Source organism: Klebsiella sp. S69, assembly GCF_016516145.1.
Taxonomy (GTDB): domain Bacteria; phylum Pseudomonadota; class Gammaproteobacteria; order Enterobacterales; family Enterobacteriaceae; genus Klebsiella; species Klebsiella oxytoca.
This window is the reverse complement of sequence record NZ_JACVUU010000030.1, coordinates 1-56,403: the sequence shown is the minus strand read 5'-3', so window position 1 is coordinate 56,403 and position 56,403 is coordinate 1. Positions and strand designations below refer to the sequence as shown.

Genomic DNA, 56,403 nt, shown 5'->3' with positions numbered 1-56,403 from the left:
GGAAGGCGATAACGCCCAACAGCAGCGCCTGGAGCAGGCGTTGATGAACCCGGATACCGAGGAATATTACAACGCGGCGGCGCTATGAGCTGGCAGCACCGTATCGAACAAGCGCTGGCGGAGCGGCAGGCGGCGGATGCGTTGCGCCGTCGCCTGCCGGTGACCCAGGGCGCAGGACGCTGGCTTATTCGTGAAGGGCAGCGCTGGCTCAATTTTTCCAGCAACGATTATCTGGGCCTCAGTCAGCATCCAACGATCGTCAAGGCCTGGCAGCAGGGCGCGGAGCGCTACGGCGTCGGCAGCGGCGGTTCCGGCCACGTCAGCGGCTACAGCGAGGCGCACCACGTGCTGGAAGACCAGCTGGCCGACTGGCTGGGCTATCCGCGCGCGCTGCTGTTTATTTCCGGCTTTGCCGCGAATCAGGCGGTGATTGCCGCTCTCGCGGGCAAAGAGGATCGGATTGTCGCCGATCGTCTCAGCCACGCCTCGTTGCTGGAAGCCGCCAGCCTTAGCCCGGCGCAGCTGCGGCGTTTTCAGCACAATGACTCCCGACATCTGCGGGATCTGCTGGCGAAACCGCTATCCGGTCAGCAGCTGGTGGTGACTGAAGGCATTTTTAGCATGGACGGCGATAGCGCGCCGCTGGCGGAGGTTCAGCAAGCGTCGCGGGAGGCCGGGGCGCTTCTGCTGGTTGACGACGCGCACGGTATCGGCGCGCTCGGCGAAGAGGGGCGAGGCAGCTGTTATAGCCAGCAGGTTCATCCGGATTTGCTGATCGTCACCTTCGGTAAAGCGTTTGGCGTCAGCGGGGCGGCGGTCCTCTGTAGCGAAGCGCTGGCGGATTATCTGCTGCAGTTTGCCCGCCATCTCATTTACAGCACCGCCATGCCCCCGGCGCAGGCAGTGGCGCTCAGCGCCGCGCTGGGGGTGATACGTAGCGACGATGGCCGGCAGCGGCGGGAAAAGCTGGCTGGCCATATTGCAGATTTTCGCCGCGAAATGACCCATTATTCCGGCGAACTGACCCATTCTGACAGCGCGATTCAGCCGCTGATCGTCGGCGATAACGCTCGCGCGCTGCGGCTGGCAGCCTGTCTACGCGAGCGCGGCTGCTGGGCGACGGCAATCCGCCCGCCGACGGTTCCCGTCGGTAGCGCCCGCCTGCGCCTGACGTTGACCGCTGCGCACGATTCCGCCGATATTGCCCGGCTGCTGGAGGTACTGCATGACGGTGGTGAATAAACGCGCGGTAGCGGCGGCGTTTGGCCGCGCGGCGGGACAGTACGCCCGGCATGACGAATTACAGCGGCGTAGCGCCTCTCTGCTGCTGGCGCAGCTCGATATTAAAACCTTCCCCGAGGTGCTGGACGCGGGCTGCGGTCCCGGTAGCATGAGCCGCTTCTGGCTTGATGCGGGGAGTCGGGTGACGGCGCTGGACCTTTCCGTCGACATGCTGGCTGAAGCCCGCCGCGGCGGCTGCGCGCATCGCTACGTCGAAGGCGATATCGAAGCGCTGCCGCTGGCGGACGGCTGCGTCGACCTGGCGTGGAGCAACCTGGCGGTGCAGTGGTGCGACAACCTCGTCACCGCCCTTGACGAACTTTCCCGGGTGGTGCGGCCCGGCGGACGCGTGGCGTTCAGCACCCTACTGGCGGGCTCTTTGCCGGAGCTGAACCAGGCCTGGCGCGCTATCGATGAGCAGCCGCACGCCAACCGTTTTCTCAGCGAGCAGGCGGTGCGTGATGCGCTGGCCGGTCGCCGCGCGACCGGCCGCGTCCATGCCATTACGCTGCCGTTTACCGATGCGCTCAGCGCGATGCGCTCGCTGAAAGGCATCGGCGCTACCCATCTGCACCACGGACGCAGCCCTGCGCCGCTCAGCCGCGGTAAGCTGCGGCAGCTTCAGCTCGCCTGGCCGCAGCAGCAGGGACAAAGTCCGCTGACGTACCAACTTTTTACAGGAGTCATCGAACGTGATTAAACGTTTTTTCATTACCGGTACCGACACCGAAGTGGGGAAAACCGTCGCCAGCTGCGCGCTGCTGCAGGCGGCTAACCGCGCGGGATTTCATAGCGCGGGCTATAAACCGGTGGCCTCCGGCAGCGACCATACGGCGCAGGGATTGCGCAATGAAGATGCGTTGGCCCTACAGCGCAATAGCCGCGCGGTGCTGCGCTACGAACAGGTTAATCCCTTTACCTTTGCCGAGCCGACCTCGCCGCATATCATTAGCGCCGATGAAGGGAGGCCGATTGACGCCGCCGCGATCTCTGCGGGTCTGCGCGAACTGGAGGAACGGTCTGATTGGGTACTGGTGGAAGGGGCGGGGGGCTGGTTTACGCCGCTGTCAGAAACGCTGACCTTTGCCGATTGGGTACAGGCGGAGCGGCTACCGGTGATTCTCGTCGTCGGGGTCAAGCTGGGGTGCATCAACCACGCGATGCTGACCGCTCAGGCGGTGCAGCAGGCCGGACTGCCGCTGGCGGGATGGATCGCCAACGATATCCAGCCGCCCGGCAAGCGTCACTCTGAATATCTGGCAACGCTAGAGCGCGTACTGCCCGCGCCGCTGCTTGGAGAAATTCCGTGGCTGGCGAATGCGCAGCAGCGCGAGGATCTCGGCCAGTATCTCGATCTCAGCGCGCTGGATCCGGCGTCATCCATTTTGCCAGCAGCGGCGCATCCAACTGCATAACGTCGCCCTGGGCCACGCTGCGTCCGCAGTGCAGGAGACAGAAACGATCCGCCACCCGACGGATAAACGGCAGGTGTTGTTCGGCGATCAGCACCGTCAGGCCAATATCGCGGTTCAACCGTACCAGTAAATCCCCGAGCTTGTGCAAAAAGCGTGGGCCGCCGCCGCGTGAGGGTTCGTCGAGGATCAGCAGGCGCGGGCGGGTTATCAACGCCCTCGCCAGCGCCAGCTGGTACTGGTCGTCGGCGGTCAGGGTAATCCCTTTACTTTGGCGTAGCGCGTAAAGCTCCGGAAAGAGCTCATAAATCTCTCCGGCCATGCCCGATGCGGATTCGCCGCCCGCAGCAAGGGCTATATGCAGATTTTCCTCAACGCTTAGCTGCGAAAAAATACGTTTATCCTGCGGGACGTACCCTATACCGATAGCGCTGCGCGACTGGGCGGAGAGCGGCATCAGGTCATAAGGAGCCGCCCCCGCGTCCTGCCAGGTCATACTGCCGCTGGCGACCGGCAGATGCCCGGTAATACAGTTAACCAGCGTGGTTTTACCCATGCCCTGACGCCCCATCACGCAGGTGCATTTCCCCGGCCAGAGTTCAAGGTCAACATTCCATAGCGTGTGCTGGCTTCCGTAATAGTGATTCACGGCACGTAGACTCAACATAGACGTTTTCTCCTTTCCTGAGATATCAGGCGACGAGAAGATGCTGCAAATCTCTTGCCAGGAAAAAGAACTCTCGGTTTTTGCCGTTGAATGCAGGCGGCGGCGTCAGAAAGCGGACGGCGCTTGCACTTTCCCGGTGCCCGCGCGCTGGAATGTGGTGCAAAAAATAATAAAAAATCCAGCTAATCTTTGCCGATAAACAGCAAAAAAAATTCAATAAATTTTTTTCGCAGCGGGTTTTGCCGGTCCGCTCGGTTTTGTTCGGGTGGCTTGGGTCAGGGGCTGCAGACAGTTATCCACTATTCCTGTGGATAACCTTGTGTATTAGAGTTAGAAAACTTGCGGTAAGCTAGAGACTACGCGGCCTGCGGGCGAATTGACGCGAAACCCGTCTTTTATTAAATTTCATTATATTTCAAATGCTTAAATAAAAGCAATGCCTGTAAGAAAAGTGTCACCGGCTGCCATAAAACATTCATCCACTCGCTTGACAAATGTTAAATGTCAATACTTTCTGGGGATAACCCCACAGAGTGGTGGATTATCCGCAAAAGCGCTATTTATTCGTCTATTCTGACGGCAAAAAGGGCTGATTCGCCCGGATACGATAATAGGATACTGTTTTTATATCCAGTATTTTTTATTGGCAAAAGCTGTGCTGGCGAGTAGAATTAAAGACCTGCCGTTCAACCCTTCTTCAGGTCCTGATAGATGAGTAAACCGTTCAAGCTGCATTCTGCTTTCCGTCCCTCCGGCGACCAGCCGGAAGCCATTCGTCGCCTGGAAGAGGGTCTGGAAGATGGCCTGGCGCATCAAACGCTGCTCGGGGTGACCGGCTCAGGCAAAACTTTTACCATCGCCAACGTCATTGCCGACCTGCAGCGCCCGACGATGGTGCTGGCGCCGAACAAAACGCTGGCGGCGCAGCTATACGGCGAGATGAAAGAGTTTTTCCCGGAGAACGCGGTGGAGTATTTCGTCTCGTACTACGACTACTATCAGCCGGAAGCCTATGTGCCAAGCTCGGACACCTTCATCGAGAAAGATGCTTCGGTAAACGAACATATTGAACAGATGCGTCTGTCGGCAACCAAAGCGCTGCTGGAGCGTCGTGATGTGGTAGTGGTCGCCTCGGTCTCCGCCATCTACGGTCTCGGCGATCCGGACCTCTATCTGAAGATGATGCTGCACCTGACGGTCGGCATGATCATCGACCAGCGCGCCATTTTGCGCCGCCTGGCTGAACTGCAGTATACCCGCAACGATCAGGCCTTCCAGCGGGGTACCTTCCGCGTGCGCGGCGAGGTGATCGATATCTTCCCGGCGGAGTCTGACGACGTCGCGCTGCGCGTAGAGCTGTTCGATGAAGAAGTCGAGCGCCTGTCGCTGTTCGACCCGCTCACCGGCCACATCGAGTCGACGATCCCGCGCTTTACCGTCTACCCGAAAACCCACTACGTCACTCCGCGCGAACGTATTGTCCAGGCGATGGAAGAGATCAAAACCGAGCTGGCGGAGCGTCGTAAGGTGCTGCTGGAAAACAATAAGCTGCTGGAAGAGCAGCGCCTCAGCCAGCGTACCCAGTTCGATCTCGAAATGATGAACGAGCTAGGCTACTGCTCGGGGATTGAAAACTACTCGCGCTATCTGTCAGGGCGCGGGCCGGGCGAGCCGCCGCCCACGCTGTTCGACTACCTGCCGGCGGATGGTCTGCTGGTGATTGATGAATCCCACGTCACGATTCCGCAAATCGGCGGCATGTACCGCGGAGACCGGGCGCGTAAAGAGACGCTGGTGGAGTACGGTTTCCGTCTGCCGTCCGCGCTGGATAACCGTCCGATGAAGTTTGAAGAGTTTGAGGCCCTGGCGCCGCAAACGATCTACGTTTCGGCAACGCCGGGCGCCTATGAGCTGGATAAATCCGGCGACGAAGTCGTCGACCAGGTTGTCCGCCCGACCGGGCTACTGGATCCGGTCATCGAAGTGCGCCCGGTAGCCACTCAGGTCGACGACCTGCTGTCGGAAATTCGCCTGCGTACCGCGATCAACGAGCGCGTATTGGTCACCACGCTGACCAAACGGATGGCGGAAGACTTAACCGAATATCTGGAAGAGCACGGCGAGCGGGTGCGCTATCTGCATTCGGATATCGATACCGTCGAGCGTATGGAGATTATCCGCGATCTGCGCCTCGGCGAGTTTGACGTGCTGGTAGGGATCAACCTCCTGCGTGAAGGTCTGGATATGCCGGAAGTCTCGCTGGTGGCGATCCTGGACGCCGATAAAGAAGGCTTCCTGCGCTCTGAACGCTCGCTGATTCAGACCATTGGCCGCGCGGCGCGCAACATCAACGGTAAAGCGATTCTCTATGGCGATAAAATTACGCCGTCAATGGCGAAAGCGATCGGTGAAACCGAACGTCGCCGCGAGAAGCAGCAGGCCTATAACGAAGAGCACGGTATTGTTCCGCAGGGCCTGAATAAGAAAGTGGTCGACATTCTGGCGCTCGGTCAGAATATTGCCAAAACGAAAACTAAGGGGCGCGGTAAGTCTCGCTCGCCGGTTGAGGCGGATGTCGTGGCGCTCACGCCGAAGGCGCTGCAGCAGAAGATCCACGAGCTGGAAGCGCAGATGATGCAGCACGCGCAGAATCTGGAGTTCGAAGAGGCGGCGCAAATTCGCGACCAGCTTCATCAGCTGCGCGATCTGTTTATCGCCGCTTCGTAGCGGAGTTGCCAGATAAATATCGCCCGGGCTTTACCGGTGCTTCAGGGGGGGGGACGGGCGGTGTTTTTCGTGGGGCGGGTAAGGCGTTAGCCGCCACCCGAGAGAAAAGCGAGCGCATGAGCCAAAACGAGGCGCAACACGTTTTGTCTATTTATTGCCCCTCTGTCGCGATTTTCCGTGATGCTTAATGTTGGCTTAATATTGTTTGGCGAAACTATCCTCAATCTACTGAGGATAGCGCCATGCAAAAATTAACCTTCCGCGAATATCTGGCAGTCACCTGCGCTTTTGTTATCGTCGTTGCCTTTTTTCATCAATGGGTGCTGACGTTCTGACGGACAGTGTCGGGAAAAAGCACCCACGCGCGAACGCCGGGCCCGGGCTGACGGTTATGTAAAAAGAACTGGGCGTCGTGCAGCTGGGCGATGCGGGTGACGATGCTTAACCCGAGCCCGATACCACCGTAGCGGCTGTCCATGCGGACGAACGCTTTGCTCAATTCACCGCTTTTGGCCTCATCAATGCCCGGACCTTCATCTTCTACCGCCAGAACCGGCGTGGGGCCGGGGGCTATCGACACTTTAATCGTCGAGCCCGTCGGGCTGTAACGATGCGCGTTTTCTACCAGATTGCGTAAAATCACCTGCACCAGCGTGGCGTCACCTGACACTATCGCTTCACCCTCTTTGTCGCTGACCACCAGCTTTTGCTGACGCTGTTCCAGCATCGTCTCCAGTTCGCTGCGCAGCGGCTCGATCACATCTTCCTTCAGCCTGACCTGCTGATAGCTGCCGGCGGAGAAAGACTGGCCGACCCGCGCCAGCTGAAGCAGTTGATTAATGCTGTTGGTCATCTGATCGAGGCGCTGGATCAGCGGGGCGACGCTAACGCCATGCACTTTCGCCAGCAGCTCCAGATGCAGACGCAATCCGGCCAGGGGCGTGCGCAGCTCATGGGCGACGTCGGCGGTAAACAGGCGCTCGCGATCGAGCGTTAAGTTAAGGCGGGAGACCAGCTGATTAATCGCGGTAGTGACCGCGGTGACTTCGGGCACCGACTCTTGCAGGGCGATAGGCCGCAGGTTATCCGGGGTACGGCTTTCAAGTTCCTGCTGGAGGCGGGATAGCGGCCTGGTGATTTTTTTCACCGCCAGCAGGGAGATATAGAGCGCCAGGCCGATAATCAGCAGGCTCGGGATCAGCAGACTGGCTACCGCTTCGCGAACCTCATGCTCAATATGCTTCTGATTATTATGACCTTCGATGGCGCTGGCCACCAGCAGCTGAATCTGTTCCTGGCTTTCATGCCACAGCCAGAACACGCTGATGAGCTGGCAAACCGCCAGTATCGCGCCAATGGTCAGCAGCAGCCGATGGCGCATGGTCCAGTTTTTACTGACAAACAGAGCCATAGCGTTATTCGGCTCCTGTATTATCGACCAGCATATAGCCGAAGCCGCGGACGGTGCGGATCCGCGATTTACCCACCTTATCGCGTAAATTATGGATATGCACTTCCAGCGTATTAGTGGCCGGTTCGTTGTCCCAGCTGTAGATATCGTTATAAAGAATCTCGCGGTGTACCGGACTGCCCGCCTTCATCATCAGGCGGGAGAGCAGCGCGTACTCTTTCGGGGTTAGATCCAGGGACTGTTCGCCGAGCCAGACCAGCCGCCGGGTGACGTTCAGGCGCAGGTTACCGATAGTCAGCTCGTTATCGCCCTGATTGTTGTGGCGACGCAGCAGGGCGCGGATGCGCGCGTTAAGCTCTTCAAGAGCGAAGGGTTTAACCAGATAGTCATCCGCGCCGGTATCCAGGCCGCTAATACGTTCATCAACGGTATCGCGGGCGGTGAGGATCAGCACCGGCTGGCTAAACTTCTCTCGCCGCATGCGTGCCAGAAAGTGCAGGCCGTCCTCATCGGGCAGCCCGAGGTCAAGCACCACCAGACTGTAGTGGTTGCTGGCCAGCGAGAGCGCGGCTTCGTGGGCGGTAGAGACGCCGTCGCACACGTAGCCCTCGCTTTGCATCGCCAGAATTAATCCTTGTAACAGGAGCGCATCGTCTTCAATGACTAAAATTTTCATCGGCCTGCCTCTCTACATGGCGTTAAAATATCGTCTGTTGCCTGGTACTCGTGAGTGCTGACCCCGAGCAGACCGAGCAGGGTGGAGAAAAGGTTATCCTGCGAATACGTTTGGGTTTTCGCTTTTTGCTGCAAACACTGGCTGGAGACCCCATAGCGCTGTTGATAATCCGCTGACAACCACAGCAGCATGGGCACATGTTTTTGCGTATCCGGCGCTATGGACCACGGCAGCCCGTGCAAATACACCCCATCCTCGCCAAGCGACTCTCCGTGATCCGAGAGATATACCAGGCTGGTGGTAAATTTATCCTGCTTCGACTGCAGTAATTTTATCGCTTTGTCGACCACATAATCGACATACAAAATCGTGTTGTCGTAGGTATTAGTGAGCTGTTGCTGGGTGCAGCTCTGGATCTCATTGGTATTGCAGGTCGGCGTAAACTGTTTAAACTGCGCCGGATAGCGATTGTAGTAGGTCGGCCCGTGGCTGCCGATGGTATGCAGAACGATAATCCCGTCCTGCTGTAGATTATCGATATAGCTATCCAGATTATGGAACAGCACTTCGTCGTAGCACTCGCCGTCGATGCACTGGCCGCTCAGCTTAAGATCGGTGACGTTTTCGTGCGGCACCCGGTCGCAGGCCCCTTTACAGCCGCCGTCGTTGTCATTCCACTGCACTTTAATTCCCGCCCGTTGCAGGATATCCAGCACGCCTTCCTGATGATGCGCCAGCTCTTCATCATAGTGGGCGCGCGGCATATTGGAGAACATGCAGGGGACGGAAACCGCGGTAGCGGTGCCGCAGGAAGTCGTATTAGCGAAATAGATCACGTTATCCTGCTTCAGACGCGGGTTGGTCTCGCGAGAGTAGCCGTTCAGGGAGAAGTTGGCCGCCCGCGAAGTTTCACCTAACACTACAATGGTCAGATTTTTCCGCGGTCCGCTGCGCATCTGCGGCTTCTGAACGGCGTCTTCGCCAATTTCGACCAGCGGAAGATTGTCCATTCTGTTATGCGCATACCATGAATTCACCGCCACAATGCTGTTTGACGGGCTCAGGGACTTTACCAGCTCTTTGTTGTTGCGAAACAGCGAAGCGTAATCTTTATAGAAGAGGGCAGCGACCAGAATAATCAGCAGCGCTGAAACCGCGATGCTCACCAGCCGTACGGCAAGACTGCGCCAAAGCGTCTGCGGTTTGCGAATTTTGATCCACCATGCCGCGACGACGGCCAGAATGCCGGAAAGCCCCAGTATCAGCACCATTTTCCCGGAGAGCAGCGCAAAGCTCTCCGCGGGCGTGGTATCGAAAATATTGGTAATCATCGCCCGATCGATAACCACCCCGAAGGTCCAGATAAAATACTGGGCCGAGGCGCTGAGCAAAATAAACAGGCTAACCACGAGGCGGTCGAGCTTCAGGAACGAGGCGAGAGTGGTGATGATATTCATCACGCTGATGGCCACTATCGGCATACTGAGGAATACCAGCCAGTTATGCAGACCGTTAACCGGCAGCAGGGTAAATGCCTGGCGATAGAAAGCAAGATTCAGCGCGAGGCCGATATAGCAGGCGAACAGAAGCAAATAGGCCGTACGGCTGAGTACCGGCCGACGTAAAGAAAATAACGACATAGCGAACGTCCACATGAAGAGATGTTCGCTATCCTGCCGATTCTTTTTTAAGACAACCTTAAGATTTTAAGCCAGCCAGCTTTTGCCGCCACAATTAAGCCGCTTGAGGATTAACCTAACGCCTGAATGGCCTGTTCCAGCGCGTTGCGTAATAGCTGCCGATCGTGGCGATAGGGCACATCGCTGGCGTCCAGCGGCGTCTGAATGATGACCCGCTGTTCAACCCCTGCGGTATCGGCTTTCGGGCCGACAACCAGCGCGTCAATTACTCGTTTGCCGATTTGTTGCTCCATAATGGCGACCCTGTCGGCCAGCGTCAGGCTGGCCGCCGGGCTATGCTCTTTGCCGAGGTTATCGATAAATACCATTGGCGCGGGCGTGCGGCGCAGCGCTTGCGCCAGTTCATCAAGCAGCAAAATCGGCATCAGGCTGGTATAGAAACTGCCGGGGCCAATGAGGATTAAATCGGCTTCGGCGATAGCTTCTAGCGCCTCCCGGGTTGTGGGCACCGGCGGGGAGAGCATAAGCTCGCGCGGTACGCAGGCCAGCTGATCGATATTGACTTCGCCGTAAATTTCGTGCCCGTCCTGATCGATAGCCATCAGATCGACCGGCTGTTCCGACATCGGGATCAGAAACGCATCGACCTTCAGTAAATTGCGGATCAAATTGATCGCTTCAAGCGGCCGAACGCTCAGATGATCGAGGGCCTTAAGCATTAGGTTTCCGAGGTTATGCCCGGAAAGTTCGCCGTTACCGCTAAAACGGTATTCAAACATCGCCGAGGCCACGCTGGGTTCAGCAATTAACTGATTAATACAGTTGCGCATATCGCCCCAGGCGATGCCGCCTTCCGCGCGGCGAATACGTCCTGTTGATCCGCCGTTATCGGTTGTAGTCACAATGCCCGTCAGGCGCGAACCCAGCGAAGAAAGCGATGACATTACCCGTCCCAGCCCGTGTCCGCCGCCGAGAGCCACAACGCGATCAAGATCGGCGAAAGTACGATTGCGCATAAAAATCCTTATCTCAATTAATCGGGCTCACAGTAACTGATTTCACCTTAAAAAACGATGTCCGTTCTCTCCAGGTATGAAGGATATTTTAGCGTGGCAATGGCGAGAATATCAGCGTACTGGTGAATTCCCGCCGATTGCCAGGGTGATATTTTTAGAGCTTTTGCGCTCCAGATAACCTACTACGCGGGAAAAATAAAATACTCAACGGGTCTGTTACCGCCCGAAGGCAAAGAGGGGAGGGATAAATTACGCTGCTTTCTCACACGCTTAGTCGTAAAAAAGCGAGATAAATCCGTTATATACATCGTTACATAACGAAATGTGGGTATGGCATAACCCTGGTTTCCGCGCTACTATTCGGCGTAACCCACTAACACTCTAGCCTCTGTGCCTGTGTCGAAAGATATGGTGCTTTGGCCGTGACAACTTCGGTTGCCACCAGGGCGCGAAAAGAAATGACCGCGTCTCCCGTATTTGGAAAGGTGTCTATGGCTTCACTGCTTACCGATGCATTTGCGCGGAAGTTTTACTATCTGCGTTTGTCGATTACCGACGTATGCAACTTTCGTTGCACCTACTGTCTCCCCGATGGCTATAAGCCCGGCGCCGTCACCAATAAAGGCTTTCTCAGCGTCGATGAAGTGCGTCGCGTCACGCGGGCTTTCTCCGCTCTGGGAACCGAAAAGGTGCGCCTGACCGGCGGTGAACCCTCTCTGCGACGCGATTTTACCGACATCATCGCCGCCGTGCGGGAAAACCCCTCTATTCGCCAGATTGCGGTCACCACTAACGGCTACCGGCTGGCGCGGGATGTTGAAAGCTGGCGCGATGCCGGACTGACGGCGATTAACGTCAGCGTGGATAGCCTCGACGCCCGTCAGTTTCATGCTATAACCGGCCAGGACAAATTTCGTCAGGTGATGGACGGCATCGATGCCGCATTTGCCGCTGGCTTCGAAAAAGTGAAGGTCAATACCGTGCTGATGCGCGATGTTAACCATCATCAGCTTGATACCTTTCTCGCGTGGATCCAGCCGCGCCGCATTCAGCTACGTTTTATCGAATTGATGGAAACCGGCGAAGGCAGTGAACTGTTCCGCCGCCATCATATATCCGGCATGGTGCTGCGTGATGAATTGCTGCGCCGCGGCTGGATCCATCAGATCCGCCAGCGTAGCGATGGTCCGGCGCAGGTGTTTTGCCACCCCGACTATGCCGGGGAAATCGGCCTGATCATGCCTTATGAAAAAGACTTCTGCGCCACCTGCAACCGTCTGCGCGTCTCTTCCGTAGGAAAACTGCACCTGTGCCTGTTTGGCGAAGGCGGCGTCGATCTGCGCGATCTGCTTGCCGATGAGCAGCAGCAGCCGGCGCTGGAAGCGCGGATTTCCGAAGCGTTAACGCATAAAAAACAGACCCATTTCCTGCATCAGGGCAACACCGGTATTACCCAGAACCTGTCGTATATTGGCGGATAATGCATTTTAAGGAGCGATCTAATGAGTCAGGCCAGCGCTGAGTTTATCCCGACCCGTATTGCTATTCTCACCGTTTCCAGCCGACGCGGCGAAGAGGACGACACCTCCGGCCACTGGCTGCGCGATGCCGCCCAGGAGGCGGGGCACGTCATCGTCGATAAGGCGATTGTTAAAGAGAACCGCTACGCCATTCGCGCCCAGGTATCGGCGTGGATTGCCGGCGATGAGGTGCAGGTGGTGCTGATTACCGGCGGTACCGGCTTTACCGACGGCGACCAGGCGCCGGAAGCGCTGCTGCCGCTGTTTGACCGCGAGGTGGAAGGATTCGGTGAGGTATTCCGCATGCTCTCCTTTGAGGAGATTGGCACCTCGACCCTGCAATCCCGCGCCGTTGCCGGGGTAGCCAACCGCACGCTGATTTTTGCCATGCCTGGTTCAACCAAGGCCTGTCGTACCGCATGGGACAATATCATTGCGCCGCAGCTCGATGCGCGCACGCGCCCTTGCAACTTTATCTCTCATCTTAAGAAGTAGTTTATGTCACAGCTGACCCATATTAACGCCGCCGGCGAAGCGCACATGGTCGATGTCTCAGGGAAAGCGGAGACGGTTCGCGAGGCGCGCGCCGAGGCCTATGTTGAAATGCAGGCGACGACGCTGGCGATGATTATCGACGGCAGTCATCACAAAGGCGACGTCTTCGCCACTGCGCGTATCGCCGGGATTCAGGCGGCCAAACGCACCTGGGAGCTGATCCCGCTTTGTCATCCGCTGATGCTGAGCAAAGTCGAAGTGAATCTGCAGGCGCAGCCCGAGCACAACCGGGTGCGTATCGAATCCCTGTGCCGTTTGACCGGTAAAACCGGCGTCGAGATGGAAGCTCTGACCGCCGCTTCCGTTGCCGCGCTGACCATTTACGATATGTGCAAGGCGGTGCAGAAAGATATGGTGATTGGCCCGGTGCGCCTGCTGGCGAAAAGCGGCGGTAAGTCCGGCGATTTCAGAGTGGAAGCTAGCCATGATTAAAGTTATTTTTTTTGCCCAGGTGCGCGAACTACTCGGCACCGACTCACTGACTCTCGATCCGAACGGGCTGACCACGGTTGAAGCCGTTCGCCAGCAGCTCATCGCCCGCGGCGACCGCTGGGCGCTGGCGCTGGAAGAGGGCAAACTGCTGGCGGCGGTAAATCAGACGCTGACGACCTTTGATCATCCGCTGGCGCCCGGGGATGAAGTGGCATTTTTCCCGCCGGTTACCGGGGGCTAATATGACGCAGACGCGTATTATTGTCAGCCATGACCGCTTTAAAGTCGGCGAGGAATATCCCTGGCTGGCCGAGCGCGATGAAGACGGCGCGGTGGTGACGTTCACCGGTAAAGTCCGCAACCACAATCTTGGCGACAGCGTCAAAGCGCTGACCCTTGAGCACTATCCGGGAATGACGGAAAAATCGCTGGCGGAGATCGTGGAACAGGCGCGCGAGCGCTGGCCGCTGGGCAGGGTGACGGTGATTCATCGTATCGGCGAAATGTGGCCCGGAGAAGAGATTGTCTTTGTCGGCGTCACCAGCGCCCATCGCGGCAGCGCGTTTGCGGCGGGGGAGTTTATTATGGATTACCTGAAGACCCGCGCGCCGTTCTGGAAGCGCGAGGCGACGCCGGAAGGCGAGCGCTGGGTGGATGCGCGAGATAGCGACCGCAAGGCGGCAGAACGCTGGTAGTGTGGTACGCTTAGAAGATAAATTTCGTTAATCAGGAGACAGTCATGGATAGATATCCTCGTTCCGGTACCATCGTCCAGGGGCGCAGCGGGCTACAAACTTATATGGCGCAGGTATACGGCTGGATGACGGTCGGGCTGCTGCTCACGGCGTTTATCGCGTGGTTTGCCGCTAACACCCCGGCGGTGATGATGTTTGTTTTTTCCAGCAAAATTACCTTTTTTGGGCTAATTATCGCCCAGTTGGGGTTGGTGTTCGTGCTCTCGGGCATGGTGCAGCGCCTCAGCGCCGGTATGGCGACGACCCTGTTTATGCTCTATTCGGCGCTAACCGGACTCACCTTATCCAGTATATTCCTCGTCTATACCTACTCATCGATCGCCAGTACCTTCGTGGTTGCCGGCGGGATGTTTGGCGTGATGAGCCTTTACGGCTATACCACTAAACGCGATCTGAGCGGCTTCGGCAATATGCTGTTTATGGCGCTCATCGGTATCGTGCTGGCGTCGCTGGTTAACTTCTGGCTCAAGAGTGAAGCGCTGATGTGGGCGGTGACCTATATCGGGGTGATCGTATTCGTCGGCCTGACCGCCTATGACACCCAGAAGCTGAAAAATATCGGCGAGCAGATTGACGTTCGCGATACGTCGACGCTGCGCAAATACTCGATTCTCGGGGCTCTGACGCTGTATCTGGACTTTATCAACCTGTTCCTGATGCTGCTGCGCATTTTCGGCAACCGTCGTTAATTCGTTCCCGGATGGCGGCGCGATGCGCTTATCCGGGCTACCAGACCGCTGAAAACGATGAACCTGTAGCTTTGGTCAGAAGCAAAGTTTCCCGGAGGCGATGCTGCGCATCTGTCCGGGCTACCGGATCTCAGACGGTGGTGAACTTGTAGCCCGGTCAGCGAAGCGCCTCCGGGAAAGTTCATCAACGGAGGAGTGGATAAAATAGCGGCAGATATCCACGATATCTACCAAACCGCATGAAACTGCAGCCCCGGTCAGCATCCGCGACCGGGGCTTTTTTACTTCTCACCCGCCAGCTTGCGCTGGTTTTTCGCCCGCAGATGCTTTGCCCGGCTCTCCAGAATCAGGTAGCCGATGGTCGCCAGCAGCAGCGGCAGGAAGTAGTACAGCGCGCGATAGGCGAGCAGGGCGGCGATGATCGCGCCGCGCGAAATCTCTTCGCCGGAAAGCATGGCGATAAACACCGCCTCAAGCACGCCAATCCCTGCCGGAATATGCACGATGACTCCCGCAATGCTGCTGACCAGCAGCACGCCGAGCACGAGGAAATAGTCCACCTGCGGCCCCAGCAGGAGCCAGATAATCGCCCCCATCGCCATCCAGTTCAGGCTGGAAACCGCCATCTGCAATATCGCGAAGCGCCAGGAGGGCAGAACCAGCCGCTGGCCTTTTATCGTCAGATGGCGCTTTTTAGCAAAGGCGCAGGCCCATAAATAGAACGCGGAAATCAGCAGCAAAATGACGCCGAGAATTTGCAGCGACGACTGACTGATATACCAGCGCTCGGGCACCTTCACCATGCCGGAGCTAAAAATGATGCCGCCGAGCAGAATATAGCCCAGCCAGTTGGTGGTAATGCTCAGCGAAAAAATTCGGGTAATGGTTGCGCCGCTCAGGCCGAGGCGCGAGTAGAGCCGATAGCGCATACCAATCCCACCCACCCAGGTGCTGAGCGTCAGGTTAAAGGCATAGCAAATAAACGACACCAGCATCACCTGGCGTTTAGCCAGCTTGTGGCCGCAGTAGGCGCGTCCCAGCAGGTCGTAGCAGCCATAGATCAGGTAGCTGGCGATAACCAGGCCTATGGCGCTGAGCAGCGCCGTACGGTTGTAATCACGAATCACTTTCCACACTTCCTGCCAGTCGATTTTCTGTGCGTAAACGACCAGCAGCACAACGACGGCGATAAAAAAGAGCACCGTCAGGATTTTTTTCGCCATCCGCCAGCGAGGGTGAGATTTCGCCATCAGGATTTGACCTCCTGGTTTTCCGGGTCCACGCGATCCTGGGTTTCAATTTCTGGCTGAACCGGAGGCTGAACGCGCGACAGCAGGGGCGTATGGGCCGGAAGCCATCCGACCCACGCGGGGAAGTGGCGCAGGAAGTGGAACGCCAGCACGCTAATCCCGAGCCGCCACCAGGTTCGTTTCGACAAAATGCGCTTATCCACTTCGCGGCAGTCGTTGGCGATTAAGCCATTGAGATTATCGCGCAACGTCTGGTTGAATTCGCGGTCGTGTATCACCAGGTTGGCTTCCAGATTGAGTGACAGGCTGAGCGGGTCGAGGTTGCTGGAGCCGACGGTGGCCCAGTGGTCGTCCGCCAGCGCCACTTTGCCGTGCAGCGGACGGCGGCGATATTCAAAAATCTGCACGCCGCCTTTGACCAGGTAGTGGTACAGCAGTCGTGCGCCGAATTTAACAATCGGGATATCCGGTTCGCCCTGGACAATAAGCTTGACGCGGACGCCGCGGCGGGCAGCGTTGCGCATCGCATGCAGCAGCCGATAGCCGGGGAAAAAGTAGGCGTTGGCGATAATCACTTCCCGGCGGGCGGTGGTCAGCATTTTCAGATAGTGGCGTTCGATATCATCGCGATGATCCTGATTATCCCGCCAGATAAACAGCGCCTGAGCCTCGCCGGGATTGCGGTTGACTTCGGGCTTATGCCGACGGCGGCGCCACCAGCGGCGGGTGGCTTCGCTGGTGGGCAGGTTTTCCAGTTCAAACTGCAGAATGTCGAGCACCACCGGCCCTTCAACCTGCACGGCGTAGTCCTGTTTGGCCTCGGGACCGTAATCGGTCATATGCTCGGCGGAGTAGTTAATGCCGCCGACAAAGGCGGTAACGTCGTCGATCACCACGATTTTACGATGCATGCGGCGGAATAAATTGGTGCGCATGCCGAGCAGCCGCGGGCGCGGATCGTAGTAGCGAAAAATCACCCCGGCCGACGTCAGTTCGCCCACAAAGCTTTCGCTCAAATCCGGAGAGCCGTAACCGTCCAGTAGGACTTCTACGCGCACGCCGCGCTGGGCCGCTTTGAGCAACACGGCATGCAGCTGCTTGCCGACGTCATCCTCGAACCAGATAAAGGATTCCAGAATCACCCGCTGCTGCGCGCGATCAATAGCGGCAAATAATGCCGGATAATAGTTATCGCCATTTTCTAATAGCCGAATGCGGTTTCCTTCCTGCCAGCTGCATTTCACAGATGTATCTCCACGCTAAGCGGTGCATGATCGGACAAATGACGCCACTGTTTTAACGCCAGCGCTTTTGGCTGGCTGGCATGGGCGTTTTTTACGTATATGCGGTCGAGGCGCAGCAGAGGGAAACTGACCGGGAAAGTTCGCGCCGGGCGCCCTCTGGCGCGGGTAAAAATCTCCTCCAGCCCGGCCTGGGCTTTAAGCTGGCGGTTAGCCTGCTGCTGCCAGTCGTTAAAATCACCGGCCACTACCACCGGCTCGCCCGCGGGCAAACCGTTTACCCAGTCCGCCAGCATCGTCAGCTGGGCCTGGCGCTGATGAGAACGCAGACCCAGATGCGCGCAGATCACATGGATAGCGATCCCGCTTTCGGGCGGGACGATGCGGCAATAGAGCAGGCCGCGCTTTTCGCTGTTGCCGACCGAAACATCCAGATTTTGATAATGTTCTATAGGAAAGCGAGAAAGTACCGCGTTGCCGTGATGCCCTTCCGGATAAACCGCATTGCGACCGTAGGCGTAATCGCTCCACATGGTATCGGCAAGAAATTCATAGTGGGTCGTATCCGGCCAGTTTTCGATATGCAGCGGATGAATTTCATGCGCACCCATCACCTCCTGCAGGCAAACAATGTCGGCGCTGACGCTACGCACCGCTTCGCGCAGCTCGGGTAAAATAAAGCGGCGATTGAAGGCAGTGAACCCTTTATGAGTGTTAATTGTCAGCACGTTTAGCGAAAATCGCGGCATTTGGTTGTCCTTATTTCTCTGGGCAATGTCACTTTCCTGTAGGAAATAGTGTAGTAGAGGTCACAAAAAGATGCGGTGATACGGAATTTTCCGTAAAGTGCGGTACTCTGAGTAGCAGAGAAAAATCCTTCAGGAGAGAAGCCATGAAGTGGCAACAACGTGTACGCGTCGCAACGGGTCTTAGTTGCTGGCAGATTATGTTGCATCTACTGGTCGTGGCAGTACTGGTGATGGGTTGGATGAGCGGCGCGCTGGTGCGCGTCGGATTAGGTTTGTGCGTGCTGTACGGCGTCACGTTACTGTCGATGCTGTTCTTGCAGCGTCACCACGATGAGCGCTGGCGCGACGTCGGTGATTTCCTTGAGGAGCTCACCACCACCTGGTACTTCGGCGCGGCGGTAATCGTGCTGTGGCTGCTGTCGCGCGTGCTGCACAACAACCTGCTGTTAGCCCTCGCCGGGCTGGCCATACTGGCAGGTCCGGCGGTGGTTTCACTGCTGGCGAAAGATAAAAAACTACGCGATCTTTCTTCGGAACATCGTATACGCCGCTGAGCCGGTGGTGGCCGCTATGACCAGTAGCGGCCACAAACTTCCCCACACAATTTCCAGACTCGCATCCTTCAGATAGATCTGTTTGGTGATATCGGTAAAGTGACGTATCGGGTTTATCCACGTCAAATCCTGCAGCCATTGCGGCATATTCTCCACCGGCGAAACGTAGCCCGAGAGCAGAATTGCCGGCATCATAAAGACGAACACGCCGATAAACGCCTGCTGCTGCGTGGAGCACAGTGACGAAATCAGCAGGCCGAATCCTACCAGCGACAGGCCGTAGACAATCATCGTAAAGTAAAACAGCAGCAGCGAGCCGGCAAAGGGGATTTGATAGGCCCAGATACCAATTCCCAGCACGATGGTGGCCTGCAGGGTCGCGACGATTAGCGCCGGCACCGCTTTACCGATAAAGATCTGCCAGGTTGCCAGCGGCGAGACCAGCAGCTGATCGAGCGTACCCTGTTCGCGCTCGCGGGCAACGGAGAGCGAGGTGACGATCATCACGCCGATGGTGGTGATCATGGCGATTAGCGACGGCACGACGAACCATTTGTAATCGAGATTCGGGTTATACCAGTTGCGTACCACCAGCTCGCTGTTGTTTGGTTTGGCTTTGTCTTCCATTAACGCCTGCTGATAGTTTTTGACGATCTGCTGGAGATAGTTCGCGGCGATCTGCGCGCTGTTGGAGTTGCGCCCATCAAGCAACAGCTGGAGAGGGGCGGTCTGCCAGGTATCGAGGTTGCGCGAAAAATCTGCCGGGAATCGCACGACCAGCAGCGCCTTTTGTTCGTCAATGGTCGGTCTTATCTCCTGAGGGCTTTTCAGCAGCAGGACGTGGGTGAAGGCTTTAGCGCGGGCAAAGCGCTGGGTCAGCTCCACGGCGTGCTTGCCGTTGTCTTCGTTATAGATGGCGATGGTGGCGTTAGTCACCTCCAGCGTGGCGGCAAAGGGGAACAGCAGCACCTGAATGAGTACTGGCATAATTAAAATCGCCCGCGTCTGCGGTTCACGCAGCAGCGACTGTAGCTCTTTGCGGATTAACGTCCATAAGCGATGAAACATCTCATATTCTCTCTTTGTGATCCCCGGATTGCGCTGCGCTTATCCGGGCTACCCGTTTGCCAGCCCTTGTACCGGGGGGCGCGCAGGCAAATTAATCCAGACGTCGTTTGGTTTTCAGCCACGTCAGGCCGATAAACATCACCGCCGAGGCGATCAGGAACAGCACGTTCACCAACAGCACCACCGGGATATTGCCCGCCAGAAACAGGCTTTGCAGAGTGCTGACAAAATAGCGCGCCGGGATCACGTAGGTCACGGCGCGAATTATCGCCGGCATGCTGTCTATCTGAAAAATAAATCCGGAGAGCATGATTGACGGCAGGAACGCGGCATTCAGCGCGACCTGCGCGGCGTTAAACTGGTTACGGGTGATGGTGGAAATCAGCAGCCCCATGCCCAGGGTACTCAGCAAAAACAGGCTGGTAATAAAAAACAGAATCACCAGCGAACCGCGGAACGGCACGCCGAGAATAAACACCGCCACCAGCATACACAGCAGCATCGCCAGCATGCCGAGGAAATAGTAGGGGATCAGCTTGCACAGCAGCAGCTCGGCGCGGGTAATTTCGGTCGACAGCAGCGCTTCCATCGTGCCGCGTTCCCACTCGCGGGCCACCACCAGCGACGTCAGGATCGCGCCGACCACCGTCATAATGATGGTAATCGCGCCGGGGATAATAAAATGCTGGCTGATGGCGGCCGGGTTAAACCAGTAGCGCATCTGCACGTCGATCAGCGGCTCGAAGGTTTCACCGCGATCTTCCGCCCGCTGCTGCTGCCAGATTTGCCAGATGCCTTCGACGTAGCCCTGGGCGAAGTTAGCGGTATTGGGTTCGCTGCCGTCGGTGATGAGCTGGATCGGCGCGTCGTCGCCGGGACGGGCCATCTTCTGGTCGAAGTCCACCGGTAGGGTGACCAGGGCGCGAATGCGTCCCGCCTGCATCATCTGCACCAGTTCCTGGCGGTTATCGCTGATGGTGGCGTCAATATAGGGGGAGCCGGTCATGGTATGGACAAAATCCAGCGCCTCTTCGCTCTGCTGCTCCAGCAGCACGCCCACCCGCAGCTTGCTGGAGTCGAGGTTAATCCCGTAGCCAAAAATGAACAGCAGCAGCAGGGGGATCACCACCGCAATCAGCCAGCTGCTGGGGTCGCGGACGATCTGCCGCGTCTCTTTCACGCACAGGGCGCGTACGCGCCGCCACGATAGCAGTTTAGCGTTCACCGGCGTTCTCCTTATCCCAGTCATGGATGAGGGTGATAAATGCCTGCTCCATCGTCGGGTCTGGCTGTTTTTCATCCGCTGCCAGCGCCTTCAGATCGTCCGGCGTGCCGCTGGCGATCAATTTGCCGTGATAGACCAGACCGATACGATCGCAATACTCCGCCTCATCCATAAAGTGGGTGGTCACCATCACCGTGACGCCTTTATCGACCATGCTGTTGATATGCAGCCAGAACTCGCGGCGGGTGAGGGGATCGACGCCGGAAGTGGGTTCGTCAAGAAACAGGATATCCGGCTCATGCATCAGCGAGCAGGCCAGCGCCAGGCGTTGTTTATAGCCAAGCGGCAGATCGTCGGCGGCCTGCCTGGCGATGCTTTTCAGGCCGAACGCCTCGCTCATGCTGGCGATTTTGTCGTTCTGCGCCCGTCCGCGCAGGCCGTATACGCCGGAGAAGAAGCGCAGGTTCTGCTCAACGGAAAGGTTACCGTACAGCGAGAACTTCTGCGCCATATAGCCCAGATGCTGACGCGCTTTGCCGGAGCTGACCTTCAGGTCCATCCCCAGAACCAGCGCTTTACCGGAGGTGGGGACCAGCAGGCCGCACATCATCTTAAAAGTGGTAGACTTACCCGCGCCGTTAGGCCCGAGAAGGCCGAAAATCTCCCCACGTTTAACCTGAAAATCGACGTGATCGGTAGCGGCGAAATCGCCGAATTTCTTGGTCAGGGTCTGCGCTTCAATCACCGTGTCCTCATGGGAGCCTTCCACCGTATGGATAATTTTGCCCAGCGGCGATTCGGCGGTACCGGCACCGCCGAGCAGGTCGATAAAGGCGTCTTCAAAACGCGGCGCGGTTTCAGCGACCTCCAGCGGCGGCATATCGGCAGCGTTCCGTACTTCGCTGATGCTGGCCTCTTTTTTAATGATCAGGCGTACCGATTTACCCTGAATGACGCCATCGCTGACCTGCGGCAGCTTCAGGGTGCGCTGGAGCAGGCGGCGGTTATTCTCCCGGGAACTGGAAATCAAAAAACTGCGTCCCGCCATGGTTTGCGTCAGCTCTTTTGGCGCCCCCTGGTAAAGCAGCTGGCCCTCGTTCATCAACAGAACGTCCCGGCACTGCTCGGCCTCGTCGAGGTAGGAGGTGCTCCAGAGGATCAGCATCCCGTCGCCCGCCAGCTCGTGTACCATCTGCCACAGCTCGCGGCGTGAGATGGGGTCGACGCCGACGCCGGGTTCATCCAGCAGCAGCACCTTCGGCTCGCCGACGAGGGTACAGGCCAGGCCGAGTTTCTGCTTCATGCCGCCGGAAAGCTTACCCGCCAGCCGGCCGGTAAAGGGGCCGAGAGAGGTAAACTCCAGCAGCCGGGCGAAGGTTTTCTCCCGCGCCTCGCCGGTCACGCTGCGCAGGTCGGCGTAGAGCGTGAGATTTTCCATCACCGTCAGATCTTCATACAGACCGAATTTTTGCGGCATATAGCCGAGCACCGCGTGCAGGGCGCTATCGTCAGCAATCGGGTCGAAGCCGATCACCTTTGCGCTGCCTGCGTCGGGCTTCAGCAGCCCGGCGAGCATGCGCATCAGGGTGGTTTTTCCGGCGCCATCCGGGCCCACCAGACCGGTCACATAGCCGGAGTGAATGGTGCAGTCCAGCGGCGCGACGGCCGGGCGGTCCATCCCGGCAAAGCTCCGGGTCAGGCCGCTCAGCGTAATCACGTCTTCGCTCATTGGCCGTTTCCATGACTGAAGGCCACGGTGACCGGCATCCCCTGACGCAGCGCGTCGTCGGCATCGGTGACCACAATTCGCAGGCGATAAACCAGATCGGTGCGCAGGTCCGGGGTTTCCACGGTTTTCGGCGTGAATTCAGCGGTAGGGGAGACGAAGCCGATTTTGCCGCGATAGGGTTTATCCGGGCGACTATCGGTGTAAAGCAGCACTTCGCGCCCCGGCTGGGCCTGGCCCAGGTTGGTTTCATCGATGTAGGCGCGTACCCATACCGGATGGGTTAACGACAGCGTCATTACGGTACCGCCCGCGCTAAGCATGCTGCCCGGCTCGACGGCGCGGGTCATCAGCGTTCCGTCGGACGGCGAGGTCAACGTGGTATCGTGCAGGTCCAGCTTCGCCTGCGCCAGCGCGGCCTGCGCCTGTTCGAGGCTGGCTCTGGCCTGGGCGATTTCCTGCGGACGGTTCCCCGCGCGATACTGGCGCAGCTTATCCTGCGCGGATTTCAGCGTCGCCTGGGCCTGATCGCGCGAGGAGCGGGCGTTTTCCAGATCGTTCGCGGAGATGGCGCTGCTTTTGCGTAGCCCCAGCTGGCGCTGATAGAAGTTCTGCGCATAGTCGTAAGCCGCCTGCGCCTGGTTGACCGCGGCGGCGGCCTGGGCAATCTCCTCCGAGCGATATCCCGCCATCATCAGGTCGTACTGCGCCTGGGCGGTGGAAACGTTGGCTTGCGCCTGCTGCAGGGCGTTTTCGTAGGGCGCGCGATCAAGCTCGCCCAGCGTCTGCCCGGCTTTTATCGCATCGCCCTCGTCGACGCTGAGCGATGCCAGCCGTCCGCCCACGCGAAAGCTCAGGTTAACGGTGCGAATATCCACGTTGCCATAAAGCGTGAGCTCTTTTTGCTGGCTGCTCTGGTACCACCACCAGCCTCCGCCAATGACAGCGGCCAGCAGGAGAAGCAGCACAACGACGATGAGCGGTTTTTTCATGACTCCAGACCCCTTTGCGATAATCCTTCCAGAACGAAATCTATATGGCAGGTAATAACTTCAAAAATTTGCTCGGTTTTTTGCCGATCGAATTCAGCCCAGCCCGCGCGGCGCAGCACCGTTTCCCGACCAAGACGAAAGGCGAGCACTTCGCCAAGTAGCGCGTGCGTGTGCAGCACCATCTGCGTGCTGTCAGCGTTAAGGCCGGTATAAGCGGCGATTAAACGGGTCAGGTAGCAGTGTAGCGGAGCAATGACCTGATCGTGGATAAGCCGGTAGGCCGCAGTCGGCGATAGCTGTTCGCGGGAGATAAATTTACTCAAGTTAACCGTATCATCCTGGGTCAGCAGCAAAATCATATTCTGACAGGCGCGCAGAATCAGAGTGCGCATGGCGGCTTTGTCCGGAAGAGGCTGAGCGAATAGCGCTTCCGCCGCCTGCGCGTGGGGGCGGAAATTGTGCTCGATAAAATCGGCGATCCACTGGGCGCAGGCGAGATAGAGATCGTCCTTAGAACCAAAATAGTAGGCGATCGCAGCGATATTCTGCCCGGCCTGGGCGGCAATATCGCGGGTCGTGGCGTGCAGGCCGTATTCGCCGAACTGGGCGATAGCGGCGGCGATGAGCTGGCTTTTCGCCTGCTCTCCCTTGCTGGTAGTCGGTGTGGTGGTCATCGCGCTGAAAGAGTTAATCAATCGATTGATTAACTCTAGGCGCAGGTTGCCGCTTTGTCCAGCGTCGACGGTTAGATATGAAATCCCTCATGACTGAGCTCTTCGGCAACCCAGTTAAAAAAGATCTTCACTTTCTCTTTTTGCTCGTTAGGGTGCGGCAAAACGAAGTGATGGGCGTTAACCGGCATACTCGCGTCGCTGGAAAAAACCGGCTCGAGGTGCCGTTGTCGAACGCTCTGACCGGCCAGCAAATTACTCTCAAGAATAATGCCCATACCCATGCGCGCGGCCTCAATGCTCATATAGGAACGGTCAAAATTAAAAATAAAGCTTTTATTCCAGCCGCGAACCTTGTGCCAGGATAACCAGTTGCTCCAGCCGATCAGCGTGCTGTCGGAGTGGATAAGATCGCAGGTCAGTAAGTCTTCAATGGTCTGAACTTCGCGGCTGGCTAAATAAGTTGATGAGCTATAGGGGAGCATGCGTTCATTTTTTATGGTTTTGACCACCAGAGTCGGCCATTGTGAGAGCCCGTGGCGAATATCGATATCAATATTATCGCGGGAGAACTGGATACTTTCATAAGAGCAGGTCAGGCTAATTTTAAGCTCGGGCCAGGCCTGGCGAAATTTGTTCAGGCGGGGCATCAGCCACAGGAGCCCAAAGCTGGGCGCGGAGTGAATGCGTAAATAATCCTGATGGATATCGTTAATCACCTGATTGGTGGCCTGGCCAATAATATTTAACGCTCCGGAAACCTCTTTAAGATATTTTTCACCAATTGCGGTTAACACCATGCCTTTACTGCTGCGGGAAAATATTTTCTTTCCGAGATACTGTTCCAGGCTGGCTATCTGATGGCTGACCGCTGAGGCCGTAATATTGAGATTCTCTGCGGCCAGATTGAGACTGCCGGTATCCGCTACTTCAATAAATGCCTGAATATTGCGTAAGGAGGGCATCGGTAAACTTTTATTTTGCAGCGGCTGATTCATCATTTCTCCCGCAAATAGAAAATGTCTGGTGGTATTATTTTTACTTCGCAAGAAGCTACGCTCGTCCTTATCTCCACAATGGCACATCAGCATAACATAGAGACAAAATAAGTAATGGCGTAATTCGTGATGAAGTTAACAGTTTTAGGGCGAGGGATGCCAGGCAACATAATTCGCAGGAATTTGCGTGCAGTCACGAAGCAAATTTTTCTCACTCATAATTGAGGTTTTTTGAATACCCTTTCCTTTTTGGGTTGTTATATTGCAACCACAGGCCTGATACCAAGGCGCGATGCGGTAAGGTTCGCGACAAAAACATAAAACAATAATGAGGATACCCTATGTCACGTATAGATACTGTTGTCTGTACTGACGCCAGGAAAACAAAATATCGTTTCGTGGTTTTGACGATGATTTTTCTGGTGTATGCCATAAATTACGCTGACAGAACGAATATCGGCGCGGTGCTGCCGTTTATCATTGATGAGTTTCATATCAATAACTTTGAAGCCGGGGCCATCGCCAGCATGTTTTTTTTGGGCTATGCGGTAAGCCAGATCCCGGCAGGATTCTTTATTGCCAAACGCGGGACCCGGGGGTTGGTTTCGCTATCCATTTTCGGCTTTTCCGCTTTTACCTGGCTGATGGGCACCGTGAGCTCCGTTTTTGGTCTGAAAATGGTGCGTCTGGGACTGGGTCTTAGCGAAGGGCCGTGCCCGGTAGGACTGGCTTCAACCATTAATAATTGGTTCCCGCCGAAAGAGAAAGCCACGGCGACGGGCGTTTACATTGCAGCCACCATGTTTGCGCCGATCATCGTTCCGCCGCTGGCGGTGTGGATTGCGGTAACCTGGGGGTGGCGGTGGGTCTTTTTCTCCTTTGCGATACCGGGGATTGTGGCGGCGATAGCGTGGTACCTGTTGGTTAAGTCAAAACCCTCAGAAAGCGGATTTGTCTCACCTGCCGAACTGGAAGAGATCAATGCCGGGCGTGAAACCGATAATAACCTTGTGCGCGAAAATATCTTAATTGCCAATCGTTTTACCTGGCTGGATACAATTATTCGAGTGAAGAAAATGGCGCCTATCGATACGGCGAAAGGATTATTTACCTCAAAAAATATTCTCGGTGACTGTCTGGCCTATTTTATGATGGTTAGCGTACTGTACGGATTATTAACCTGGATCCCGCTGTATTTAGTCAAAGAGCGCGGTTTTGATGTGATGAGCATGGGCTTTGTGGCAAGTATGCCGTGCATCGGCGGTTTTATTGGCGCGATCGCCGGAGGGTGGATTTCAGATAAAGTATTAGGCCGTCGGCGTAAACCCACCATGATGTTTACCGCTATTTCAACGGTGGTCATGATGTTAATCATGCTGAATATTCCAGCGAGTACCCTGGCGGTCTGCATTGGTTTGTTCTTCGTCGGCTTTTGTTTAAATATCGGCTGGCCGGCTTTTACCGCTTACGGTATGGCCGTTTCGGACAGTAAAACCTATCCGATCGCCTCTTCTATTATTAATAGCGGTGGCAACCTTGGCGGATTTGTTGCCCCGATGGCTGCGGGATTTTTACTGGACCAGACCGGCAGCTTTAATTCTGTATTTACTTATTTTGGTATCTGCGCAGCAATTGGTTTGCTGGTTATTCTCTTTCTCGATGAGCCACAATAACGGAAATATATCCTGTTAATTAATATGACGTAACGTCATGGAGTAAAATTATGTTATTAAAAGATAAAGTCGCCATTATTACTGGCGCGGCCTCCGCACGCGGTTTGGGTTTTGCTACCGCGAAGTTATTTGCCGAAAACGGCGCTAAAGTGGTCATTATCGACCTCAATGGCGAAGCCAGCAAAGCCGCGGCGACGGCATTAGGCGAAGGCCATCTCGGGCTGGCGGCAAACGTCGCCGATGAAGTTCAGGTTCAGGCGGCAATGGAACAGATTCTGGCGAAATATGGTCGGGTAGACGTGCTGGTGAATAACGCCGGTATCACCCAGCCGCTGAAGCTGATGGACATTAAACGTGCCAACTATGACGCGGTATTGGATGTCAGCCTGCGCGGTACGCTGCTGATGTCGCAGGCGGTTATCCCGGCGATGCGGGCGCAAAAATCGGGCAGCATTGTCTGTATCTCGTCGGTTTCAGCCCAGCGCGGCGGCGGTATCTTCGGCGGCCCGCACTACAGTGCGGCAAAGGCCGGAGTGCTTGGCCTGGCGCGAGCGATGGCCCGCGAGCTGGGTCCGGACAACGTCCGCGTCAACTGCATTACCCCGGGGCTGATCCAGACCGATATCACCGCCGGTAAGCTGACCGACGAAATGACGGCCAACATCCTCGCCGGAATCCCGATGAACCGCCTCGGCGATGCGGTTGACATCGCGCGCGCCGCGCTATTCCTCGGCAGCGATCTCTCTTCCTACTCTACCGGTATCACCCTTGACGTAAACGGCGGCATGTTAATCCACTAAGCGAGGCAAGCAGATGAAGATCACCGAAGCACAAAAAGTCGCCGCGGCGGCGTGGCGGATTCGCCGCTATGCCCTGCGCATGGGGGAGGTTCAGGGTCAGGGCTATATCGGCCAGGCATTAGGCTATGCGGATGTGCTGGCCACCGCGTTCAGCCACGCGATGACCTACCGTCCGCAAGAGCCGCAGTGGGAAGGACGCGACCGCTTCCTGCTCTCTCACGGCCATTACGCCATCGCCTACTATGCGGCGCTGCTGGAGGCGGGAATTATCCCGGAAGAGGAGCTGGAAACCTACGGTTCTGACGACAGCCGCCTGCCGATGTCGGGAATGGCGACCTACACCCCGGGGATGGAGATGTCCGGCGGCTCGCTGGGGCAGGGGCTCTCTATTGCCGTCGGGATGGCGCTGGGGCTGCGGCAAAAAGGGAGCGCATCCTGGGTCTACAACTCCATGTCGGATGGGGAGCTGGATGAAGGTTCCACCTGGGAAGCGGCGATGTCGGCGGCGCATTACGGCCTGACTAACCTGATCAACATCGTTGACGTGAATAAACAGCAGGCGGACGGCGATTCGCGCAAAATTCTCGGCTTTGAGCCGCTGCATGAAAAATGGGCCGCCTTCGGCTGGTACGTGCAGCGCGTCGACGGTAACGATCTGGCGGCGGTGATGGCCGCCTTTGATAACGCGAAAAATCATGCGGGCAACCAGCCGCGGGTCATCTTATGCGACACGTTGATGGGTAAAGGGGTCCCGTTCCTCGAAACCCGGGATAAAAACCATTTTATTCGCGTCGATGCCGATGAGTGGCAAAAAGCGATTGCGGTGCTGGACGCCAACAAACCGGAAGGAGTGCTGTAATGAGCCAGAGTAAACCACGTTTAAAAACGTCCGCGATGATCGCTTCTATTGCTGACGAAGGTCAGGCGACGATTCCGGCACCGTTTGGCGTTGCGCTCTCGAAGCTGGCGGCGCAGCGACCGGAAATCGTTGGTATGACCGCGGACCTGTCAAAGTACACCGATCTGCACATTTTCGCGCAGGCTTTCCCGGATCGCTTTTTCCAGATGGGAATGGCGGAACAGCTGCTGATGGGGGCGGCGGGAGGAATGGCGAAAGAGGGATTCATTCCCTTCGCCACCACCTATGCCGCTTTTGCTACCCGCCGCGCCTATGATTTTATTCATCAGGTCATTGCCGAGGAGCATCTCAACGTGAAGATCTGCGCGGCGCTCCCGGGCCTGACCACCGGCTACGGGCCGAGCCATCAGGCAACGGAAGATCTGGCGATTATGCGCGGCATTCCCGGCATGGTTATCGTCGACCCATGCGATGCGCTGGAGATAGAGCAGGCGGTACCGGCGATTGCCGACCATAACGGTCCGGTATATATGCGCCTGCTGCGCGGTAAGGTGCCGCTGGTGCTGGATAAGTACGACTATCAGTTTGAGCTGGGCAAGGCGAAGCTGCTTGAAGATGGCAACGATGTGCTGATTATCTCTTCCGGGCTGATGACCATGCGCGCCCTCGAGGCGGTCGAAAAGCTGCGGGCCGATAATATCAGCGCAGCCGTACTGCACGTGCCAACGATCAAACCGCTTGATGAAGAAACGATCATTGCACAGGCCTCGAAGCCCGGTCGCCTGGTGGTTACTGCCGAGAACCATACTTCGGTTGGCGGACTGGGGGAGGCGGTTGCCGCGTTGCTGATGCGCAAAGGCGTGCGCTGCGAGCTGGATACCATTGGCTTGCCTGACGAATTCCTGCTGGCCGGCGCGCTGCCGACTCTGCACGATCGCTACGGCATTTCCACCGCGAGGATGGTCGAAAAAATTAAGTATCGCCTGCGTTAATTGCTTTCGCCGCCGCGTCCTGCGGCGGCGCTTCTCTGCTTTTGTTCGCGGTTTCCCTGTCGAGGCATTAAACGTGCTATTTCGGGGACGCCTGGCGCGAAGCGCCATCGCCGCTTCTCATCGACAGAACGGGGAGCTGTCGTTTGTGAGACAGAGGATTCTTTTCGGCAGATTTTATGCGGTTCGTCATAAAATCTGCTAGACTGCGCAACTTCATGGCATTGTGGTTTTTGCCATCTCTTTCGCAATAATCTCCCTGAAAACTACGCCTGTGACGGGCCGGGGCGGTTCGGAGTTGTTATGTCTTTTGATTCCCTTGGCCTGAATCCTGAAATCCTGCGCGCCGTCGCTGAGCAGGGCTACGTAGAGCCAACCCCTATTCAGCAGCAGGCTATCCCGGCAGTATTACAGGGCCGCGATCTGATGGCCAGCGCCCAGACGGGTACCGGCAAAACGGCGGGATTTACGCTGCCGCTGCTTCAGCACCTGATCCAAAAAGAACCCCACGCCAAAGGTCGTCGCCCGGTGCGCGCCCTGATCCTGACCCCGACGCGCGAGCTGGCGGCACAGATTGGCGAGAACGTCCGGGATTACAGCAAATACCTTAACGTTCGTTCGCTGGTGGTTTTCGGCGGCGTAAGCATTAACCCACAGATGATGAAGCTGCGCAGCGGCGTCGATATTCTGGTGGCAACCCCTGGCCGTCTGCTGGACCTTGAGCATCAGAACGCCGTGAGCCTGGACAAAGTCGAAGTGCTGGTGCTGGATGAAGCCGACCGTATGCTGGATATGGGCTTTATTCACGATATTCGCCGGGTGCTGGCGAAGCTGCCGGCAAAGCGGCAGAACCTGCTGTTCTCCGCAACTTTCTCCGACGACATTAAATCACTGGCGGAAAAGCTGCTGCATAACCCGCTGGAAATCGAAGTCGCCCGCCGTAACACCGCTTCTGAGCAGGTGAGCCAGCTGGTACATTTTGTCGATAAAAAGCGCAAGCGCGAGCTGCTGTCGCAGATGATCGGCGAAGGCAACTGGCAGCAGGTTCTGGTCTTTACCCGCACCAAACACGGCGCAAACCACCTGGCGGAACAGCTCAATAAAGACGGCATCCGCAGCGCCGCTATTCACGGCAACAAGAGCCAGGGCGCGCGTACCCGAGCGTTGGCTGATTTTAAATCCGGCGGCATCCGCGTGCTGGTCGCAACCGATATCGCCGCGCGCGGTCTGGATATTGAAGAGTTGCCGCACGTGGTGAACTACGAGCTACCAAACGTGCCGGAAGATTACGTGCACCGTATTGGTCGTACCGGGCGCGCTGCGGCAACGGGCGAAGCGCTGTCGCTGGTCTGCGTAGATGAACATAAGCTGCTGCATGATATCGAACGCTTGCTGAAGAAAGAGATCCCGCGCATCGCCATTGCGGGTTACGAGCCGGATCCGTCGATCAAAGCCGAGCCGATTCAGAACGGTCGCCAGCAGCAGCGCGGCGGCGGTCGTGGCGGTCAGAGCCAGGGCCGGAGCGGCCAGGGACGTGGTGGTCAGGGACAAGGTCGTGCCCAGCAGGCTGCTCCGCGTCGCACCGATGGCGAAGCGCCGAAAGCGCGCACTCAGGACGGTAAGCCTCCTCGCCGTCGCCGCCCGCGCAAACCTGCTGCGGCTGAGTAAAGTTGTTCTGGCTGCGGTGGGGAAATCTACCGCAGCTTGTTCCTTTCAGAACACATCGCGATTAAAATTTAACACTCTCCCGCTAAGTCTGACTTCAATGTTGCCGCTCGCTATTTATCTTTTATGAGATCTTACTTTTGGCAATGAACTATTTTTACGATTTTTGCAATAACTAACAAAGTTATAACCTGCAACTATCAAAAGAATGACAGATACTAATAACATTAAAAAAGCAACCATATATACCCTCAATAATTTACAGACCCTGCGGGTTCATAAAGCAGTATACGGATTAGCGTTTAAGATATAATATATTATGAGTGTAGATATTCTTAATGTATCTGAAATTGAAGGATTAATTTTAATTTCACGGTCTTTTTGACGATATTTTTCGGAATTCGTTTAGATGATTTTAAACATCTTCATGTTTTTTTGAATGCCCATAAAGTTAAATTGATAGCGATTTTGGTGACTGTGCTGGTATTTTGAAAATTATATTCAGCCCGGATAAAATAACGTTATGACACATTATTCATTAAGTGGATGTCGAGCGTTGGTTGTGGCTGCATAAACCGACTTCAGCCTGATTCTGCGAGACCGCTTCCTGTTTGCCGAAAAAGGGATACCTCCCTCCCGGCAAAAATGGCACAATAGTGGCTGTTTATACAGTATTCAGGTTTTCTCATGGCTTTGACCGCAGCGCTGAAAGCGCAAATCGCCGCCTGGTATAAGGCGCTTCAGGAACAAATTCCTGACTTTATTCCCCGGCCTCCGCAGCGGCAGATGATCGCCGATGTGGCGAAGACGCTCGCCGGAGAAGAGGGGCGGCACCTGGCGATTGAAGCGCCGACCGGGGTCGGCAAAACCTTGTCGTATCTGATCCCTGGCATTGCTATTGCCCGCGAAGAGCAAAAAACGCTGGTGGTCAGCACCGCCAACGTTGCGCTGCAGGACCAAATCTACAGTAAAGATCTGCCGCTGCTGCGCAAAATCATCCCCGATCTGCGCTTTACCGCCGCCTTTGGCCGCGGGCGCTACGTCTGCCCGCGTAACCTGGCCGCGCTTGCCAGCACGGAACCGACGCAGCAGGATTTGCTGGCCTTTCTTGATGACGAACTCACGCCTAACAACCAGGCGGAGCAGAAGCTGTGCGCAACGCTGAAAGCGGATCTCGATAGCTACAAATGGGACGGCCTGCGCGATCATACCGACAAAAACGTGGATGATTCTCTGTGGAGCCGCCTGAGCACGGATAAAGCCAGCTGCCTGAATCGAAACTGTCACTATTATCGCGAATGTCCGTTCTTTGTCGCCCGACGGGAAATCCAGGAAGCGGAAGTGGTGGTGGCGAACCATGCGCTGGTGATGGCGGCTATGGAGAGCGAAGCGGTTCTGCCGGAGCCGAAGCATCTACTGCTGGTGCTTGATGAAGGCCACCATCTGCCGGAGGTCGCCCGCGATGCGCTGGAAATGAGCGCTGAAATTACCGCCCCGTGGTATCGCCTGCAGCTGGATTTGTTCACTAAGCTGGTTGCGACCTGCATGGAGCAGTTTCGCCCTAAGACCACGCCGCCGCTGGCGAATCCCGAACGTCTGACTGGACACTGCGAGGAGCTGTTCGAGCTAATCTCCTCGCTGAATAATATTCTCAATCTCTACATGCCGGCCGGCCAGGAGGCGGAGCATCGCTTTCCGATGGGGGAACTGCCGCAGGAAGTCATGGAGATCTGCCAGCGGTTGGCGAAACTCACCGAAACGCTGCGCGGCCTGGCGGAGCTGTTCCTTAACGATCTGGGCGAAAAAACCGGCACGCACGATGTGGTGCGTCTGCACCGGGTTCTGCTGCAGATGAACCGCGCGCTGGGGATGTTTGAAAGCCAAAGTAAACTGTGGCGGCTGGCGTCGCTGGCGCAGTCCTCCGGCGCACCGGTGACTAAATGGGTTACCCGCGATCTGCGCGATGGTCAGATGCATATCTGGTTCCACTGCGTGGGGATCCGCGTCAGCGATCAGCTGGAAAGGCTGCTCTGGCGCAGCGTCCCGCATATCGTCGTTACCTCCGCGACGCTGCGTTCGCTGAACAGCTTCTCTCGCCTGCAGGAGATGAGCGGGCTGAAAGAGAAAGCCGGAGATCGCTTTGTGGCGCTGGATTCGCCCTTCAACCACGTCGAACAGGGTAAAATCGTCATTCCGCAGATGCATTATGAACCGCTTATCGATAACGAAGAGCAGCATATTGCCGAAATGGCCGCCTATTTCCGTGAACAGGTCGAGAGCAAAAAGCATCTCGGCATGCTGGTGCTGTTCGCCAGCGGACGAGCGATGCAGCGTTTTCTCGAGCACGTGACCGATCTGCGCCTGCTGCTGCTGGTTCAGGGCGATAAGCCCCGCTACCGACTGGTGGAGCTGCACCGCAAACGCGTTGAAGGCGGCGAGCGCAGCGTACTGGTTGGGCTGCAATCCTTTGCGGAAGGTCTGGACTTAAAAGGCGAGCTGTTAAGCCAGGTGCATATCCATAAGATAGCTTTCCCGCCGATAGACAGCCCGGTAGTGATCACCGAAGGTGAATGGCTCAAAAGCCTCAACCGCTATCCGTTCGAAGTCCAGAGCCTGCCCAGCGCGTCATTCAACCTGATTCAGCAGGTGGGACGCCTGATCCGCAGCCATAGCTGCTGGGGAGAGGTGGTGATTTATGATAAACGTCTGTTAACCAAAAATTACGGTAAGCGCCTGTTGAACGCATTACCCGTATTTCCGATAGAGCAGCCTGCCGTCCCTGAGGTTATAGTAAAAACGAAAGCAAAACCGACGCGTCGCAAGCGGCGATAGTGGTGCAATGTCGACGATATGAGAAGCTCAGAGGAGCCTGCAATGGACTACAGCAAGATTATTAAAGAAGTCGGGCGCGGAAAGAACCACGCCCGCGACCTGGATGTGGAGACAGCCCGCGCGCTCTACTCGCGGATGCTTAACGGCGAGGTGCCTGAGCTTGAGCTCGGCGGCATTCTTATCGCTCTGCGCATTAAAGGCGAAGGCGAAGCGGAGATGAAGGGATTCTATGAAGCGATGCAGGCGCATACGATTAAGCTGACTCCGCCGGTTGCCAAACCGATGCCCATTGTGATCCCCAGCTATAACGGCGCGCGTAAACAGGCAAACCTGACCCCTCTGCTCGCCGTCCTGTTGCATAAGCTCGGCTTCCCGGTCATCGTCCACGGCGTGAGCCACGATCCGACCCGCGTGGTGACGGAAACGATTTTTGAACTGATGGGTATCCCGGCGACGCTTCACGCGGGTCAGGCCCAGGCGCGATTGGATAGCCATCAGCCGGTTTACGTTCCGGTCGGCGCATTTTGCCCACCGCTGGAAAAACAGCTGGCGATGCGCTGGCGCATGGGCGTGCGCAACAGCGCCCACACGCTGGCCAAGCTGGCGACACCCTTTGCGGAAGAGGCGGCGCTGCGCCTGTCGAGCGTTTCACACCCGGAGTACGTCGGCCGGGTAGCGAAATTCTTTGCCGAAATCGGCGGGCGGGCGCTGCTGATGCACGGTACCGAAGGGGAGGTTTACGCCAACCCGCAGCGCTGTCCGCAGATTAGCCTGATTGATGCATCTGGTATGCGAGTGGTAAATGAACGACAGGATAGCGTAGCCGCGCAGGCACTCGCCCTGCCGGAGTCAAAAGATCCTGAAGTCACCGCCCGCTGGATTGAGCGCTGCATCGTCGGGAGCGCACCGCTACCGCAATCATTGCGAATTCAGTTGGCCTGCTGTCTTGTGGCCACCGGCGCCGTTCCGTCTCTTGAACAGGGCCTGGCAAAGGTGGCTGAGCGCTGGTAACCGTAGCGGCAGGCAAAAAAAAGCCCGTCCAGTGGCGTGGACGGGCAAGGCAAGGTATTAAAGGATCTTACAGGGTTAAAACAGTGGCATTACAGGGTGTGGCTACAGGGAATAGCGGCAAGTAGCGGCGATTATTTGTAGATAACCGCGGTACCGCTAAGTTTGTTGTTGCTGTTAGCTGAGGTAATGCTATAACCGGTCGCGCCGGCAGCCTCTGCTTTTTCAGCCAGTTTAGCTTCCAGTCCATCCAGCGTCGTCGCGCCTTCAGCGGAAACTACACCAATTTTATTCATGCTTTCTGCCTGAGCCGAGGTCACCGGCTGGGCGGCGAATGCGCCAAAAGAGAGAGCGGAAAGGGCGATGGCAGCGGCAGCAAATTTCATGTTTTTCATAGTTAATCTCTCGCAGGTTGTTCTGTTCAGGGGACGATGTTGCGTCGATGTGATAAGTATCACGGTTTTTTACGGGAGATAAAATCGAAGGAAATTAACAGTGTCCATCTAATTTTTTGAATAAGTATTAATTTATTGAATATTAATAAATTATTTTGGCCGGGAAAAGCAAAAGCCGTGAGGATGAAGTTCAGAGGGCTTTAAGGGCACATATTGCCACGCCGCTTGCCAAAAAACGTGCGCGAAAAGATAACGCGATATGCGGTAATGAACGGTAAATATCGGTCAACGAAGCTGGCTATCTTTGGATCCTCTACGATTATATCCTGAAAATGTATTGTTATGTAAATCTTTCTCCTGCTGGCATTTTATGCAGTATTTCACGCCCGCGACCGCGCGCTGACGCGCTTCGGGGATCGGCTCTCCGCATTCTTCACAAAATTTGTTGCTCTCACCCGATGACAGCTCATTTCGCGCCCGTGCAATCGCGTCATTGATAGTGCTATCGATTTGTTCCTGCACCGCGTCGTCATTTGCCCAGCCTGAAGCCATAGTCCACCTCGCTATCTCGTCTTTCTTTAGTATAGGAAATATGGGGGCAAAAAATGACCAGACAAGGAGTCATGTTCACTGCAGAGAAAATCCAGGGTTGACGCAGTGGAGAGAGGGATACTGAAAGGGCGTTTGCGCGCAGGCCTCCGCAGGGGAGGTTAAAGGGATGGTAACAGGCGGATAAAAAGCTGTTTCCCGACCAGCCCGGCGGGGAGCTTGCCGGTCGGGGGAGTCGGAATAAACGTCTAGCGGGCGTCCGGACGCACAAGGTCAAAGCGCAGGCTTTCATCAATGGCGTAATAGGCGCTGGGACCGCCCGCGCGCAGAATCGGCTGAGCTCTGGCGGTCTGGTAAATCCCGTCCTCCAGCAGCGACTCATCAATATGCACTGCCACAACTTCGCCCAGCACCAGCCAGGTATCAACCGCCAGCCCTTCGGCGGTGGTTAACTGGATGCATTGCGACAGGCGACACTCAAAATTGACCGGACTTTCGGCTACCCGGGGGGCGCTGACGAGGCGGCTGGCAGCGGGAGTGAGCCCGGCGCGGACAAATTCATCTTCGTGACGCGGGATACTGGCAGAGGTTTCGTTCATCGCGACCGCCAGGGGGCGGGTGGCGAGGTTCCAGACGAACTCTTTGGTCTCGACGATATTCTGCACGCTATCTTTCCAGCCGCTGCTGGCGAAGCCAATAATCGGCGGCCGATAGTTAAAGCAGTTGAAAAAACTGTACGGCGCAAGATTATGCTGGCCGCTATTATCCACGGAAGCTATCCAGCCGATAGGCCGTGGTCCGATAATCGCGTTAAGCGGGTCGTGCGGCAGCCCGTGTCCTTGCGAAGGTTGGTAGAAGTACATACGACACTCGTGACAAATAAAGAAGATATCCAGACTCACTTATTTACCGCGCCGCCGTCAACGGGTATCTTACGCGGCTGTTCAAAGGAGAATGCCATGAAAGCCCAGAAACCGGGGTTACACCCGCGTAACCGTCACCATCAACGCTACGATCTGCCCGCACTGTGCCAGGCCCATCCTGAGCTGCAGGCCTTCATCACCCTTAATCCGGTGGGTGAGCAGACCATCGACTTTGCTAACCCGCTGGCGGTGAAGGCGCTGAATAAAGCGCTGCTGGCGCATTTTTACGCGGTGAAACACTGGGATATTCCCGACGGCTTTCTCTGCCCGCCGGTGCCGGGCAGGGCTGACTACATCCATCACCTCGCCGATCTGCTGGCGCTAGATAGCGGGACGATCCCGGCCAACGCCAGCATTCTCGATATTGGCGTTGGCGCAAACTGCATCTATCCGCTCATTGGCGTGCACGAGTACGGCTGGCGTTTTACCGGCAGCGAAGTGAACGCCGACGCGTTCGCCAGTGCCCAGGCTATCATCAACGGCAATCCGGGGCTCACTCGCCAGATCCGCCTGCGTCGTCAAAAAGACGCCAACGCGATTCTGACCGGCATTATTCATAAAAATGAGACCTACGATGCGACCCTCTGCAACCCGCCGTTCCATGATTCCGCCGCCAGCGCGCAGGCGGGCGGCGAGCGTAAACGTCGCAACCTGGGACTGGGCGAGGAGAGCGTGCTGAACTTTGGCGGCCAGCAGCAGGAGCTGTGGTGCGAAGGCGGCGAGGTGGCCTTTATTACGCAGATGATTGAAGAGAGCAAGCCGTTTGCTCGTCAGGTTAAATGGTTTACTTCGCTGGTTTCTCGCGGCGACAACCTGCCGCCGCTATATCGCGCGCTGACCGACGTCGGCGCGGTGAAAGTGGTGAAGAAAGAGATGGCCCAGGGGAATAAGCAAAGCCGCTTTATCGCCTGGACCTTTATGGATGAGGCCAAACGTCGCCGCACGCTATAACGTGGGCTCGGCGGGGGCAGGCGGTCCTGCGGGTGCTGGCATCGGCAGAACCTGATAAGTTTGTACCGGCGCCCGCACGCCTGCGAGGTCAAAATGCCTTTTCACCTGCGTATCGAGGGCGAATCTGACCGTCCACTGCTTGAGCGGCAGGGTGGTAAAGGTGACGCGCAGGGTGAAGGCGGTATTGCTTAAGCCTACCACGCCGGTGAAGGATGGCTCGCCAATGATCAGCCCGCGAATCTCTTCCTGCGCCATCACTTCCGCGACCGCATCCTTCAGCGCCTGGTTAGCCTTATCCAGATCTTCATGCCGGTCAACGTCATAGTTGGCCACCACCGAGCCGATACCGCGAACGAAGTTGGCGAAGGTGGTTATCGAAGACCACGGAATAATATGGTAAGCGCCGGTATCCTGACGGACGCCGACGGAGCGAATCGACATGCGCTCCACCGTCCCGGTGAGCGGCCCGATCGTCACCAGGTCGCCGGTATTCATACCGTTCTCGAACTGAATAAAAATGCCGGTAATAATATCTTTGACCAGGGTCTGCGCGCCAAATGAAATTGCCAGGCCCAGCGCGCCCGCGCCAGCCAGCAGCGGGGCGATATTCACCCCCACTTCCGAAAGCAGGATCATGATGGTAATGGTACTGATCACCACCGCCAGTGCGTTGCGAAATAGCGTCAGCAGCGTTCGGGCGCGGGCGCTGGGCAACGGTCGACCGTGAATGTCCGATGCCAGCCGGTTTTCAATCAGGCTGGCGAGCAGCGTCCAGCCAATCGCCGAGAAGAACAGGATCAGCGCGATACGAATCAGCACATCAACCGCTTTTTGCCCGCTGCCGTTATGCATCCACTGCCAGAAATCGAACAGCCCCCATGCGCTGAGCAGCAGCATAATCGCCACGCAGACCGTCAGGATGCGCGCGGCCTTCAGCGATGCGGAGATCCAGCCGTTAAGTCGTTTTTGCAGTTCAGGATAGTTACGCTGGGTTTCCGGCGACAAGGTGATGGTTTTCGCAATCCAGCGCGACAGAATACCGGAGACCAGCGCGGCGGCGCCGACGATGGCCAGGCTGCGTAGGGTCGCGCCCATCATAAATTTCAGGCTGTTACCGGGGTCGAACAGCGAGAAGAAAAACAGCACGATGAAATAGGCGCAGGCCAGCCAGTGCCACACCAGAGCAAAGGCGCGGATAAACAGGCTAAAAAAGGCCAGCGATCGGTCGGCAAGATGGATAAGCCCTTGGGTAATTAACTGCTTATTGTGGAATATCAGATACAGGGCCCAGAGCGTAATGCATAGCATAATGACCACATTGGCCAGCGCCCCGAACTGCACGTTAACCTGGTTGGAGATAATTGGCACCGCAACGATCAGCCCGTAGCCAATCAGGCTGCTGAGCGCGCTGAGGCGCAGATTCCAGTATTTCGCCGCTTCATCGCTAAGGTTAAACGGGCGTAGCTCCGGGATGCGTGGGCAGAAAATCAGCCGCAGAATGGCTTTGAAAAACTCGATCAGCGCAAAGGCATTGAGAAACAGACTTTGCTGGAAGGCGATAGTGGGATTATTACCGTTCAGGCGATCGCTTAATAGCTGGCCAACAAACAGCGTCAGGGCCAGCAGAAGCAGGTCGAAAATAAATGCGCCGGCAATCGTGGCCGGCAGCTGTAGCCAGTTGCTGCGGTCGCGGTTTTTATGTCGTCCCCAGTGCCCCATTTTGCGATACAGCGGCAGGGCAGCCAGGCGTACCAGCCACCAGAATGCAAAGACCAGACCAGCAAGCAGCAGGAAATGCCAGGCGGCGCTGATGAACGATTGCGAATTAAATGGTTTGTGCGGAGAGCCAGTGATGTTGCGCCATAGCTGGGAGAAGCGCGACGAAAGCTGGTCACCATATTCTCGACTGATCTGAGTGACGTTCTCCAGCACCGTCGTTTCGTCTTTAATTTCCGGCGGCGTCAGCGTCGGGGTACTGTCCGGCGGCGGCGTGGCGGCGGCTTTACGCAGCTGATCGATAAGCTCCTGGCGGGCATCGGCGTTTTCAAGCACGTCGGCCAGCGCGCCGTAGGCCGCTTTTTTCTGCGCCAGATCGGGTTCGCTACTGCTGGAGTGGTCCGTTGTGGTTGCCGGAACGCCGGGCAGCGTCGCGGCCCATAGCGGAGCGGTGAAGAGTAAAGCGAGCAGGAACAAAATCCGCGGCACAGGCACCTCCATTGCATCTCAAACCGTTAAGTATAGAAGACGAGATCCGGAGCGCGAGGTTGGGATGATTCTGGAAAGCGGCTCTCCCGCGAAGGGAGAGCCGGGCAGGGTCAGGCGACGTGCTGTAAAAATTCCCGCAGACGCGGGCTCGGCGGGTTGTTGACCAGCACCTGAGGATCGCCATCTTCGGCAATGCGCCCTTTATCGATAAAGATCAGGCGGGAAGCCACTTTTTCGGCGAAGCCGATTTCGTGGGTGACGATGACCATGGTCATGCCTTCTTCAGCCAGATCCTGCATCACTTTCAGTACTTCATGACGCAGTTCGGGATCGAGCGCGGAAGTTGGCTCATCAAAAAGCATCATTTTAGGTTTAACCGCCAGCGCCCGGGCAATAGCTACGCGCTGCTGCTGGCCGCCTGAAAGCTCGGAAGGGTAGTGGTGCGCGCGTTCCGCGAGGCCCACTTTCGCCAGCAGATCCTTCGCCAGTTTTTCCGCCGCCGCTTTATTGGCGCCGCGCACGCGCAGCGGGCCAAACATCACGTTTTCCAGCGCAGTCAGGTGCGGGAACAGATAAAACTGCTGGAACACCATCCCGGCTTCCTGGCGAATCAGCCGCTCATCAACCTTTGGGTCGTTGACCTTCAGACCATCGACGATCAGCTCGCCGCTGGTAATCTCTTCGAGTTTGTTAATACAGCGCAGCAGGGTCGATTTACCGGAGCCGGACGGCCCGATAATCACCACGACTTCACCCTGGTTGATCTTCAGATCGATATCATGCAGCACTTTGGTTGGGCCAAAGTGCTTGGAAACGTTTTTAAATTCAATCACAGGATTTTCATCCTTCTTTCAAGACGACGCAAAACAAAGCTCAGCACCAGGGTGATGATCAGATAGATAACCGCAACGGCGCTCCAGATCTCCAGCGCGCGGAAGTTACCGGCAATAATTTCCTGGCCCTGGCGGGTCAGCTCGGCTACGCCGATGACAATAAACAGCGAGGTGTCTTTAATGCTGATAATCCACTGGTTGCCCAGCGGCGGCAGCATACGGCGCAGCGCCAGCGGCAGGATTACGTAGCGAATAGTTTCGCGACGAGAAAGACCCAGGGCGAGGCCGGCTTCCCGGAAGCCTTTGTGAATCGACAGCACCGCGCCGCGGGTAATTTCCGCAATATAGGCGCCAGAGTTGATCATAATGGTGACTACCGCCGCGGAGAACGGGTCGATACGTAAATCGCTAAAGGCCATCGGCAGAGCGAAGTAGATGAACATGACCTGCACCACAATCGGGGTGCCGCGGATGATTTCAATAAAGACCAGCGCAATGTGGTTGGCAATCCAGCCGCCGAAACAGCGGGCGAAACCGGCTACCAGACCGATTATCAGACCGCCGATCAGGCCGAGGACCGAAATCCACAGCGTCATTTTGGCGCCTTCCAGCAAAATGGGGATGGCGGGCCAGATGGCACTCCAGTCAAACTGCATAATATGTTCCTGTTACCGTGTCGAAAACAGAGGAAATTCCTCTGAGAAAACTATTCAGGCCTGCTGACGGGTAGCCCGGAAAGCTCCAGGTCTACCAGACCACAGCAGGCCTGGAAGAGAGCATCGCTAATTATTATTTAGGTTCAGTACCGAACCATTTTTTATAAATTTCGTTATAAGTGCCGTTTTCACGCAGAGTTTTCAGCGCGCCGTTCACTTTTTCACGCAGCTCGTCGCTACCTTTCGGGAAAGCGATACCGTAGTTTTGCGCTTCCAGCGAGTCGCCTACCGCTTTGAACTTACCGTTACCTGCGGTTTTGATGAAGTAAAGGATGTTTGGCGTATCGTGCAGAACCGCATCGGCGCGCCCGGTACCGAGTTCCATATAGGCATTATCGATGTTCGGGAACTGGCGCAGATCTTTGGTTTTGATATTGGCTTTCGCGTAATCTACCGAACCGGTACCGCCCTTCACGGCAACCACTTTACCGTTCAGGTCTTTGACATCCTTAATTTCGTTATTATTTGCGTTCACCATCACCAGAAGACCGCTTTTGTAGTAGCCGTCAGAGAAGTCGATGGCTTTTTTACGCTCGTCAGTGATAGTGATCCCCGCCAGCGCGAGGTCGATGTTTTTTGTTTGCAGCGCCGGAATAATACCGCTGAAGTCCATTGGCTTCAGGGTGTAGTCAAGCTTCAGCTCTTTTGCGATGGCAGCCCACAGGTCAACGTCGAAACCGACGTACTTATCGCCCTGTTTAAATTCGAACGGAACAAACGCCGTGTCGGTAGCGACAACCAGTTTTTTATCAGCGGCGTGAGAAGAAACCGCAAAAGCCAGGGTCAGTGCAGCCAGTGAAACTTTAAATACAGACTTCATAGCATTTCCTTTTATATCCACGGGACGATCCCCTGCGAGAACGAGTTGCCTTATGAAAAAATCATGCCAGTTTTACAACCTGTTGTTTTATAACAACCAGGATAATTCCTGCTGCACGATTTTGATAAGGGATAACGTTAAGCGCACCGATATGGGGCGCTATTTTGGTGCGTCATAAGTGCATCGCATAACAAGAGCATTTTTAACGCAAACCCTGATGTTAAAACAATCTTGATGTAACGATTGTGTGAGGTGATTATTACAATTGATTTACTTTGGCGCGTATTTTGAACAATCTCATGCACTAATGTGGTGCGAAGCGGGGCGTGGGGAAAAGAAATAAAAAAGCCGCCAGCGTGGCTGACGGCAGTTGGCTTACTCGATATTCGCTTCGATGAACCACAGGAACTGATCCAGGTCGCGGGAAGCGGCGGTAAAGATATCAGCGGTATCTTCATCTTTTGCTTCGTCGATGGCTTTACGCACATCGTTGGCGACGATGGCATAGCGGTCGGCCAGCTCTTTCAGGTGGTCCTGGACGCTATGGATATCCAGCGGATAGCTTTTCAGCGGGCTCTTGCTGTTGATGACCTGAGTGGTACCCAGCGCCACGCCGCCAAGCTGGACGGCACGTTCAGCCATGGTATCAAGGTGGTTGACGAGCGCGGTGCGGAAGCCGTCCAGCATCTCATGAACGGCAATGAAGTTTGCACCGCGCATATTCCAGTGAGCCTGTTTAGTAATCAGAGACAGGTCAATGAACTGGATCACCTGGCGATTCAGCAGCTCAACGGTCGCTTTCTTCGCGCTATCTGCGACGTCGTTACGGGTATAGAGCAGATTCGTTGCTTTAGTTTTAACCAGTTTTGCGGTACTCATAATGTCATATCCTCTTGATATTTGTACTCGTCATACTTCAAATTCGAATTATTCGGAGCGTCTCATCCCAATAACTTGCGGAATTAAGTATAGCAACGGATTTGAGCTTTGCAGCGGCGGTAGTCTCTATCGGTCTGATAGCGCAGGGCTGTTGGATTGGCAAAAATCTTTATGAATCAAAGGCCCTGACTGGTTTTCTTGCTCAGGGCCTGTTCTTTAGCTGATGTCGACTTTCTGAATTTTTGTCTCCCGGCGCATTGTCAGCGTCGAGCCCATTGATGCCAGAATGATCGCCCCGAGCGCCAGGGTCTGGGTTGCAGTTAGCGTTTCACCAAGAAACACCATGCCGGAAAGCGCGGCCAAAGCGGGCTCCATGCTCATCAGGGTGCCAAAGGTCTTGCTGGGCATCCGGGTGAGGGCCACCATCTCCAGAGAATAGGGCAGAGCAGTGGATAAAATGGCGATCCCAAGGCCCGGTAACAATAGTCCCCACTGAAATAGCGTATCGCTGGCCTGAATCATCCCCATCGGCACGAAGACCACCGCAGCAATGAGCGATCCCATAGCGACCGTGGCAGGACCATGCTCTTCCCCGGCGCGCTGGCCGGTGAGAATGTAGACCGCCCAGCAGGCGCCGGCGCCAAGCGCCAGCAGCGCGCCGATGGGATCGATCTGGGCAACGCTTTGCCCCAGCGGCAGCAGAAACCAGAGTCCAAGCACCGCCAGCGCTACCCAGACGAAATCCAGCGGGCGGCGGGAGCCAAAGAGCGCCACCGCCAGGGGGCCGGTAAATTCCAGCGCGACGGCAACGCCTAGCGGAATGCGCTGAATTGATAAATAGAACAGGTAGTTCATCGCGCCCAGCGACAGGCCATAGAAGAGCAGCGGCAGACGCTGCTCCGGCGCAAAGCGAAGACGCCAGGGTTTGAAAATAACCACCAGGATGAAGGTACCGAGAGCCAGGCGCAGGGCGGTAACGCCGGGCGCGCCGACGAGCGGAAACAGTGATTTGGCCAGCGATGCGCCACTCTGAATGGAAATCATGGCGATTAAAATAACCAGTATCGGCAACCATGCCGGTACTTTGCGGGACGAGCCGGGCATCCTTTCTCCTGTCAATTTTGTCAAATGCGGTAAAGGTTCCAGTGTAAATGAATTACCCCGCGCCGGTTGAGCTATTGTTGAAAAAAAGGGGAGTGAAAGCAGTACAATAGCGCGGGGGCGAAGATAAATTCACCAGAAGATTAGGAATAATCTGGATACACGTCGGGTGCTTTATAGGCCTTAATAGGTCTATATTTGTAAAAAAGGTTTGTTTTCCAGTTTGTTATAGAAACGTAGAAACCTTTAGTTACATGAAAAAGTACGTTAGACAATGTAAAGTGAAAAGAGTTTCCCAAAAGTTTTTGTTATATTTAAGACTTAGGACTTATTAGAAACACATTTGAGGTGGTTATGAATAAAATTGCACGTTTTTCAGCACTGGCCGTTGTTCTGGCTGCATCCGTAGGCACCACTGCTTTCGCTGCGACTTCTACCGTTACCGGTGGTTACGCTCAGAGCGACATGCAGGGCGAAGCTAACAAAGCAGGCGGTTTCAACCTGAAGTACCGCTACGAGCAAGACAACAACCCGCTGGGTGTTATCGGTTCTTTCACCTACACCGAGAAAGATCGTTCTGAGTCTGGCGTTTACAAAAAAGGCCAGTACTACGGCATCACCGCAGGTCCGGCTTACCGTCTGAATGACTGGGCAAGCATCTACGGCGTAGTAGGTGTTGGTTACGGTAAATTCCAGAACAACAGCTACCCGAACAAAACTGACATGAGCGACTACGGTTTCTCTTACGGTGCTGGCCTGCAGTTCAACCCGATCGAAAACGTTGCTCTGGACTTCTCCTACGAGCAGTCTCGCATTCGTAACGTTGACGTTGGCACCTGGATCGCTGGCGTAGGTTACCGCTTCTAATCACTTCGGTGATATAAAAAATCCGCCTCCATGGGGCGGATTTTTTTTGCCAGCGACTTACGCGCCATCGTTAATTGACGGTGAACGCGTCGGTACCCAGATGGGTATAGTCGACCTTCTTCAGCTGGAAGTTGGTGATGTAGATAGGGCCAGCTTTCTGCTCTGAGATAAAGCGATAGCGCGGGGTGATCTCCTGAGCGCTGATACCGGTCCACTGCGAAAAGAAGCTGAGAAAGTCGTTGGCGGAACGTCGCGCTTTAATGATCTTATGCGCTTTATCATCGCTGGAGATCACCATAAACGGCACCTGGAAATTCTGCTGGTACTTATCGTCGTGTGCCAGATACTGCACCTCTTTCCCGCGCTCCTTAAAGGCCAGACCGTGATCGGAAAAATAGGTCATCGAGAAGGTTTCCCCCGAATTCTGTAGCTGAGTATAAAGATTGCTCAACAGCGTATCGGTTTGCGTCATGGTGTAGAGATAGCAGGAGGTCTCTTTCGACTGCACGAAAACGGCGTATTTGCCTTTGGTGCGATCGCAGGCCTGCGGGTGTGAGCCCATCAAATGCAGGACGATTAGCTGCGGCTGGGTACGGCGGGTGGCAAGCACCTGCGCGGTCAGCTTTAATAGCTGCTCATCCTGAGTGTTTTTGTTGGCCTCAAAATCGCCGTTTTTAAGGAACTGAACTTCGTCTGCGCGTTTGGCGATACTGGCAATCGCCGTATCATATTCACCAATTTGCCCCTGATTTGAGAACCACCAGGTCTGAAAACCGGCACGGTTGGCGAGGGTGACAAAGTTATCCTGAAACTGCGGTTTGTCATCGACCACCCGGTTCAGGGTTAATCCGAGGGATTTCTGCGTTGAACCGCTGGCGGCGATATAGTCGTTGAATAAATAGCCTTTGACCGAGCTGGCGAACGGCGTATTGTCCCAGTGGCCGCCAAAGGCGCCGAGCGCATCACGGCGCGCGCTCTCTCCGATAACCACCACGTACAGATGATACTTTGGCTTTACCGCCAGCACGTGCCAGCTGTCTTTCATATTCGCCAGCTGCGCCATCCGCGCCTGCTCATCCAGTACTTCACTATTATTCACCACCACATCTTTAACGAAGCGGACGGCAGGGTAGCCGGTATCGATGACCTTAAAGACGCCGCCCCAGGCAAGGTTTTGCACCGGTTGCAGAAAGAAAATAGCGATGCAGAACAGCAGTCCCAGCGTATCTGTTTTCCCCCAGCGCGCCGGCGCTTCCGGTTTGCGGCGCACGGCAATCACCCCGAGCGCAAAGATAAACACGGCCAGCAGATAGCTGTACCACGGGAAAATGGTGAGGATTTCGGTGGACTCTTCGATGTTCGTGGCGTGCAGCGCCAGCAGCGTGTTGAAATTCGGCGCGCCGTAGGCCTGGCCAAACGGATAGTACATGGCCGCCAGCAGTGAATAGACGCCAACGACTACTTTTTGTGCGCGCGGAAAGCTCCGCCACAGCAGATGCAGCACGCAGGTAAAAGCAACGGTATAGAGCAGGCTAAACTCATAGCCCAGCGCCAGGTTAATAAACAGCGATTGTAAAAAGTAGAATCCTGTCCATGGGTTCAGTACCGGCCTGCGGGCGACCAGCGTTTCTTTCAGCGTGACATTCATAGTAAACAATCAAAAAGAGCCATGTGTATCCCCTGGCATCAAGGGGTAAAACCTGCTGGACAGTGCGTGAAGAGGGTCTCTGCGAGCCGCAGTAGTGGCAGGGCTGACAAAAGATAGGGCTTGCAAATGGTAAGGTCAACAGTCCATAACGGATTGTTTTGGGAGAAAGCTTACAAAACTTGAAAAAAGTCGCTGAAGCGCTGAGTAATCAGCCAGTGTGGCAGGAATTTGTGGCAGAAAAATGAAGCGGCGTACCGCGACGCCGCATTAGTTGTTGGGTTTATCCTGCTGCGGTTTGCCGTTGATCAGATCGCACAGCATCCCGACAAGCATTAACCGCACTTTAAAAGGAGAATGGGTAAACACGTTTAAGCACCTCTTGAATTCATTCATATCGACCTCCTGTAACTTCGTCCTTCGCTCCTTGAAGGATGTGTGTATTACATACAGATATAGCACAGGCTATATTTTATAGCTATGGCTAAAACGTTAATTTTTTGTTCTCTGTGCGCGATCCATTACAATGGGGATCCTTTTATATGATGCTTGATGCGTCACAGGAATGAGGAAGCACAATGAACCGTCGCGCAGGTAAGCCAATAACAAAAAAAGTGACGCAGCTAGTGAATGTCGAAGAACACGTTGAGGGATTTCGTCAGGTACGCGAGGCGCATCGTCGGGAGTTGATTGATGACTACGTGGAGCTGATTTCCGATCTGATAATGGAAGTGGGCGAAGCCCGCCAGGTGGATATGGCCGCGCGGCTTGGGGTGTCGCAGCCAACAGTTGCAAAAATGTTAAAAAGACTGGCCAGCGTTGGGCTGATCGAACAGATCCCCTGGCGGGGGATCTTTTTAACGCCTGAAGGCGAGAAGCTGGCGCATGAAAGCCGCGAACGTCACCAGATCGTGGAAAACTTTTTACTGGTGATTGGCGTTAGCCCGGAGATTGCGCGTCGCGACGCCGAAGGTATGGAGCACCACGTCAGCGAAGAGACGCTGGCGATGTTTAAACAGTTTACCCTCAAGCAGGGGTCATCGGGAGAATGAACCTCGTCTTTGTTCAGTCGCTGATCCGCGACCGCTTTCTACACCTGCTGCTGGTTGTCGGCGTTGTTTTAAGCTTCTTTGTACCGTTTGCCCCTGCAGGCTGGCTACACGCCATTGACTGGCATACGATTATCACCCTTAGCGGGCTGATGCTACTGACCAAAGGCATTGAACTGAGCGGCTATTTTGACGTAATAGGGCGCAAAATGGCGCGCCGCTTTGTCACCGAGCGCCAGCTGGCCATATTTATGGTGCTGGCGGCCGCGCTGCTATCCACCTTCTTAACCAACGATGTGGCGCTGTTTATCGTTGTGCCGCTCACGCTGACCCTGAAAAAATGGTGCGCTATTCCGACCAGCCGGTTAATCATTTTCGAAGCGCTGGCGGTGAACGCCGGGTCGTTGTTAACCCCTATCGGTAATCCGCAAAATATCCTGCTATGGGGGCGCTCCGGCCTCTCATTCCCGGCCTTTATCGGCCAGATGCTGCCGCTGGCAGCAGCGATGATGATGACACTGCTGGCGCTGTGCTGGTTCTGTTTCCCCCCCAGGCATCTCAATTATCAGAGCAGCGACAGGGCGCCCTCCTGGCGGCCAAAGCTGGTCTGGAGCTGCCTGGCGTTCTATGTCGTCTTTTTGACCGCCCTGGAGCTAAAACAGGAGCTGTGGGGACTGGCGCTGATCGCGCTGGGTTTCCTGCTGCTCGCGCGGGCGGTGATCGTTAACGTCGACTGGACGCTGCTGCTGGTGTTTATGGCGATGTTTATCGATGTTCACCTGTTGACCCAGCTCCCCGTTCTACAGCATGCGCTCAACGGCGTTGGCCTGCTCTCGGCGGGAGGGTTGTGGCTGACCACGATTGGTCTGTCGCAGTTGATCAGCAACGTTCCGGCAACTATTTTACTGCTCAACTACGTTCCACCATCGGCGCTGCTGGCCTGGGCGGTTAACGTCGGCGGATTTGGCCTGCTGCCGGGCTCCCTGGCAAACCTGATTGCGCTGCGCATGGCTGGCGATCGTCGCATCTGGTGGCGCTTCCATCTCTATTCGCTCCCCATGCTGCTGTGGGCGGCGCTGGTGGGATACGGCCTGCTGCAGCTCTGATATTCAGAGAATTGGGCAAGAAACGGACAGAAACGCCACATTCGCGTTCTCCTTTTCCGGGGTATAACTCTCTTCACGGCAGTGAATCACCCTGATTGAAGGAGAGTCCTATGCGTTATCAAAAATTGGGTCATACCGGCCTTTTTGTCTCTGAGCTGTGCCTGGGCACCATGACCTTTGGTGGTGAAGGCGGCCTGTGGGGTAAAGTGGGGCAGCTGCGCCAGGCGGAAGCAGAGCAGCTGGTGGGCAACGCGCTGGATGCAGGCATTAACTTCATCGACACCGCTGATGTCTATTCAGAAGGACGCTCGGAAGAGATTACCGGCCAGGCGCTAAAGAATCTGAAAGTGCCGCGTGAAAACGTGGTGGTGGCGACTAAAGTCTTTGGCGAAACCGGCACTGCAGGCGTGAACTCGCGCGGCAGTTCGCGCTATCACATTATCAGCAGCGTCAAAGAGAGCCTGCGTCGTCTGCAGCTCGATCATATCGATCTCTATCAGCTTCATGGTTTCGATCCTGCGACTCCGATCGAAGAGACGCTGTATGCGCTGGATAATCTGGTGCAGCACGGCCACGTCCGCTATATCGGGGTGTCGAACTGGGCGGCATGGCAAATAGTGAAAGCGCTGGGCATTTCCGAACGCCTTGGGCTGGCGCGCTTTGCCTCTTTGCAGGCTTACTACACGCTTGCCGGGCGCGATCTGGAGCGCGAGCTGGTGCCGATGATGCAGAGCGAAGGGCTGGGCCTGATGGTCTGGAGCCCGCTGGCGGGAGGTCTGCTCAGCGGTAAGTACGATCGCGACGGGCAGTCGGCGAGCGGCGGCCGTCGTCAGGAGTTTGATTTCCCGCCGGTGAACAGAGCGCGGGCTTTTGACTGTATTGATGTGATGCGCGAGATTGCCGAGGCGAAGGGCGTTTCGGTGGCGCAAATCGCGCTGGCCTGGCTGCTGCACCAGCCGGCGGTGAGCAGCGTGATTATTGGCGCGAAGCGGGTCGAACAGCTTACCGATAATCTGGCGGCGACCCGCATTGCCCTGAACGATGATGAACTGTCGCGGCTTGATGCGGTCAGCGCGCTGCCGCGGGAATATCCGGGCTGGATGCTGGAGCGTCAGGGCGAACATCGCCGTAATCAGCTCGCACAGCAGTAATTTCTTTTCCTCTAAGCCGGATCGCCCGCGTCGCGATCCGGCTTTTTTTATCCATGGCGCTCACAAAAAACGATCCTCGACTTTGCCTGCTAATGAAAATTCGTTTATATGACTAGTCATGAAAATTATATGACTAGTCATGGGGCGAGAGATGAACAGAACACTGCCGGCAGATTTTTTATGGGGTAACTCGGTTTCCAGTATGCAAACCGAAGGGGCGTGGAATGAGGGCGGAAAAGGGATGTCGGTTTACGATATTCGTCAGCCGGCGGAATTTGCTTCCGACTGGAAGGTGGCGACCGACTCCTACCATCGCTATCGGGAAGATTTCGACCTGATGCAGGATTTGGGCATGAACTGTTACCGCTTCCAGATTGCCTGGAGCCGCGTTTGCCCGGAAGGCGACGGTGAGTTCAATGAAGAAGGTATTGCTTTCTATCACCAGTTTATCGACGAGTTAATTGCCCGCGGCATTGAGCCGATGATTTGCCTGTATCACTTCGATATGCCGCTGTCGCTGGCTGAGCGCTTTAATGGTTTTACCGACCGTCGGGTGATGGAAGCCTTTATTCGTTACGGGCAGAAGATGATCGACTGCTTTGGCGACAAGGTGAAGTGGTGGCTGACCTTTAATGAGCAGAATCTTTACCATATGCCGGACGCGTTTCTGATTTCAGGCTATATGCGCGGCGAGAAGACCCTGCGCGAGCTGTATCAGATCCAGCATCACGTGATGATGGCCCACGTTCATCTGACGCAGTATCTGCACCAGGCTAAGCCGCAGTGTTTGATGGGCGGGATGCTGGCCCATGCGCTGGTCTATCCCGCCACCTGCAAACCGCGCGATATTCTTTGCGCCCAGCAGCTGGACGAGTTTTTAAACCAGAACCTGCTGCGCGCCTTTGCCGGGGAGGGCTACAGCCCTGAGGTCATGCACGTGGTCGCCCGCGAAGGCCTGGAGGATATCTACCGCGCAGAGGATCTGACGCTGATGGCGCAGGTTAAAATCGACTATCTGGCCTTTAGCTACTATGCCAGCAAAGCGCTGGATAGCGACCCGATCCCGCCGGGCACGCCGGTCAACTATTACATGCAGTTTGGCGATAAAAAGAATGACTATCTGGAGGCTACCGAGTGGGGCTGGCAGATTGATCCGCTGGGCTTTCGCACCATTATTACCCGCTACTACAACGACTGGCGTCTGCCGGTGTTCCCGATAGAAAACGGCATTGGGGTGATTGAGTCCTGGGACGGCGTAAACCAGGTGGCTGACGACTACCGCATTGCCTATCATCGCGACCATATCAACGCCATGAAAGAGGCGATATTTGACGATGGCGCGCAGGTGATTGGCTACCTGGGCTGGGGGTTGATCGATATCCTCAGTTCGCAGGGCGATATGCGTAAACGCTACGGAGTTGTCTACGTGAACCGGGAAAACCACGACCTCAAGGACCTTAAGCGCGTACCGAAGAAAAGCTATGCCTGGCTGAAACGGGTCATCCATAGTCATGGCGCAGAGATGTAGCGGCGCCTCGCGCGGGCAGATGGTATATTCTGCCCGCCAGCCACAATCAGTCACGTAAAAGGATCGGGGAATGACGGCCAAATATCTGAGTATCGCGCGGGAAATCAAAAAACGTATTATCAGCCGCCAGTATCCCGCCAGCGCGCCGTTACCCGATCAGTTCGCCCTGGCGGCAGAGTTCAGCACCAGCAGGATGACCATTCAACAGGCGATGCGCCAGCTGATTGTCGAAGGCCTTATCTACACCCGTAAGGGGCAGGGGACCTTCGTGCGCAAAAATTTCCTCCAGCTTTCGCAGTGGGAGCTACCCGGCAGCGACTATTTTGGCGCCACCAAAACCTGGGAACATTTAGGGGAAGTCACCAGCCGGGTGATTCGCTTCGAGCTGCGTTTCCCTACGGAAAAAGAGCAAAGCTCGTTGCTGATTGACGCCGATGCCCCGGTCTATGATTTCGTCCGTCTGCGGTTGCTCAATGAGGAGCCCGTGTCGCTGGATCTCACCGTGATGCCCGTTGCGCTGGTGCCCGGCCTGAATAAAACGATTCTGCAAAGCTCGGTGTTTCGCTACGTACAGGAGACGCTGGGGCTTAAAATGATGGGCTCGTATCGGGTAGTGCGGGCGATGAAACCGCAGGCGCTGGACAGAGAACATCTCAACTGCGAAGCGACCGACCCGGTGCTGGAGGTGGAACAGGTGATCTATCTGGAGGATGGTACGCCGCTGGAGTATGCCCATTGCCACTATCGCTACGATCACGGCGGAATCATTCTGGTCAATAACGGTTAAAAAAATGGCGGGCACCGGGCCCGCCACTCTCTGCATTATGCGCGTTTAGTTCAGACGCACCGGCATACCGGAACGGTTCTGAATCGCCTGATCGAGCACGCTCTGGTCTACGTCAGTCTGGCTGGTAATCGCCTGTACTGATTTGGTCAGGTTAATCGGCACGATTTCACCGCCCTGGAACTGCTCTTCGGTCGTGGACAGCGGGTTGTGAACTTCAATGAAGCGGCTGCCGTCTGGCTCAGTCGTCGCTTTTACCGGCTCATCGATAAACTCAACGCGGGTGCCGACCGGCACGTTTTCGAACAGGAATTTGATGTCGTCGTTACGCAGACGCACGCAGCCGTGGCTGACGCGCAGGCCGATACCAAAGTTGGCGTTGGTGCCGTGAATGGCGTACAGGCGGCCGATATACAGGGCGTACAGGCCCATCGGGTTATCAGGACCGGCCGGAACAACCGCTGGCAGCGGTTCGCCAGCCGCGCGGTATTCCGCATGCATTTTGGCGGTAGGGGTCCAGGTCGGACCGGCTTTTTTACGCTCAACTTTGGTGACCCAGTTGACCGGCGTGTCTTTACCTAACTGGCCGATACCGATCGGCAACACGATAACGGTGTTGGTGCCTTTCGGGTAATAGTAGAGGCGCATTTCCGCACTGTTGATGACGATACCTTCATGCACGGTGTCCGGCAGGATCAGCTGCTGCGGGATGTTCAGCACGGTGCCGCCTTTCGGCAGGAAGGTGTCCACGCCCGGGTTGGCTTCCAGCATGTTGGATAAACCCATCTGGTATTCGGCGGCGAAGTATTCCAGCGGCTGCTTGTTGCCTTCCGGAATGGTGATCACCTGGTTCTGACCAATCAGACGGCTGCCGTCGGTGGGCAGAGGATAAGTTACAGCAGAAGCTGTGTTGCAAAAGCCCACGATGGCGAAGGCTGCCGCGAAGAGTGTTGATAATTTCATAATCTTTATGTCGTGGGCGATGTTAATGCCGCACAGGCCTTTGTCAGTTTAAACAGGGAGTCGATGGGAGCGCATTATATGTGCTTTCCGCCAAACAGGTAAATGAGATGTGTACGAAATCACATTTTTTTCCTGTGACCGAGAGTGTAGCCCGTCAACGCTGGCCCTGCCGCCTGAAAACGGGAGGGGATTACCCCTCCAGAAGCCGCGACTGGAGCGCTTCACGCGCCTGCGGCGTAAGCTGATACTCTTTCTCCAGCCAGGCATCGACGCTGGCGTAGCGGTCGTCGATTTGAGAAAGCGCGGCAGCAAGATAAGACTCATGAACCGTCATAATTTCCGCCAGGTTCTGCCGGCCGCGAGCGGTCAGTTCATCGCCGAGGGAATCGAGCATGAAATTCTCGACCTCAGTCAGCATGCCCTGGGTCAGCAGGTACTCTTCCATCACCGTATGGCGATCGCAGCCGAGGGCGAACAGCGTCAATGCGCAGCCAACGCCGGTGCGGTCTTTGCCCACCGCGCAGTGCTGCAGCAGCGCGCCGTCGAAGGGTTCCATCAGCCAACCGGCCAGCTGGCGATAAGCGGCGTTGTTGAACGGCAGCTGGCGATAGAGCTCCAGCATAAACTGCTCGCCGTTAAGGGCGTTGAGCGTGGCGGCGCTGAGCTCGGTGACTTTAGCGTTGACGTCGCGAACGTGCGGATTCGCCGGGGCGTTGAGATAGTGGGCCGTTTCGTTCAGCTTATCGGGGCTGCGATGCACTTCTCCCGGATCGCGATAATCTATCACCCGGCTGAGCGGGATAGCGTCCAGGTGGGTTAAGTCAGCGGTCGTCATCATATGCAGCGAGCCGGAGCGGAAAAGCTTCCCCGACCGCACGCGGCGGCCGTCGGCGGTACGCTGGCCGCCCAGGTCACGGAAGTTGATACCGCCCTGCAGCGATAAGAAGGCCGGATGGCGGGAGATTGTGGTCATAGGTTCCTTCCAGATTAGGGTAAAAAATTACGCACTGAGTAGTATAACCGCGCAAGGTGACAACGACCCTAACACAGGCGGCAGTGATGATTTTATAACGGCCCGTGAAAAGTGAAGCATTTGCTGGCATAATGTCTGGTTCATCACACTTCTCATTCTCTATTTTCAGGATAACCCCGTGCTAGTATCCAGCAACGTCACCATGCAGTTCGGCAGTAAGCCGCTGTTCGAAAACATTTCCGTCAAATTTGGCGGCGGCAACCGTTACGGCCTGATTGGCGCCAACGGTAGCGGAAAATCGACCTTTATGAAGATCCTCGGCGGCGATCTTGAGCCGACGCTGGGCAACGTCTCCCTCGATCCGAACGAGCGTATCGGTAAGCTGCGCCAGGATCAGTTTGCGTTTGAAGAGTTCAGCGTGCTGGATACGGTGATTATGGGCCACGGCGAGCTGTGGGAAGTGAAGCAGGAGCGCGATCGCATCTACTCCCTGGCGGAGATGAGCGAAGAGGACGGCTACAAAGTGGCTGACCTTGAAGTGCTATATGGCGAGATGGACGGCTATTCCGCTGAGGCGCGCGCCGGCGAGCTGCTGCTCGGCGTGGGGATCCCGGTAGAACAGCATTACGGCCCGATGAGCGAAGTCGCTCCCGGCTGGAAGCTGCGCGTGCTGCTGGCGCAGGCGCTGTTTTCTAACCCGGACATTCTGCTGCTCGACGAACCGACGAACAACCTGGACATCGACACCATCCGCTGGCTGGAGCAGACGCTCAACGACCGCGATAGCACCATGATCATCATTTCGCACGACCGTCACTTCCTGAATATGGTCTGTACCCACATGGCGGATCTGGATTACGGCGAACTGCGCGTTTATCCTGGCAACTACGATGAATACATGACCGCGGCGACCCAGGCGCGCGAACGTCTGCTGGCTGACAACGCCAAGAAAAAAGCGCAGATCGCCGACCTGCAATCTTTCGTCAGCCGTTTTAGCGCTAACGCCTCTAAATCTCGCCAGGCGACCTCGCGCGCCCGTCAGATTGACAAAATCAAGCTGGACGAAGTGAAAGCGTCCAGCCGCCAGAACCCGTTCATTCGCTTTGAGCAGGATAAGAAGCTGTTCCGTAACGCCCTGGAAGTGGAAGCGCTGGCTAAAGGTTTTGATAACGGCCCGCTGTTTAAAAACTTCAACCTGCTGCTGGAAGTGGGAGAGAAGGTTGCCATTCTGGGCGCCAACGGCGTGGGTAAATCCACGATGCTGAAAACCCTGGTCGGCGATCTGGCGCCGGACAACGGTACCGTTAAATGGTCTGAGAATGCGCAGATTGGCTACTACGCGCAGGATCATGAATATGAATTTGAAAACGATCTGACGGTATTTGAGTGGATGAGCCAGTGGAAACAGGAAAGCGACGATGAGCAGGCGGTGCGCAGCATCCTTGGTCGACTGCTGTTCAGCCAGGACGATATCAAGAAGCCGGCGAAAGTACTCTCCGGGGGCGAAAAAGGCCGTATGCTTTTCGGTAAGCTGATGATGCAAAAACCGAATATTCTGGTGATGGATGAACCCACCAACCACCTGGATATGGAATCGATCGAATCGCTGAACATGGCGCTGGAGATGTATCAGGGCACGCTGATTTTCGTTTCCCACGACCGTGAGTTTGTAAGCTCGCTGGCGACCCGAGTGATTGAAATTACGCCGGAGCGCGTTGTGGACTTCACCGGTAACTACGAAGATTATCTGCGCAGCAAAGGTATCGAATAATTTTCCTGTTGTTTGTCCCGGATTGCGGCGCTGGCGCGCCTTGTCCGGGTATCTCCCACAGACGGCGATGAACCTGTAGCCCGGGCAAGGCGCGTTAAGCGCCGCCCCCGGGA

General features: G+C 56.0%; 55 protein-coding genes and 1 riboswitch (1 of these 56 only partly in view). Of the genes, 27 read left to right on the top strand and 28 right to left on the bottom strand.

Annotated elements, in window-relative coordinates; translation table 11 throughout:
• The 4 genes in view from bioB to bioD are tightly spaced (each overlapping or abutting the next) and all read left to right on the top strand, a layout consistent with a single transcriptional unit that may run on beyond the window.
• Window positions 1–88 carry the 3' end of a biotin synthase BioB gene (bioB, locus tag IAE27_RS25085; RefSeq protein WP_196549844.1) on the top strand. Its footprint begins 953 nt before the window's first position, so only the last 88 of its 1,041 coding nucleotides appear in the window; its start codon lies off the left edge, out of view; the stop codon is at window positions 86–88.
• A complete protein-coding gene (gene bioF, locus IAE27_RS25080; protein WP_154022897.1) occupies window positions 85–1,242 on the top strand; it encodes an 8-amino-7-oxononanoate synthase in 1,158 nt (385 codons plus the stop codon). Before bioB ends, bioF begins: the two co-directional genes overlap by 4 nt.
• Window positions 1,226–1,981: a malonyl-ACP O-methyltransferase BioC gene (gene bioC / locus IAE27_RS25075; protein ID WP_049094978.1), complete on the top strand. Its 756-nt coding sequence runs from the start codon at window positions 1,226–1,228 to the stop codon at window positions 1,979–1,981. Before bioF ends, bioC begins: the two co-directional genes overlap by 17 nt.
• Window positions 1,974–2,696 (top strand): dethiobiotin synthase, encoded by a 723-nt coding sequence (gene bioD / locus IAE27_RS25070; protein ID WP_070556186.1) that lies wholly within the window; start codon window positions 1,974–1,976, stop codon window positions 2,694–2,696. Before bioC ends, bioD begins: the two co-directional genes overlap by 8 nt.
• Here bioD and IAE27_RS25065 read toward each other — a convergent pair.
• Window positions 2,638–3,360 (bottom strand): ABC transporter ATP-binding protein, encoded by a 723-nt coding sequence (locus tag IAE27_RS25065; protein ID WP_004100417.1) that lies wholly within the window; start codon window positions 3,358–3,360, stop codon window positions 2,638–2,640. The genes bioD and IAE27_RS25065 overlap by 59 nt on opposite strands.
• Window positions 3,361–4,071: 711 nt before the next feature.
• Between IAE27_RS25065 and uvrB the strand changes: the two genes are divergently transcribed.
• Window positions 4,072–6,087: an excinuclease ABC subunit UvrB gene (gene uvrB, locus IAE27_RS25060; protein WP_004111544.1), complete on the top strand. Its 2,016-nt coding sequence runs from the start codon at window positions 4,072–4,074 to the stop codon at window positions 6,085–6,087.
• Window positions 6,088–6,400: 313 nt separating this feature from the next.
• Here the strand turns inward: uvrB and pmrB are convergent, their stop codons facing one another.
• From pmrB to yvcK, 4 genes are all read right to left on the bottom strand, one after another.
• The gene (gene pmrB / locus IAE27_RS25055) at window positions 6,401–7,498 is read right to left on the bottom strand and encodes a two-component system sensor histidine kinase PmrB (RefSeq protein WP_004100423.1); all 1,098 of its coding nucleotides are present in this window, start codon (window positions 7,496–7,498) and stop codon (window positions 6,401–6,403) included.
• A gap of 4 nt (window positions 7,499–7,502) precedes the next feature.
• Window positions 7,503–8,174 (bottom strand): two-component system response regulator PmrA, encoded by a 672-nt coding sequence (pmrA, locus tag IAE27_RS25050; protein ID WP_004111549.1) that lies wholly within the window; start codon window positions 8,172–8,174, stop codon window positions 7,503–7,505.
• Window positions 8,171–9,814 (bottom strand): phosphoethanolamine transferase EptA, encoded by a 1,644-nt coding sequence (gene eptA / locus IAE27_RS25045; RefSeq protein WP_135800076.1) that lies wholly within the window; start codon window positions 9,812–9,814, stop codon window positions 8,171–8,173. The genes pmrA and eptA overlap by 4 nt, the downstream gene beginning before the upstream one ends.
• A gap of 110 nt (window positions 9,815–9,924) precedes the next feature.
• The gene (gene yvcK, locus IAE27_RS25040) at window positions 9,925–10,830 is read right to left on the bottom strand and encodes a uridine diphosphate-N-acetylglucosamine-binding protein YvcK (protein WP_004100435.1); all 906 of its coding nucleotides are present in this window, start codon (window positions 10,828–10,830) and stop codon (window positions 9,925–9,927) included.
• A gap of 365 nt (window positions 10,831–11,195) precedes the next feature.
• Window positions 11,196–11,334, top strand: a riboswitch (molybdenum cofactor riboswitch).
• Here yvcK and moaA point away from each other — a divergent pair.
• From moaA to IAE27_RS25010, 6 genes are all read left to right on the top strand, one after another.
• Window positions 11,322–12,311: a GTP 3',8-cyclase MoaA gene (moaA, locus tag IAE27_RS25035; RefSeq protein WP_004100437.1), complete on the top strand. Its 990-nt coding sequence runs from the start codon at window positions 11,322–11,324 to the stop codon at window positions 12,309–12,311. It overlaps the preceding riboswitch by 13 nt.
• Before the next feature lie 21 nt (window positions 12,312–12,332).
• On the top strand, window positions 12,333–12,845 hold the full coding sequence (gene moaB, locus IAE27_RS25030; protein ID WP_004100439.1) for a molybdenum cofactor biosynthesis protein B: 513 nt from the start codon (window positions 12,333–12,335) through the stop codon (window positions 12,843–12,845).
• 3 nt (window positions 12,846–12,848) lie between these two features.
• Window positions 12,849–13,337 carry a cyclic pyranopterin monophosphate synthase MoaC gene (gene moaC, locus IAE27_RS25025; RefSeq protein ID WP_004100440.1) on the top strand — a complete coding sequence of 163 codons (489 nt, stop codon included), beginning with the start codon at window positions 12,849–12,851 and terminating at the stop codon, window positions 13,335–13,337.
• The gene (moaD, locus tag IAE27_RS25020; protein ID WP_154022900.1) at window positions 13,330–13,578 is read left to right on the top strand and encodes a molybdopterin synthase sulfur carrier subunit; all 249 of its coding nucleotides are present in this window, start codon (window positions 13,330–13,332) and stop codon (window positions 13,576–13,578) included. The genes moaC and moaD overlap by 8 nt, the downstream gene beginning before the upstream one ends.
• Window position 13,579: 1 nt before the next feature.
• Window positions 13,580–14,032: a molybdopterin synthase catalytic subunit MoaE gene (gene moaE, locus IAE27_RS25015; protein ID WP_004100447.1), complete on the top strand. Its 453-nt coding sequence runs from the start codon at window positions 13,580–13,582 to the stop codon at window positions 14,030–14,032.
• 44 nt (window positions 14,033–14,076) lie between these two features.
• On the top strand, window positions 14,077–14,781 hold the full coding sequence (locus IAE27_RS25010; protein WP_004100449.1) for a Bax inhibitor-1 family protein: 705 nt from the start codon (window positions 14,077–14,079) through the stop codon (window positions 14,779–14,781).
• A gap of 281 nt (window positions 14,782–15,062) precedes the next feature.
• On the opposite strand, the gene IAE27_RS25005 is transcribed toward IAE27_RS25010, so the two are convergent.
• The 3 genes from IAE27_RS25005 to IAE27_RS24995 are packed head-to-tail and all read right to left on the bottom strand — an operon-like array spanning window position 15,063 to window position 18,021.
• The gene (locus IAE27_RS25005) at window positions 15,063–16,031 is read right to left on the bottom strand and encodes a lysylphosphatidylglycerol synthase transmembrane domain-containing protein (RefSeq protein WP_004111555.1); all 969 of its coding nucleotides are present in this window, start codon (window positions 16,029–16,031) and stop codon (window positions 15,063–15,065) included.
• A complete protein-coding gene (gene clsB, locus IAE27_RS25000; protein WP_004100455.1) occupies window positions 16,031–17,275 on the bottom strand; it encodes a cardiolipin synthase ClsB in 1,245 nt (414 codons plus the stop codon). The genes IAE27_RS25005 and clsB overlap by 1 nt, the downstream gene beginning before the upstream one ends.
• Window positions 17,272–18,021 carry an endonuclease/exonuclease/phosphatase family protein gene (locus IAE27_RS24995; protein ID WP_004100457.1) on the bottom strand — a complete coding sequence of 250 codons (750 nt, stop codon included), beginning with the start codon at window positions 18,019–18,021 and terminating at the stop codon, window positions 17,272–17,274. The genes clsB and IAE27_RS24995 overlap by 4 nt, the downstream gene beginning before the upstream one ends.
• A gap of 143 nt (window positions 18,022–18,164) precedes the next feature.
• Between IAE27_RS24995 and IAE27_RS24990 the strand changes: the two genes are divergently transcribed.
• On the top strand, window positions 18,165–18,575 hold the full coding sequence (locus IAE27_RS24990) for a YbhQ family protein (protein WP_004100459.1): 411 nt from the start codon (window positions 18,165–18,167) through the stop codon (window positions 18,573–18,575).
• Here IAE27_RS24990 and IAE27_RS24985 read toward each other — a convergent pair.
• From IAE27_RS24985 to IAE27_RS24960, 6 genes are all read right to left on the bottom strand, one after another.
• A complete protein-coding gene (locus tag IAE27_RS24985; RefSeq protein WP_154022901.1) occupies window positions 18,537–19,643 on the bottom strand; it encodes an ABC transporter permease in 1,107 nt (368 codons plus the stop codon). The two genes, IAE27_RS24990 and IAE27_RS24985, sit on opposite strands and share 39 nt — an antisense overlap.
• 91 nt (window positions 19,644–19,734) lie before the next feature.
• Window positions 19,735–20,892: an ABC transporter permease gene (locus IAE27_RS24980; RefSeq protein WP_050544730.1), complete on the bottom strand. Its 1,158-nt coding sequence runs from the start codon at window positions 20,890–20,892 to the stop codon at window positions 19,735–19,737.
• Window positions 20,858–22,597 (bottom strand): ATP-binding cassette domain-containing protein, encoded by a 1,740-nt coding sequence (locus IAE27_RS24975; RefSeq protein ID WP_064372300.1) that lies wholly within the window; start codon window positions 22,595–22,597, stop codon window positions 20,858–20,860. Before IAE27_RS24975 ends, IAE27_RS24980 begins: the two co-directional genes overlap by 35 nt.
• On the bottom strand, window positions 22,594–23,586 hold the full coding sequence (hlyD, locus tag IAE27_RS24970) for a secretion protein HlyD (protein ID WP_004100466.1): 993 nt from the start codon (window positions 23,584–23,586) through the stop codon (window positions 22,594–22,596). The genes IAE27_RS24975 and hlyD overlap by 4 nt, the downstream gene beginning before the upstream one ends.
• Window positions 23,583–24,260 (bottom strand): transcriptional regulator CecR, encoded by a 678-nt coding sequence (gene cecR / locus IAE27_RS24965; RefSeq protein ID WP_004111560.1) that lies wholly within the window; start codon window positions 24,258–24,260, stop codon window positions 23,583–23,585. The genes hlyD and cecR overlap by 4 nt, the downstream gene beginning before the upstream one ends.
• A gap of 71 nt (window positions 24,261–24,331) precedes the next feature.
• A complete protein-coding gene (locus IAE27_RS24960; RefSeq protein WP_070556192.1) occupies window positions 24,332–25,255 on the bottom strand; it encodes a LysR substrate-binding domain-containing protein in 924 nt (307 codons plus the stop codon).
• Window positions 25,256–25,596: 341 nt separating this feature from the next.
• Between IAE27_RS24960 and IAE27_RS24955 the strand changes: the two genes are divergently transcribed.
• The 5 genes from IAE27_RS24955 (at window position 25,597) to rhlE (ending at window position 31,244) form a co-directional block, all read left to right on the top strand.
• Window positions 25,597–26,928, top strand: a complete 1,332-nt coding sequence (locus tag IAE27_RS24955) for an MFS transporter (protein ID WP_004111568.1) — start codon at window positions 25,597–25,599, stop codon at window positions 26,926–26,928.
• 50 nt (window positions 26,929–26,978) lie between these two features.
• Entirely contained in the window at window positions 26,979–27,728 is a 750-nt protein-coding gene (locus IAE27_RS24950; protein ID WP_004100470.1) for an SDR family NAD(P)-dependent oxidoreductase, read from the top strand.
• 13 nt (window positions 27,729–27,741) lie between these two features.
• On the top strand, window positions 27,742–28,587 hold the full coding sequence (locus tag IAE27_RS24945; protein ID WP_004100471.1) for a transketolase: 846 nt from the start codon (window positions 27,742–27,744) through the stop codon (window positions 28,585–28,587).
• Entirely contained in the window at window positions 28,587–29,579 is a 993-nt protein-coding gene (locus IAE27_RS24940; RefSeq protein WP_004111573.1) for a transketolase family protein, read from the top strand. The genes IAE27_RS24945 and IAE27_RS24940 overlap by 1 nt, the downstream gene beginning before the upstream one ends.
• 300 nt (window positions 29,580–29,879) lie before the next feature.
• On the top strand, window positions 29,880–31,244 hold the full coding sequence (gene rhlE / locus IAE27_RS24935) for an ATP-dependent RNA helicase RhlE (RefSeq protein ID WP_016808143.1): 1,365 nt from the start codon (window positions 29,880–29,882) through the stop codon (window positions 31,242–31,244).
• A gap of 114 nt (window positions 31,245–31,358) precedes the next feature.
• Here the strand turns inward: rhlE and IAE27_RS24930 are convergent, their stop codons facing one another.
• Window positions 31,359–31,469: a small membrane protein gene (locus IAE27_RS24930; protein WP_224226336.1), complete on the bottom strand. Its 111-nt coding sequence runs from the start codon at window positions 31,467–31,469 to the stop codon at window positions 31,359–31,361.
• Window positions 31,470–31,928: 459 nt separating this feature from the next.
• Between IAE27_RS24930 and dinG the strand changes: the two genes are divergently transcribed.
• Both dinG and ybiB read left to right on the top strand, forming a co-directional pair.
• Entirely contained in the window at window positions 31,929–34,073 is a 2,145-nt protein-coding gene (gene dinG, locus IAE27_RS24925; RefSeq protein WP_023320613.1) for an ATP-dependent DNA helicase DinG, read from the top strand.
• Between the two features lie 42 nt (window positions 34,074–34,115).
• The gene (ybiB, locus tag IAE27_RS24920) at window positions 34,116–35,084 is read left to right on the top strand and encodes a DNA-binding protein YbiB (RefSeq protein ID WP_004100479.1); all 969 of its coding nucleotides are present in this window, start codon (window positions 34,116–34,118) and stop codon (window positions 35,082–35,084) included.
• A 131-nt stretch (window positions 35,085–35,215) separates the two neighbouring features.
• On the opposite strand, the gene ybiJ is transcribed toward ybiB, so the two are convergent.
• The 3 genes from ybiJ to IAE27_RS24905 form a co-directional block, all read right to left on the bottom strand.
• Entirely contained in the window at window positions 35,216–35,476 is a 261-nt protein-coding gene (ybiJ, locus tag IAE27_RS24915) for a DUF1471 family protein YbiJ (protein WP_004100481.1), read from the bottom strand.
• Window positions 35,477–35,761: 285 nt separating this feature from the next.
• A complete protein-coding gene (locus IAE27_RS24910; RefSeq protein WP_004100483.1) occupies window positions 35,762–36,028 on the bottom strand; it encodes a DksA/TraR family C4-type zinc finger protein in 267 nt (88 codons plus the stop codon).
• Window positions 36,029–36,273: 245 nt separating this feature from the next.
• Window positions 36,274–36,888 (bottom strand): flavin reductase family protein, encoded by a 615-nt coding sequence (locus IAE27_RS24905; protein ID WP_004100485.1) that lies wholly within the window; start codon window positions 36,886–36,888, stop codon window positions 36,274–36,276.
• A gap of 96 nt (window positions 36,889–36,984) precedes the next feature.
• Here IAE27_RS24905 and rlmF point away from each other — a divergent pair, with 96 nt between their 5' ends.
• Window positions 36,985–37,899, top strand: coding sequence for a 23S rRNA (adenine(1618)-N(6))-methyltransferase RlmF (rlmF, locus tag IAE27_RS24900; RefSeq protein WP_053064723.1), 915 nt, complete (start codon window positions 36,985–36,987; stop codon window positions 37,897–37,899).
• On the opposite strand, the gene ybiO is transcribed toward rlmF, so the two are convergent.
• The 6 genes from ybiO to rhtA form a co-directional block, all read right to left on the bottom strand.
• Window positions 37,894–40,104 (bottom strand): mechanosensitive channel protein, encoded by a 2,211-nt coding sequence (gene ybiO, locus IAE27_RS24895; protein ID WP_064345104.1) that lies wholly within the window; start codon window positions 40,102–40,104, stop codon window positions 37,894–37,896. The genes rlmF and ybiO overlap by 6 nt on opposite strands.
• Before the next feature lie 110 nt (window positions 40,105–40,214).
• Window positions 40,215–40,937, bottom strand: a complete 723-nt coding sequence (gene glnQ / locus IAE27_RS24890) for a glutamine ABC transporter ATP-binding protein GlnQ (protein WP_004111590.1) — start codon at window positions 40,935–40,937, stop codon at window positions 40,215–40,217.
• Window positions 40,934–41,593: a glutamine ABC transporter permease GlnP gene (glnP, locus tag IAE27_RS24885; protein ID WP_108704043.1), complete on the bottom strand. Its 660-nt coding sequence runs from the start codon at window positions 41,591–41,593 to the stop codon at window positions 40,934–40,936. Before glnP ends, glnQ begins: the two co-directional genes overlap by 4 nt.
• Before the next feature lie 133 nt (window positions 41,594–41,726).
• On the bottom strand, window positions 41,727–42,473 hold the full coding sequence (glnH, locus tag IAE27_RS24880) for a glutamine ABC transporter substrate-binding protein GlnH (RefSeq protein ID WP_004100491.1): 747 nt from the start codon (window positions 42,471–42,473) through the stop codon (window positions 41,727–41,729).
• 375 nt (window positions 42,474–42,848) lie between these two features.
• Window positions 42,849–43,352 (bottom strand): DNA starvation/stationary phase protection protein Dps, encoded by a 504-nt coding sequence (gene dps, locus IAE27_RS24875; RefSeq protein WP_004100493.1) that lies wholly within the window; start codon window positions 43,350–43,352, stop codon window positions 42,849–42,851.
• A 216-nt stretch (window positions 43,353–43,568) separates the two neighbouring features.
• Entirely contained in the window at window positions 43,569–44,456 is an 888-nt protein-coding gene (rhtA, locus tag IAE27_RS24870; RefSeq protein ID WP_004100495.1) for a threonine/homoserine exporter RhtA, read from the bottom strand.
• Between the two features lie 351 nt (window positions 44,457–44,807).
• Here rhtA and ompX point away from each other — a divergent pair, with 351 nt between their 5' ends.
• Window positions 44,808–45,320: an outer membrane protein OmpX gene (gene ompX, locus IAE27_RS24865; RefSeq protein WP_004100497.1), complete on the top strand. Its 513-nt coding sequence runs from the start codon at window positions 44,808–44,810 to the stop codon at window positions 45,318–45,320.
• Between the two features lie 70 nt (window positions 45,321–45,390).
• Here ompX and IAE27_RS24860 read toward each other — a convergent pair whose 3' ends face one another.
• Both IAE27_RS24860 and mntS read right to left on the bottom strand, forming a co-directional pair.
• The gene (locus IAE27_RS24860; RefSeq protein ID WP_004100499.1) at window positions 45,391–46,968 is read right to left on the bottom strand and encodes a phosphoethanolamine transferase; all 1,578 of its coding nucleotides are present in this window, start codon (window positions 46,966–46,968) and stop codon (window positions 45,391–45,393) included.
• Between the two features lie 267 nt (window positions 46,969–47,235).
• Window positions 47,236–47,361, bottom strand: a complete 126-nt coding sequence (mntS, locus tag IAE27_RS24855; RefSeq protein ID WP_004100500.1) for a manganase accumulation protein MntS — start codon at window positions 47,359–47,361, stop codon at window positions 47,236–47,238.
• 182 nt (window positions 47,362–47,543) lie between these two features.
• Between mntS and mntR the strand changes: the two genes are divergently transcribed.
• The 5 genes from mntR to IAE27_RS24830 all read left to right on the top strand — a co-directional run bounded on the left by mntR (window position 47,544) and on the right by IAE27_RS24830 (window position 52,586).
• Window positions 47,544–48,017 (top strand): manganese-binding transcriptional regulator MntR, encoded by a 474-nt coding sequence (gene mntR / locus IAE27_RS24850; RefSeq protein WP_004100501.1) that lies wholly within the window; start codon window positions 47,544–47,546, stop codon window positions 48,015–48,017.
• Window positions 48,014–49,120, top strand: a complete 1,107-nt coding sequence (locus IAE27_RS24845; protein ID WP_200092975.1) for an anion transporter — start codon at window positions 48,014–48,016, stop codon at window positions 49,118–49,120. The genes mntR and IAE27_RS24845 overlap by 4 nt, the downstream gene beginning before the upstream one ends.
• 110 nt (window positions 49,121–49,230) lie before the next feature.
• Window positions 49,231–50,271, top strand: coding sequence for an aldo/keto reductase (locus tag IAE27_RS24840; RefSeq protein ID WP_016809166.1), 1,041 nt, complete (start codon window positions 49,231–49,233; stop codon window positions 50,269–50,271).
• 151 nt (window positions 50,272–50,422) lie between these two features.
• Complete coding sequence (locus IAE27_RS24835; RefSeq protein WP_047720116.1) at window positions 50,423–51,799, top strand: glycoside hydrolase family 1 protein; 1,377 nt, start codon at window positions 50,423–50,425, stop codon at window positions 51,797–51,799.
• A 70-nt stretch (window positions 51,800–51,869) separates the two neighbouring features.
• The gene (locus IAE27_RS24830) at window positions 51,870–52,586 is read left to right on the top strand and encodes a GntR family transcriptional regulator (protein WP_004100505.1); all 717 of its coding nucleotides are present in this window, start codon (window positions 51,870–51,872) and stop codon (window positions 52,584–52,586) included.
• Window positions 52,587–52,631: 45 nt separating this feature from the next.
• Here the strand turns inward: IAE27_RS24830 and ldtB are convergent, their stop codons facing one another.
• Together ldtB and IAE27_RS24820 are read right to left on the bottom strand one after the other, a co-directional pair.
• Window positions 52,632–53,546, bottom strand: a complete 915-nt coding sequence (ldtB, locus tag IAE27_RS24825; RefSeq protein ID WP_004100506.1) for a L,D-transpeptidase — start codon at window positions 53,544–53,546, stop codon at window positions 52,632–52,634.
• A gap of 190 nt (window positions 53,547–53,736) precedes the next feature.
• Entirely contained in the window at window positions 53,737–54,519 is a 783-nt protein-coding gene (locus IAE27_RS24820; RefSeq protein ID WP_004100507.1) for a tyrosine-protein phosphatase, read from the bottom strand.
• Window positions 54,520–54,697: 178 nt separating this feature from the next.
• Between IAE27_RS24820 and IAE27_RS24815 the strand changes: the two genes are divergently transcribed.
• Window positions 54,698–56,290 (top strand): ABC-F family ATPase, encoded by a 1,593-nt coding sequence (locus IAE27_RS24815; RefSeq protein ID WP_016808105.1) that lies wholly within the window; start codon window positions 54,698–54,700, stop codon window positions 56,288–56,290.
• Window positions 56,291–56,403 lie beyond the last annotated feature (113 nt).

Bases quoted from the DNA above. Each gene is read 5' to 3' on its own strand.
- bioF (WP_154022897.1), top strand. From the start codon at position 85: ATGAGCTGGCAGCACCGTATCGAACAAGCGCTGGCGGAGCGGCAGGCG.
- bioC (WP_049094978.1), top strand. From the start codon at position 1,226: ATGACGGTGGTGAATAAACGCGCGGTAGCGGCGGCGTTTGGCCGCGCG.
- IAE27_RS25065 (WP_004100417.1), bottom strand. From the start codon at position 3,360: ATGTTGAGTCTACGTGCCGTGAATCACTATTACGGAAGCCAGCACACG.
- uvrB (WP_004111544.1), top strand. From the start codon at position 4,072: ATGAGTAAACCGTTCAAGCTGCATTCTGCTTTCCGTCCCTCCGGCGAC.
- pmrB (WP_004100423.1), bottom strand. From the start codon at position 7,498: ATGGCTCTGTTTGTCAGTAAAAACTGGACCATGCGCCATCGGCTGCTG.
- pmrA (WP_004111549.1), bottom strand. From the start codon at position 8,174: ATGAAAATTTTAGTCATTGAAGACGATGCGCTCCTGTTACAAGGATTA.
- eptA (WP_135800076.1), bottom strand. From the start codon at position 9,814: ATGTCGTTATTTTCTTTACGTCGGCCGGTACTCAGCCGTACGGCCTAT.
- yvcK (WP_004100435.1), bottom strand. From the start codon at position 10,830: ATGCGCAATCGTACTTTCGCCGATCTTGATCGCGTTGTGGCTCTCGGC.
- moaA (WP_004100437.1), top strand. From the start codon at position 11,322: ATGGCTTCACTGCTTACCGATGCATTTGCGCGGAAGTTTTACTATCTG.
- moaB (WP_004100439.1), top strand. From the start codon at position 12,333: ATGAGTCAGGCCAGCGCTGAGTTTATCCCGACCCGTATTGCTATTCTC.
- moaC (WP_004100440.1), top strand. From the start codon at position 12,849: ATGTCACAGCTGACCCATATTAACGCCGCCGGCGAAGCGCACATGGTC.
- moaD (WP_154022900.1), top strand. From the start codon at position 13,330: ATGATTAAAGTTATTTTTTTTGCCCAGGTGCGCGAACTACTCGGCACC.
- moaE (WP_004100447.1), top strand. From the start codon at position 13,580: ATGACGCAGACGCGTATTATTGTCAGCCATGACCGCTTTAAAGTCGGC.
- IAE27_RS25010 (WP_004100449.1), top strand. From the start codon at position 14,077: ATGGATAGATATCCTCGTTCCGGTACCATCGTCCAGGGGCGCAGCGGG.
- IAE27_RS25005 (WP_004111555.1), bottom strand. From the start codon at position 16,031: ATGGCGAAATCTCACCCTCGCTGGCGGATGGCGAAAAAAATCCTGACG.
- IAE27_RS24995 (WP_004100457.1), bottom strand. From the start codon at position 18,021: ATGCCGCGATTTTCGCTAAACGTGCTGACAATTAACACTCATAAAGGG.
- IAE27_RS24990 (WP_004100459.1), top strand. From the start codon at position 18,165: ATGAAGTGGCAACAACGTGTACGCGTCGCAACGGGTCTTAGTTGCTGG.
- IAE27_RS24985 (WP_154022901.1), bottom strand. From the start codon at position 19,643: ATGTTTCATCGCTTATGGACGTTAATCCGCAAAGAGCTACAGTCGCTG.
- IAE27_RS24980 (WP_050544730.1), bottom strand. From the start codon at position 20,892: ATGACTGGGATAAGGAGAACGCCGGTGAACGCTAAACTGCTATCGTGG.
- IAE27_RS24975 (WP_064372300.1), bottom strand. From the start codon at position 22,597: ATGAGCGAAGACGTGATTACGCTGAGCGGCCTGACCCGGAGCTTTGCC.
- hlyD (WP_004100466.1), bottom strand. From the start codon at position 23,586: ATGAAAAAACCGCTCATCGTCGTTGTGCTGCTTCTCCTGCTGGCCGCT.
- cecR (WP_004111560.1), bottom strand. From the start codon at position 24,260: ATGACCACCACACCGACTACCAGCAAGGGAGAGCAGGCGAAAAGCCAG.
- IAE27_RS24960 (WP_070556192.1), bottom strand. From the start codon at position 25,255: ATGAATCAGCCGCTGCAAAATAAAAGTTTACCGATGCCCTCCTTACGC.
- IAE27_RS24955 (WP_004111568.1), top strand. From the start codon at position 25,597: ATGTCACGTATAGATACTGTTGTCTGTACTGACGCCAGGAAAACAAAA.
- IAE27_RS24950 (WP_004100470.1), top strand. From the start codon at position 26,979: ATGTTATTAAAAGATAAAGTCGCCATTATTACTGGCGCGGCCTCCGCA.
- IAE27_RS24945 (WP_004100471.1), top strand. From the start codon at position 27,742: ATGAAGATCACCGAAGCACAAAAAGTCGCCGCGGCGGCGTGGCGGATT.
- IAE27_RS24940 (WP_004111573.1), top strand. From the start codon at position 28,587: ATGAGCCAGAGTAAACCACGTTTAAAAACGTCCGCGATGATCGCTTCT.
- rhlE (WP_016808143.1), top strand. From the start codon at position 29,880: ATGTCTTTTGATTCCCTTGGCCTGAATCCTGAAATCCTGCGCGCCGTC.
- IAE27_RS24930 (WP_224226336.1), bottom strand. From the start codon at position 31,469: ATGTTATTAGTATCTGTCATTCTTTTGATAGTTGCAGGTTATAACTTT.
- dinG (WP_023320613.1), top strand. From the start codon at position 31,929: ATGGCTTTGACCGCAGCGCTGAAAGCGCAAATCGCCGCCTGGTATAAG.
- ybiB (WP_004100479.1), top strand. From the start codon at position 34,116: ATGGACTACAGCAAGATTATTAAAGAAGTCGGGCGCGGAAAGAACCAC.
- ybiJ (WP_004100481.1), bottom strand. From the start codon at position 35,476: ATGAAAAACATGAAATTTGCTGCCGCTGCCATCGCCCTTTCCGCTCTC.
- IAE27_RS24910 (WP_004100483.1), bottom strand. From the start codon at position 36,028: ATGGCTTCAGGCTGGGCAAATGACGACGCGGTGCAGGAACAAATCGAT.
- IAE27_RS24905 (WP_004100485.1), bottom strand. From the start codon at position 36,888: ATGTACTTCTACCAACCTTCGCAAGGACACGGGCTGCCGCACGACCCG.
- rlmF (WP_053064723.1), top strand. From the start codon at position 36,985: ATGAAAGCCCAGAAACCGGGGTTACACCCGCGTAACCGTCACCATCAA.
- glnP (WP_108704043.1), bottom strand. From the start codon at position 41,593: ATGCAGTTTGACTGGAGTGCCATCTGGCCCGCCATCCCCATTTTGCTG.
- glnH (WP_004100491.1), bottom strand. From the start codon at position 42,473: ATGAAGTCTGTATTTAAAGTTTCACTGGCTGCACTGACCCTGGCTTTT.
- dps (WP_004100493.1), bottom strand. From the start codon at position 43,352: ATGAGTACCGCAAAACTGGTTAAAACTAAAGCAACGAATCTGCTCTAT.
- rhtA (WP_004100495.1), bottom strand. From the start codon at position 44,456: ATGCCCGGCTCGTCCCGCAAAGTACCGGCATGGTTGCCGATACTGGTT.
- ompX (WP_004100497.1), top strand. From the start codon at position 44,808: ATGAATAAAATTGCACGTTTTTCAGCACTGGCCGTTGTTCTGGCTGCA.
- IAE27_RS24860 (WP_004100499.1), bottom strand. From the start codon at position 46,968: ATGAATGTCACGCTGAAAGAAACGCTGGTCGCCCGCAGGCCGGTACTG.
- mntS (WP_004100500.1), bottom strand. From the start codon at position 47,361: ATGAATGAATTCAAGAGGTGCTTAAACGTGTTTACCCATTCTCCTTTT.
- mntR (WP_004100501.1), top strand. From the start codon at position 47,544: ATGAACCGTCGCGCAGGTAAGCCAATAACAAAAAAAGTGACGCAGCTA.
- IAE27_RS24845 (WP_200092975.1), top strand. From the start codon at position 48,014: ATGAACCTCGTCTTTGTTCAGTCGCTGATCCGCGACCGCTTTCTACAC.
- IAE27_RS24840 (WP_016809166.1), top strand. From the start codon at position 49,231: ATGCGTTATCAAAAATTGGGTCATACCGGCCTTTTTGTCTCTGAGCTG.
- IAE27_RS24835 (WP_047720116.1), top strand. From the start codon at position 50,423: ATGAACAGAACACTGCCGGCAGATTTTTTATGGGGTAACTCGGTTTCC.
- IAE27_RS24830 (WP_004100505.1), top strand. From the start codon at position 51,870: ATGACGGCCAAATATCTGAGTATCGCGCGGGAAATCAAAAAACGTATT.
- ldtB (WP_004100506.1), bottom strand. From the start codon at position 53,546: ATGAAATTATCAACACTCTTCGCGGCAGCCTTCGCCATCGTGGGCTTT.
- IAE27_RS24820 (WP_004100507.1), bottom strand. From the start codon at position 54,519: ATGACCACAATCTCCCGCCATCCGGCCTTCTTATCGCTGCAGGGCGGT.